Origin of the sequence: Anaeroglomus insulsum, from assembly GCF_050689095.1 — a bacterium.
GTDB classification, from domain to species: domain Bacteria; phylum Planctomycetota; class Phycisphaerae; order Sedimentisphaerales; family Anaerohalosphaeraceae; genus Anaeroglomus; species Anaeroglomus insulsum.
The window spans coordinates 57,672-115,342 of the sequence record NZ_JBOGCL010000008.1; the positions used below are offsets into that span (position 1 = coordinate 57,672).

Genomic DNA, 57,671 nt, shown 5'->3' on the forward strand with positions numbered 1-57,671 from the left:
CACCCAACGGCTACGGCTTGTATGATATGGCCGGTAATGTGGCCGAGTGGTGCCAGGATTGGTTGTCTTCGTATAGTACTGTGCCGCAAACCAATCCTGTCGGGCCCGCCATGGGGAGCCATCGGGTTATCCGTGGGGGGACATGGGGAGGCAGTGCAGACTACTGCCGCATTTCGTGCCGCTCGTCAACACTCCCTGGGGAATGCAGTTGCTTTACCGGATTTCGCGTATGCCTTGATTTATAGCGTGAACTTTAAAGGATTTGTCCATTTCCAACGAATGAAAAAGGCTCAAATTGCGTTGGTTGTCATATCGGTACTCGTGTGTATGTTCTTATTTGCAAGACAGGATTGTGTAAGGCGAGGGTCTGTACCCCCGCCTTAGTTTATTTTGTCTTAAGATAGTCATTGATGGCAGCGGCGGCGATGCGGCCCTGGCCCATGGCCAGAATAACGGTTGCGGCGCCGAGTACGATATCGCCTCCGGCATAGACGCCTTCGAGGCTGGTTTTGCAGTTGTCATCGACAACAATATTGCCCCATTTGTTGAACTGCAGGCCGGGGGTGGTCTGCTGGATTAGAGGGTTGGCACCGTTGCCGATGGCGACGATAACGGTATCCACCTCGAGCACAAACTCGCTGCCGGGGATTTCAACGGGGCGACGGCGGCCAGACTCATCGGGGGCGCCGAGTTCATAGCGAAGGACTTCCATGCCTTTGACGTTGCCCTTGTCGTCGCCGAGAATTTGCTTGGGATTCTGCAGGGTGCAGAAGATGACGCCTTCTTCCTTGGCGTGGTGGACTTCTTCAATACGGGCGGGCATTTCGACCTTGCTGCGGCGATAAACCAGATAGACTTTTTCAGCTCCCAGACGCACAGCAACGCGGGCGGCATCCATGGCGACATTGCCGCCGCCGAGTACGGCGACTTTCTTGCTGACAGCGATGGGGGTATCTGCCCCTTTGCCGAAGGCGTAGGCTTTCATCAGGTTGGCCCGGGTGAGATATTCATTGGCGCTATAGACACCGACCAGGTGCTCGCCGGGGATATTCATAAATTTGGGCAGGCCGGCACCGACACCAATATAAACGGCGTCGAAACCGTCTTCTTTCATCAGCTGTTCGATGGTGCGGGTTCTGCCAACGATAAAGTTGCAGGCGATTTTGACGCCCATTTTTTCGAGCGTTTGGAGTTCTTCCTGGACGATGGTTTTGGGCAGGCGAAATTCCGGGATACCGTACACCATAACACCACCGGGCTTGTGAAAGGCTTCAAAGATGGTGACATCATGGCCGGCGCGACGGGTGTCCGCGGCGACGACGATGCCGCCCGGGCCGGAGCCGATGACAGCCACTTTTTTGCCTGTGGCCGGGGCGACGGGGGGGACGGCACCGGCTTTATTGAGGTCGGCGACATAGCGTTCAAGTCTGCCGATAGAGACGCTCTTGCCGACATCCTTGAACTTTTTGCCGACGGTGCATTTTTCCTGGCACTGGACTTCCTGCGGACAGACTCGGCCGCAAACGGCGGGCAACAGCGAATTTTGCTTGATGATTTCAAGGGCTTTATTATTGTCCCCATCGGCGATGGCAGCAATAAAACCTTTAATGTCGATGCGCACCGGACAGCCTTCAATACAGGGGGCGGTGGGGCATTGCAAACAACGCAGCGCTTCAAGGCGGGCCTGTTCGGCGGTATAGCCGGTTGCGACTTCCCTGACGTTGCTTGTGCGGACGCCAGGGTCCTGGGCCGGCATTTCCTGCACGGGAATGGTATATCGGTCTTTGGCTGTCAGTTGTCCTTTGGCCTTCTTTGCAAGCATCTCATCGAGCAATTTTTTAGTGTCCACGGTTATCCTCAATCCAATTTATTGTGTGCCGCAGAGGTTCCAGAGAGCCCAGAGGAACAAAATCCTGGTGAACTCGTTGTGCTCTGCAGCGAAAATATGCGGTTATTTGTTATTTTAAGCCGATCTTGCAGCGGTGGTGCTGATATTCTTCCATCGCCTTCTTTTCGAGGTCTTTATAGGCTCCCTGACGTTTCATCATTTGTTCGAAATTGACCTGGTGGCCGTCGAATTCGGGTCCATCGACGCAAACGAATTGAGTCTTGCCGCCGACTTCGACGCGGCAGCCGCCGCACATGCCCGTCCCATCCACCATAATGGTATTTAATGAAACCTGGGTGGGGACATTGTATTTTTGGGTTATGTCACAGCAGAATTTCATCATAATGGCCGGTCCGATAGCCATGGCTAAATCGGGTTTAGGCTGCCGCTGGCAAATTTCTTCGAGCGGCTGAGTAACCAGTGCCTTGCGTCCATAGGAGCCGTCGTCAGTGACGACTATGAGTTCATCACTGATGGTCTTAAAATCCTCTTCGAGGATCAGCAATTCCTTGTTCCTGGCACCGAGGATGCTGATGATGCGGTTGCCGGCATCTTTCATGGCCGTGGCAATCGGCAGCAGGGGGGCATTACCGATGCCGCCGCCGATGCAGACAACAGTCCCGAATTTCTCGATATGAGTTGGTTTGCCCAGGGGTCCTGCTACATAGCCCAGGGATTGACCGATCTGGAGGTCCGCCATTTGAGCGGTTGCCTTTCCAACCCGCTGGAAAATCAGGCGGACGGTACCGGCGGTTTTGTCGGCACCGGCGATGGTCAGCGGGATTCGCTCCCCGGTCTCAGCGTTTGGCGAAACAATGACGAACTGGCCTGCCTTGCGGGCGTTAGCCACCAAGGGGGCGTGTACATCCATCAGGAATACATTTTCCGATAACTGCTGTTTATGGGTAATCTTGTACACAGTCTGTTCCTCTATATTGAAAGTCTTCAAAAGTCTGTGATTATAGCTATAATGCCAGTGAATTCAAAAAATTTATCGAGTTATAGTATAAATTAATTCTTCTTATATAGTCCATGGCTTTTGGGGCTTGGATTTTGTACCATAGGTGCCACAATCTTTGAATCTGTCATTATAGGCTATATTATATCAGAAAATGTGTTTATATGAGTAATCCTATGACGATGCCCAAAATTGAGCTTCTTGCCCCGGCCAGAGATATTGCAGTGGCTAAGACTGCAATCCAGTGCGGAGCGGATGCTATTTATATTGGAGCCCCTCAGTTTAGTGCTCGCGAAGCGGCCGGCAACACGATTGACGATATCCGACAAGTTGTGGAATATGCCCATCCATATTATGTTAAAATCTATGTTGCCTTGAATACCCTGCTTTTCGATAAGGAACTGCCTGTAGCCGAAAAGATGATTCAGGACCTGTATGCGGCCGAGGTGGACGGGGTAATTATTCAAGATATGGGATTACTGGAACTTGACCTGCCGCCTATTCCGCTGATTGCCAGTACACAGGCCCATAATGCGACGCCGGAGAAGGTGAAATTTCTGGAAGCCGTTGGATTTTCCCGTGTGATTCTGGCTCGGGAATTGACGTTGGACCAGATCCGGAATATTCGACGGCAGACTACTGTGGAGCTGGAATGCTTTGTTCACGGCGCGTTGTGTGTTTGTGCGTCGGGGCAGTGCTATATGAGTTATGCCATTGGCGGCCGCAGTGGCAATCGCGGCTGCTGTGCCCAGCCGTGCCGCAGACTGTATACGCTCAAAGACAAGGCGGGCAACACGGTGGTTCGGGACCGTTATCTGTTGTCGATTAAAGACCTGAATCTGTCGGACTATCTTGAGCCGTTGCTCGATGCAGGAATTACCAGCTTCAAGATCGAAGGCCGGCTTAAGGATGCGGATTATGTGGCGAATGTGGTGGGGTATTATCGACAGAAGCTGGATGCAGTTCTGGCGGCCAGAGGGCTGCAAAAATCGTCGAGCGGCAGGGTGCGGATGAATTTCGTGCCGGATCCTGAAAAGACTTTTAATCGCGGTTATACGGATTACGGGATTACGGGCAAGGCGCATAAAATCGGGTCTATCGATACGCCAAAGTCGCTGGGGCAATATGTCGGGACTGTGGTGAGTGTGGATAAAACATCCTTTACCCTGGATACCGAGATTGCTTTACACAATGGCGATGGATTGTGTTTTTTTGCCAACAATAATCTGGCAGGTACGACGGTCAATGGGGTAGAGGGCCGGCGTATTCGTCCCCGGTCGATGCAGGGAATTTGTGCGGGGATGAAAATCTATCGCAATTTGGATATTGAATTCAGCCGCAAGCTCTCGAAGGTGCCTGCGGAGCGGAAAATCAAGGTTTCGATAACGCTTCGCGAAATTCCTGACGGGATACAGATTGAAGGCTGCGATGAAGATGGCGTTGTGGCTGTGATAGAACACACTGTGGCAAAACAACCAGCGGACAAGCCGGAACAAGCACGCAGGGCGATCGAAGCACAACTGGCTAAGCTGGGTAATACAATTTTTGAATGTCAAGAGGTATGCGTGGAATTACCGACCCTGTATTTTTTTCCCGCTGCACTGCTTAATGAGATGCGACGGAGGCTTGTGCAAAAGCTGATCGAAGTCCGGTTGGCGTCCTGCAAGGCGACAGCGATGAGCAAGAGGGCCACAGAATCGTGTGTTGAATATCCGGACAAGCAGATCGGGTATTGTGGAAATGTGTTAAATGAAAAAGCGAGGGATTTTTATCGCAAACATGGGGTTGAGGTCGTAGAGCCGGCGGCCGAAGCTGGGTTGGCAATGAAAGGTCGGCAAGTCATGACGACCAAGTACTGTTTGCGTGAGCAATTGGGATTATGCACTGGGGCTTCTTCGGGGACGGCAGCCGAGACGATGTTTTTGGTGGATGAAGATGGTCGCACATTTCGCCTTGAATTTCAGTGTGGTTTTTGCGGTATGGCTGTTTTTTGTGAATGACCAGTGATTGTAGCCGGGGTCTGAATGATGATGGCCAAGATGCGGCTGGTGATATAGCACAATAAAGATGAAATACCCAACGGGTATGATTGTTCCGCGAAGACCACAGGCCGTTCTATTCCGTGCATACTTACGGGCTCAAGTGACCTACACATAACCGTGGTAATAATCTATTGCTGAAAACTGGTGGCTTGAAGTCTATAGTCCTGACCAAATGGAAGATTTCAAGTCGGATCAGAAAAAAAAGATACACCGGTCTGAGACAACCGGTGTATCGAGAATCGACAATACACGGTATGCTGGCGGGGTAAGTCTATGCAGAGGTGTGCATGGTCCATTGTGCGGCAGCGCTGCTTTCCACCAGAGCGACCAATTCGTCCACGGTTTTTTTCAGGTTCACCGCCTGCGAATTCAGTTCGGTGGCTGAAGATGCGGATTCTTCGGCGAAAGAGGCGTTTTGCTGAGTCACCGATTCCATCTGGGACAGGGATTGATTGATTTGTTCAATTCCCTGTGCCTGTTCGGAACAGGCCTGGGCGATTTCACTGACCAGCGAGACGGTCTTGGATGAGCGGTTCAGGATTTCCGTGAGAGTCTTGCTGACTTCGGCAGAAAGCTCTACACCGATTTTGGCCTGACTGACCGAGGTTTGAATCATGTTTTCGGTATTCTTGGCGGCTTCGGCGCTGCGAATGGCCAGATTACGGACTTCTTCGGCGACGACAGCAAAGCCTTTGCCTGCTTCGCCAGCACGGGCGGCCTCGACGGCGGCGTTGAGGGCCAGCAGATTGGTCTGGAAGGCAATATCATCGATCACACGAATAATCCTGGATGTGGCATCGGCGCTTTTGTGAATATCTTCGATGGCGGTGTTCATTTTGCGGATGGCTTCTGCGCCTTCGATTGCGGCCTGCTGGGCCTGCTGAGCGAGGGTGTTGGCCTGCTGGGCATTCTGTGCGTTCTGTCGGGTCATTGAGGTAATTTCCTCGAGGCTGGAAGAGGTTTCCTGCAGTCCGGCGGCTTGTTCGGATGCCCCCTTGGCAATGGTCTGCGAAGAGGAGGTAAACTGGCTTGCGGCCGACGACATATATTCTGCAATGCTGATATTGGCGCTGATGGCTTTTTGCATGGGCTTAACAATGCCGCGGGTGACCAGCGGAACAATAATAAACGTGACTCCCGTCAGGAAGCCGACGCCAATGATGATACTGTACAGCAGGCTGCGTGACAAGACCTGATGATGAATGGTCTGTCCTTCGGCAACGGCTTTTTCAATGCCATTCTTTTGAGATTCAATGCTTTTTTGAATGCGGTCTTTTTTCATTTCGACAAAGAGAATGCCATAGAAATCGCCCACGTGATAATCCGGGTTCATACGGACCATATCCCTGTCCATAAACAGCGGCTGATAGAATTGGAGTGTGGATTCATTTTCTTCCTTGCCTCGTATGACCAGTCTTTTTTCGGTCATGGCCTGCTGCATCACATCCGATGGGACATTTTTCCTGCTGGTATTGGGGTTCGATGAGAGTTCCAGTTCGCCCTGGGGGCCATAAAAAGAAAACTCGTGCAATTGTTCCAGTTCAGTTTGTTTCTGTGCGAGATCCAGAAATTTTGCCGCTTCTCCCGGCTGCAGGGAGCTTCCGATGGCAATCTTAATTTCCTGAAGCAGGTCTTTGGCAGCCTGTTCGGACTGCGAAATCAGTTCTGTAATGGAATTGGTGCTAAGGTCTTGCAGGGATTTCTGGAACTGGTCTTGTACTTTTTGAAAATTGGTTTTGACCATATAGTAATTGATGCTTTGCAGAGTCAATCCCAATACCATAAACGGCACCAGAGAAATCAGAAGAATTTTCCATAAGAGATTCAGACGAATACTCATCATTGTTATACTCCTTTTCGCTGTGTTTCGGTGTAATTGACATCATGGGACTGCTCACCAATGCGATAGAACGGGAAATCTTTTTTCTTGGCAAAATTGGGTGAACTGCAGCCGATGCAGGGGGCTGCAGAACGGATGCACCAGTTGACACCGCTGTTCCACTGTCGGTTTGGGCATTCCGTATGGGTCAGCGGGCCCAGACACCCGAGCTTGAACAGGCAGCCGGTGGGATCGCCGAAATGTTTGGCGAAAATTTTTCGTTCATAGTAATGATAACGCGGGCAGTTGTCATGGGTGGAGTTGCTGTAGAACATTTTGGGCGTCAGCAGTTCCGGATCGACCTGCGGATAGCCTTTGGCGGCAATATAGGCGAAGGTGCCCACGACCGCATCCGGATGAACCGGGCAGCTTGTACAGTTGACCAGTCGATTCTTCCAGGGCAGTTGATGTTTTTTCATAAAATCCTGCACACTGCCGGAGCCGGTGGGGTTACCTTCGGCAGCGGGAATTCCGCCAAAGGTGGCACAGGTGCCCACAGCCACGATGGCTTTAGCTTTGGGAATCAGCTCCAGCAAAATCTGTTCGAAGGGTCTGCCGCCGATGATACAGGCTTTGGGCATATTCAGGGGAATAGAGCCTTCGATGGCCAGGATAAAATCGCCGGCCTGTGAGGCTTTGTCGATGGTTTCCATAAAGACATCGCCCTGAGCGGCACCGATATTCTGGTGCAGGACAAGACTGATGTAGCGCGTCAACAGGTCTGCCGGTTCCGGATCGATGGAATTGAGCAGGGAGATGGAGTCGCCGGAACAGGATTGTCCCTGAAGCCAGACAATACGGGTCAGACTGACCATTTTTTCAAGGCCGGAGGCGAAGACACTGGCCATCTCAGCCGGCAGCGAGGCGGAGGCCGCCAGGGCTGCTCCCAGTTTCAGAAAATCTCTGCGTGTAAAAGCGGTATTCTTCATAATGGTATTTCCTTGAACGATTAATGAACGGCACAGGCCAGGCAGGGATCAAAGGAACGAACGATACGTCCGGCTTCGATTGGCTGTCTGGGGTCTTCGATGACAGTGCCTTCGAGTGCTTTTTCGACGATGCCGGGCTGGCCTTTGTCATCACGGGCCGAACAATTCCAGGTCGTCGGCACAATGCACTGATAATGTTTGATTTTATAATTCTCGATTGTCAGCCAGTGGCCCAGGGCACCGCGCGGCGCTTCCACCAGCCCAAATCCTTTGCCGGTCGCGGGGATGCGGAATTCTTTCGCTGCGGGGCTTCCGATTTCCAGTTCATCCAGCCAGGCATAAAGCTGTGTGCAAATCCATTTGGCTTCCAGACCGCGAGTCAGATGACGCCCGAGGACGGAATTGAGTTGTTCCAATTTTACTCCTGCCGAAGCCAGTGTGTCGTCGACTTCTTTTTTGAGCCATTCGAATCCGCGGGTATGATAGGCAACCATGACGCGGGCCAGCGGGCCGACTTCCATGGGGACACCATCATAGCGGGGGGCCTTGAGCCAACTATAACCCTTTTCAGGATTTGGGGTGGTCTGACCTTCGTAAGGATGCAGGCCGGAGGGGCTGCTGTAGTGTGAGTGGCCAACATATTCCCGGATTTTATTGGTATCCACAGGCTCGAGTTTGCCGTTGATAATCGCTCCGGCCGGAAAGAATTTCTGGACATCAGGACCGGCTTTTTCTTCCATGCGGAAGTTGCCGAAGCACAGGTAATTGCCATAAGATGCACCGATGTTCCAGTAATCGGGGAAGGCTTTGGCTGCCAGAATCAGGTCGGGCAGATAGACGGTTTCGATAAATTCTGCCAATTTATCGAGGCGACTCTTGTAGCTGAGGATGCGTTCGAGCGTGATTTCGCCGGTGACGCCGGTCGGCACCAGGGAGGTGGAATGCGGCATCTTGGCAGCAAACACGGCGCACATTTCATGGGCCACCGAACGCATCTTGAGGGCCTTGAGGTAATTTGAGATCAGCCGCCAGTTTTCCTGATCGCCGGGGACATATTGCTGGACTTCGTAACGAGGCAGAAACGGAGCGGCGGGAAATACAGACTTGGATGATACTGCGTTTTCCACCCAGGCTCGTAAGGATTTGAGTGTTGTATCCGGGCCGTTGTACTTTAAGATGGCTTTAATATCGACAAAGTCCAGGGCTGACAGGTGGTAAAAGTGAAGGATGTGGGATTGCAAATAATTGGCCCCCAGAATCAGGTTCTGGGCCAGTCTGCCATTTTTAGAGGGGGTGACTCCATATGCCATTTCCTGTGCCATGAGCGAAGCCATTCCGTGCGAGATAGGGCAGACTCCACAGATACGCTGGGTAATTTGCTGGGCATCGAGCGGGTCTCTACCCTGCAGGATGGTTTCAATGCCTCGAAACATTTCCCCTTCGCAGCGGGCTTCGGTGATTTTCACTTTCTTGCTGTCCGGGACGGCTTCGGTTTCCGTGTGGATGGCAAGATGTCCTTCAATTCGTGTCAAAGGACTAATCGTAACAGTGTTGGTCATTCTTCATGCTCCTGTGAAAATAAGTACAAAAACCTGACAGATGGTTTATTTGTTTATCTAATTTTATTTTCGAAATGCATAGAAAGTACATTTAGCAGAAAAAATACCTATTTTTAATATAAGTAGAACTACTGATGATGTGGGTAAAAATATGAAAAATGTATATAAAGTATTGCTGTATATTGTTTTATGTTAAATTCAATAAGCCTATTCAAAAGAAGATATACCACAATAAAAAGATAAGTTAGATTTATTTATGTCTGTATATGTTAGAGTTAGCACTATCTTGCTATTAATAGCATGAACTGATGCAAGAAAAGTACAAATCTGTTGACTCGGCTCATTGGTTTTGATAAACAGGGGGGCTGGTTCAACCCGTGATAATAAGATTTATAGGACCCTGTAATGCAGTCCAATCAACCAAAACGAACGCCGCTTTACGAAAAACATTGTATTGCCCATGCAAAATTAGTAGATTTTGCCGGCTGGGAGATGCCGATTCAATATCCTGCGGGGATTGTGCAGGAGCATCTGGCTACACGAAGGTCTGCCGGATTGTTTGACGTTTCGCACATGGGACGGTTCCGGATTAGTGGAAACCAGGCAGGGGCATTTCTGGATTATGCCTTGACCAATTACGCCGGGGGGCTTGGGCTCGGAATGAGTCATTATACGATTCTGGCTCAAGAGGATGGCGGAGCGGTCGATGATGCCTGGCTTTATCGGTTTGAGTCCGATAACTTTATTCTGGTAGTGAATGCCTCTAATAAAGATAAAGACTGGACACATCTTGAGTCCCTTAAGACTCGATATACTTCTGTCATTCTTGAGGATTTAAGTGAATCCTTGGCCATGATGGCCTTACAGGGACCGCAGTCGGAAGCAATTCTCCAAGGTCTGCTGACCGATGGGGTTTTGCCGGAACCGAAGCGAAACGCAACCAGTCTTGCTGCACTGGCGGGGTATAAGGTCTTAATCGGCCGGACGGGGTATACCGGGGAAACGGTGTGTTTTGAGATTATGATTCAGGCGGACAAGGGAGGGGCTTTGTGGGATATCCTGCTGGCTAAGGGAGTGGCTCCGATTGGGCTTGGGGCCAGGGATACGCTTCGGCTGGAAGCATCACTGCCGCTGTACGGACATGAGATGGGGCAGGATTCGGAAGGCAAGACGATGCCGATTCTGGCTTGTTCGACAGCGAGATTTGCAGTTGCCGATAGCGAAAAGAAAAACTATGTTGGCAAAGCTGCAATTCAGCGTCAGCTTGCCGCGTTGGAACGATATAAAAAAGGTGATTTTTCCGACACCAGCGTCTTGCCAAAACGGGTGGTGTGCCTGAGAATACTGGATAAAGGAATTGCCCGGCAGGGCAGTCCAGTTTTTTATCAGGGGCGTCTGGTAGGTGTGGTTACCAGCGGGACATCGGTACCGTATTGGAAATATGATGAGGCCCAAAAGCTCACGGAACAGTATGACCAGCGGTCTGTGGCGATGGCGTATGTGGATTGCCAATTGACTGTGGGAGCAGAGGTACAGATAGAGGTTCGCGGCAGGATGCTTGGGGCTAAGATAGTCAAACGCAATTTGAAGCCGGGTGTAGCGGCCATGATGGCGGTTTTTGAATAATACTCGAGACATTGGATTCGAGTCAGTTAAATAAAGGATATAGAATATGATCATTGACAAACAAGCACGTTATTTACAGACACATGAATGGGTCCGGAAAGGACCAGGCACTGCTTATACGATTGGGTTAACCGCGTATGCGATAGAGCAGCTTGGAGATATTGTTTATCTGGAGCTGCCGCAGGTCGGCAAGACACTGCAGAAGGGAGAGATATTTGGTGTGATAGAATCAGTCAAGTCCGCCTCGGATATGTATATGCCAATGAGCGGCAAAGTGACTGCGGTCAATACGGAAGTTCCTGATAATCCGGATCTGCTGAAGGCTGAACCTTATGGCAAGGCCTGGATGATTCAGATTGAAGCGTCTAACCCGGGCGAGTATGAGGGGCTGATGGATGCTGCGTCCTATGAGAAATTTTTAGAAACCGAAGCGCACTAAGTGAACATTCACAATACCCAAAGCTCAATTCTGAGTAATTCTGGATATCCGCTTTGGCGGGTAAGACAAATCTGTTGTTTAGTCTTGAAGGATTCCGGTCAAGACTATTCAAGCCACTGTTTTTGAGGATGTTATGCCTTTTATAGCCAATACTGACAGCCAGCGTAAGCAGATGCTGGACGAGATCAAGATGAGGCCCGAGGATTTGTTCGGGGAGATTCCGCAGGAGTTATTTTGCAAAGACCTGAAGCTGCCTGAGGGTTTATCCGAGCAAGAAGTTCGCACGCGTCTTGCGGAGCTGGCGGGGAAGAATTATATCAATCTGACGCTGTTTCTGGGCGGCGGGTTTTATGACCATTTTATTCCTGCTGCGGTGCCGGCACTGGCGGGGCGTGCGGAGTTTTATACCGCTTATACACCGTACCAGCCGGAGGTGTCGCAGGGGACGCTGCAGGCGATCTACGAATACCAGTCGATGATTTGTCGCCTGACGGAGATGGAAGTCTCGAATGCATCGATGTATGACGGCGGCACGGCCCTATATGAGGCGATGATGATGGCGCTTCGAGTGACTGGACGCAACAAAGTGATTATCGATGATTCGGTCAATCCGATTTATCGCGTGATGATTCAGTCTTATACCCGCAATCTGCATATTGACTTGATTGAGACGGCTAATAATGGCGGCCTGGCTAATCGCGAGCAGATTCTCAAGGCCCTGGATGATAAGACCGCTGCGGTGATGGTGCAGAATCCGAATTTCTTCGGCTGCATCGATGATTTTACCGATCTGGCCGAGGCGGTTCATGCCAAAGGGGCGTTGTTAATCAGTTCGTGCTATCCGATTTCGCTGGGAATTCTCAAGACACCGGGTGCGATGGGGGTGGATATCGCCACCGGTGAAGGGCAGTCACTGGGGCTGCCGATGTCGTTTGGCGGGCCGTATCTGGGCTTTATGGCTACGAAAAAGCAGTATTCCCGTGCGATGCCCGGACGAATTGTCGGACGGAGCCAGGATGCCCAGGGACGTCAGGGTTTTGTGCTGACCCTGCAGGCCCGTGAGCAGCATATCCGCCGCGAAAAGGCGACGTCAAATATCTGTTCCAATGAGGCCCTGTGTGCGATGACGGCGCTGATTTACCTGAGCCTGCTGGGCAAGGAAGGCCTGCGAAAGACGGCACAGTTGTGTGCGGACAAGGCCAGCTATGCCTACGAACGGCTGACCAAAATCCCCGGCGTCAAGGCCCACTTCCCGGCCAAGTGGTTTTTCAATGAGATGGTGCTGGATGTGCCGATGGATGCGGCGGAGGTCGTGGCCAGGCTGATAGAAAAAGGCTATGCCGCGGGCTTCCCGCTGAGCCGCTATTACAAGGGCATGGAAAACTCGCTGCTGATTGCCGTGACCGAAAAACGCACCAAGCAGGAAATCGGTATGCTGGCCGAGGAATTGGAAGCGATACTGTAAGAACGAGAAACCACAGATTTCGCAGATTACACAGATGGAAAATATCTGCCGCCCCTTCGGGGCTTGTGATTTGAGATGAATCTTTCCGGAGGCTTACGCCTCCGGCTATGAAACTTGTTGTCCCTTCGGGACAATAAAAGAGTTACGCCTCTAAGGGGCAAAGGAATACTTAATTGAAAAATAGAAGTTTGTGTCATTCGTGAAATCTGAATTTTCAAAAATCTGGATTCCCGCCTTCGCGGGAATGACAAATTGAGGATATATAATGAAACTGGTATTTGAAAAAAGTGTGGCGGGGCGTCAGGGATTGCGGGTTGCCAAAAGCGATGTGCCGGCGGGGGTGCATATTGAGCCGAAGCTGCTGCGGGATAACCTGCCGCTGCCGGAGTTGAGCGAACTGGATGTGGTGCGGCATTTCACCGAATTGTCGCGCCGGAATTTCAGCGTGGATACGGTATTTTATCCACTGGGCTCGTGCACGATGAAATACAACCCCAAAGTCTGCGAACGAATCGCGGCTTACCCGGGTTTTGCACATCTGCATCCGCTGCTGCCGCAGTTGCGGATGGGGGGTATGCTGACGCAGGGTGCCCTGCAGGTGCTGTACGAAACCGATTTGATGCTGCGGGAAATCGCCGGCATGGCTGCCTTTACCATGCAGCCGATGGCCGGAGCACACGGCGAACTGACAGGGATTATGATGATGGCCGCCTATCACCGCCGCAAGGGCAACAAGAAAAAGGTTGTGCTGATTCCCGACAGTGCCCATGGGACCAACCCCGCCAGCGCCGCGATTGCAGGGTATTCGGTCAAAGCCATTCCCAGCGATAAAAACGGCCTGATGAGTGTGGAAGCACTCAAAAAGGAACTCAACAGCGAAGTGGCCGGCATTATGCTGACCTGTCCCGATACGGTTGGCCTGTTCAATCCCCATGTCAAGGAAATCTGTGACCTGATTCACTCGGTCGATGGTCTGGCCTATTACGATGGCGCCAACCTCAACGCGATTGTCGGCCGGGTTCGTCCGGGTGACCTGGGTTTTGATATTATCCATATTAACCTGCATAAGACGTTTGCCACGCCGCACGGCGGCGGCGGTCCCGGCGCCGGACCGGTGGGTGTCTGCTCGAAACTGGTCGATTTCCTTCCGATTTCAGTGGTGGTCAAGCGGTCGGACGGCACGTTTGCTCTTGAATATGACCGGCCGGACTCTATCGGCTATATCGCCCCGTTCTACGGCAATTTCGGTGTGGTGCTCAAGGCCTACGTCTATATGCTGATGCTGGGTAAAGAAGGGCTGTTGCGGGTCAGCGAAAATGCTGTGCTCAATGCCAACTATGTCAAAGAAAAGCTGAAGGATTATTACGATATTCCCTACGAACAGGTCTGTAAGCACGAATGTGTCATCAGTGCCACGCGGCAGGCCGCCAAGGGCGTTCATGCCATCGATATTGCCAAAGCCCTGATCGACCGAGGTATTCACCCGCCCACTATGTATTTCCCGATGATTGTCAAAGAAGCTCTGATGATTGAGCCGACCGAGACCGAAAGCCGGGAGACGCTGGATATCTTTATTGAGGCCATGATTGATATTGCCAAACAGGTTGAGATCGACCCGGCGAGCATCAAGGCTGCCCCAGTGACAACCCCAATCGGCCGGCTGGATGAGACTGCCGCAGCACGAAATCTGGATATCGCCAGTTTGTAGTGCCGGCATCCTGTACAATTGAATCATATGTACTTTGATAAAAAGGGAAGGTTGAAGTGTAAACTATAATATATAAAAAGAGGTGGGAAATAGTTTATAAATCTAAAATGAATTGCTTTTTTGCAGATTTTTTAATACCATTGGTATCGACAATCGTATCAAACAAGATGATGATTTGATACGGATACCCTAGGACGAGAAAACGCAAATACTCAGAGGATACAGGGGATGAAAACAGCAATTATTGTAGTGGCGGGGATTTTGTCACTCCAGGCAATCGTATGTGCATATACTGATGGCGATGGAACAACGACCAATCCATATACGATTTCCAATACGGCGGATTTGGTGCAGTTGGCTTCTACGCCGGCAGACTGGGAGAAGGCTTTTGTTTTGACCACTGACCTGGATTTAACAGGAGTTGCTCTGTCGCCTATCGGAAACTGGGGGAAAGCTTTTGCTGGTGTGTTTGATGGGGGTGGGTTTACACTGAGTCATCTGACGATGAACCTGCCGAATGCGGAGAATGTGGGTTTGTTTGGTTTGGTAAGGTCGCCGGCAGTGATTCAGGGAATCAGGCTGGAGAATGTCTCTATTGTCGGCAAAAGCTATATTGGTGCCTTGGCCGGGTGGAACGAAGGCGGGGCCATTATGGCTTGCTCCGCAAGCGGTTCGGTCAGTGCCGCCAATGCAGCGGGGGGGCTGGTTGGTGTTAACGAAGGTACTCTGTCCCATTCTAGTTGTACGGTGACGGTCCTTACTTCACATTCTTCCAGATCGCATGCTGGAGGTCTGGCTGCAACCAACTACGGAGATATTTCTGATTGTTATGCTTGCGGTTCGGTGACAGTCAGCGGCTACACGGCCAACGCCGGCGGACTTGCGGCGATCAATGACCACGGTACGATTGTTCGTTCCTATGCGACGGGTACGGTGCAGGCTGATTCGACCCGCGATTCGGCCTTTGCCGGCGGGCTGGCGGCATTAAATGAATCCGGTACGATTGACAGGTGTTATGCCCAGGGGGATGTTGCGGCGAGCTGCCTGATTGGCTCAGGGGCTTCGGCGGCATGGTCTTCTGCAGGCGGATTGGTCGGCTTTAATCACAAGGGAATGATTACACGCAGCTATGCGACAGGTTTTGCCAAATCCGAAGCATCAGCGACGGCTAATAATGAAATCAACTGCTGGTCTTCGGCGGGAGGCATTGCCGCGGATAACACCGGCGCAATCGATAATTGTTATGCTCTGGGACACACTGATGCATCTTCTAATGTGCTGTCGGTCTTGCCTGTGCCGTCTTCTGCCTGGTCTTCCAGCGGGGGGGTGGTTGGCAGAAATCGCGGTGTGGTCGTGCCGACGGAACTGGGACAGGTGTCGGCCTGTTATGCGACAGGTACTGCGGCGGCTTCCTCGACCATCTCGTCGGCAGGTTCTGCTGCTTATACCTATGTCGGCGGGGTGATTGGTGAAAATGGCGGGGGCACCGTCCGGCGTTGTTTCTGGGATGTGGATAGCAGTTCAATCGCACAGGCGACAGGTGATGGGGCGGGCACGATAACCGATGTTTACGGCATGACCACCCCTGCGATGCAGACGCGGTCAACCTATACGGACTTCGGCTGGGATTTTGTCGGCGAAACTGCCAACGGGCTGGATGATGTCTGGAGACTCTGTGACAACGGTGCGAAGTATCCCTATTTCAATTGGAATCGGGCGATTGCGGCGGATTTTGCATGTCCTGATGGCGTGGCTTATGAAGATTTTGGTTATCTGGCGGCACGCTGGCTGAGGACCGACTGTCAGGCGACAGGCGGATGTGGTGGGGCAGATATGGATGGCAGCGGCCAGGTCAATCCGGCCGATCTGGAACGATTTGTTGATGTATGGCTTGCGGTTCAATAATCCGACTCAGTGCTCAGGTTCACACTCCCTATGGAGATTAAGCATTTCAAAATAGTCCTGTTGCTGATCCAGTTGCTTTGGATCGGGGCGATGCCGCAGGTTATCGCAGCTCAAACACCAAATACACTTTCGCCCAAACGCGAGGTCAGTCTGAGCTGGAATGCTGCCTCCGAGCGGGTCGTGTTTGCCCCATCCACCGGCGGTACGTGGTATCCCAGACTGCTTATCCTGTCCAACGGTCATTGGCTCTGTGCCTATGATACCAATGAAGGGGCATCCAATACCTGTGTACGAATTTCCCGAAGCACCGACGCAGGCAAGACATGGTCACCGCTTTCGCAGGCCTCTTTCGGCTCCGGCAATGCCGCCAACGGCGAATTGATTGAACTGCCCGGCGGTGAAATCCTCTGTGCTTACCGCATTGTGGATGGCGATGTCAAGACGCTTAAGGTCTCCCGAAGCACGGATGGGGGTTTAACCTGGCAGCATCTGTCCACGATTATCAGCAATACTGACGGCGTCTGGGAGCCGCAGATGATCCGCAAAGCCGATGGACAACTGCTGGTCTTTTATGCTCAGGAAGGCAATGTAGATGGAAATGATCAGGTCATTGAGATGCAGCGATCGGATGACCACGGCAAAAGCTGGCATTCTCCGCAGGTGATCTCCCGGCATCCCGGCTCACGCGATGGAATGCCGGTGGCAACTGTGTTGGCCAATGGGGATATCCTCGTTGTGCTGGAAGGGCATCATGTCAAACGTGCCGGCCAGTTTTGTACCTGGTCGGTTCGCAGTACCAACGGCGGCAGAACGTGGGGGCCGCGTCGTCTGGTCTATGCACCTGCTGACAGCAGCCGGAGAGCGGTTGCACCATATATCGTTGCTGTTCCCAATGGGCCGATTTTCGTTTCGTTCCAAACCGATGAAGACGATAAATCCCGCCTCAACCTGGGCGTCGTCAGCAGCATCGATAACGGCAAAACCTGGACTGTCCAGCCTAAGCCTTTCCAGCAGAACACGGCGGGGCAGTATTCGTGGAATGCGTTATGTATGGAAGACCCCAATACCCTGATCGCCGTAACCGCCGCATCGGGCAGCGGCCAGCACCAAATCAAGCTCATCAAAGCCGCCGTCTCACAGTCTCATCCCTGACACGCTAAAACCTATTGTGATGCAGAAGGCCCTTTGAAGGACTTTATGGCCGGCAGGGCGTTGCCCTCTTTGTCAAACAGGGCGGTGATGCCTCCGTTCCAGCCGCCGGATTGTTTGGTCGGCACGGATTCGGGATACCACCACAAGACTCCAATGCCCCGGCCGTCCGGGGTCGTCCGAACGGTTCGAATCAGTTCTTCCAGAAAAGCCTTCTGCCCGGCCGGACTTTTCTCCCATGTCATCGCGTCGAGCCGCTCGGCACGGGATTCAAAATTGGGCACATCCTGCCAGGGATAGGCCGTCTCCACAACCAGAATGTCTTTTTTGAATTTCTTGGCCGTTCGTGTCAGATTGTCCTTCAGCTCGGGAATGGTGCCATGCCACCAGGGGTAGTAACTCTGGCCGATGATGTCATACTCCACCCCGTGCTTCTGACAATTGGAAAAGAACCAGTCGGTCTTGCCCCAGTCGCCGCCGGCGGCAACATGGATAATAATTTTGACCTTGTCGGCTGGCGTTGTCGCCTGACGTACACCGCGGATTCCCGCCTTGAGAAGGCTCGCAAAACGCGGCCAGGAATTAGGGTCTTTACTGTCCAGCCGACCGTCAGGCCAGAGAAATCCCGGATGTATCTCGTTGCCGACCTGTACCAGCTCCGGCAGGGCATCCTGTTTTTTGAATTCGCCGATAGTCCGGGCGGTATAGCTTTCGACGGTCCTGACCAGGTCTTCATACGGCAGGTCTTTCCATGCAGCGGGCTTGATTTGATGCGACGGGTCGGCCCAGGTATCGGAATAATGCAAATCCAGTATCAGGGTTCCCCCGGCCGCCTTGATGCGTTTGGCCAGTGCAATCGTGTAGGGAATATCCTGAACCACGCCGCCGCGTCCATTGGGATTGACAAACAGCCGCAGCCGAAAACAAGTGCAGCCATTATCCTGCATCAGCTTGATGAATTCCTTGGCCTGCCCCTCATCCTTAAACACCACCCCGGCCTGTTCGACCTTGGTCAGCATCGAGATGTCTCCGCCGCCCAGAAATCCAGCCGCCTGGACAGCCGTCGCCAGCAAACATAGGCAAACAAGCAATAGTATTATTTTCAGCCTCATTGATTTTGTATGCAGTCAGAGATTGCTATAATTTGTTTATACGGTTCAAATAATCCCATGCTGCCCGGACAAAGGCTGCTGCTGACAGGCTTTAAGCTTCTTCTCAATAGGCCATTCGCTGAATGCCAGGAACAGGGGGATAAAAAACTGAACCACCGGAATCAGCGTCAGCAATCCCATCGCCCAGTGATACCCGGCTTTTGAAAAAATCCTGCACATGGCAATCAAAAAGATAATATTGATGCCGAGTGCAAAGAGAACAACAAAAATGATAAAACAACCCGCCCAAACCGGGGCGGCCTCTCCGCCATGCATCGGAAACATCTCGCTATTCATTTTGGTCTCCTTATTTCAACAGGTTCGTTTAATCGCAAGGTTGAATTCATAAAGCTCTTTACGGTCAGAGTCTATGTCCTTGTTGAAAAAGACTCTCTGGGGCCGGCGTTGTTCCAAAAAAAATAAAAAATGCCTTTGTAATCAACCGTATCCATGCTCAATCGGCATGATTTGCCAGGCTAAACGAGGTCTTCCTCGATATTATCCGTGTCCGACTCGGGCACTTCTGCCAAAAGCCGGTCTTCAATGGCGTCAAAGCGAATATTGCCTTTGACAATAAACAGTTTCATCAGGTAGGGCACCGGTATGGTCGTGCCAATAGACAAAAAGACAATCGCATTGAAAAACTCAGGACTAATCATCTGGAGCTGCAGAGCCACCGCCGCTGCCGCCAGTGTTGCGGTCAGCTGCGGCACCGTCATCAGGCCTGCACACAATCCTTTCTTGTTATTGAATCCGGACAGCCGCATGGCCAGCCAGCCTGAAAATACCTTGCTGGCAATCAATCCCGCCAGGGTCAGGCTTACGATAGCGGCATTTTCCCACGCCGCAAAGACAATTCGCAGGTTGGTTTTCATTCCGATGGTCAAAAACAGGAAGGGGATAATGAATCCATACCCGATGCCCTCAATCTTTTTGTGGAGAATTCGGCCGTCATCGTGAAATGCCTTGACCCCGACCAATGCCATACCTGCAATAAACGCCCCCACAATCAGGCTGACGCCGATTAATTCCCCTGCAAATACGACAATTAACACCCCGGCCAGAAAACAGGTGATCCGGGCATCATCATTGGGTTTGAGATGGGCAAAAACCGTGCGGGCCGCCATCGGAATCAGCCACATCGACAGGCCGATATAGGCGATAATCGTGCCCACAAATAAAATCGGAAACCAGGCCCCAAGTGTCCCCGGACTAATATGGTCAAATATAGAGATGCTTTCTGCAATATAGCCTGAAATTTCATGCCGTTTCAACTGGATACAAATGGCCAGCAAAATCAGACTGGCCACATCCGTAATCACTGTTGAGGCCAGAACTGCCACGCCAAACCGGGTCCGCACCGCCTTGAGTTCCCGCATGACCGGAAACACAATGCCTACCGAATGCGAGGCGAACAGAGATGCATAGACCCATTTGCCGATAGTGTTGTCCGGCTCAAATATCCAATACACCAGATATCCCGCGGCCGCCGGGATTGCAAACGTCAGAATGCTCAACCAGATCACAGCACGCTTTTCGGCCAGCAGAAGCCGCAGGTTGACCTCCATCCCTGCCAGAACCATCAGAAAAATCAGCCCCAGCATCCCCATGGCATCGAGGACGACATAAATTTCCTGGGTCGGGTAGCCTCGGCCCAACAGGTGATTCAAGTGGCGAATCAGGTCGAGGGAATTGGGGCCGATGAGGATGCCGATGAGCATCATGGCGACGATGGCGGGAATGTGAAATCGCTTCAAAATCTGCGGTACAACCGCCATCAGGGTCATCAGCAGCAAGAATATGACCAAAAATGTTAATCCTGCCATTACGCAAATCCTTTATTTAGGAGTATTTTATGCTGGAGTCTATAATTTCAGGCCCCAAATGGCAAGATATTTTATGGCGAGAATCGATTTGCATCTACCCGGCAGACGTAGACCCCTATCCACGCTGATAACAATGTTTGAATATTGCCCGACAACAGCATCAGTCGGAGCAGCGGCCAGGTTTGTTTTTGCAAATGTTTTGTCTAATTACGAGATAGTCTGAGGGATTTTTTCGCCGGGCTGTTCAAGATTATATTGCTTGACCTTGGCGTAGAGGGTGGCCCGGGTGATACCCAGCAGGGAGGCGGCGCGGGTTTTCTGCCAGCCGGCTTCTTCCAAAGCCCGGCGTACCAGCTCTTTTTCTGCTTTTTCCAGCGAAAAATCACGCAAAGGGCTGGGCTGGCAATCCTGAACCACCATTTCTTCAACATCAAATTGTTCCGGCTCAAAAAACAGATTATGGGTGCCAATCCGCTCGCCGGATTCGAGCAGGATTGCTCTTTCGATGACGTTGCGGAGTTCCCGAACATTGCCCGGCCAGGGGTGCTTAAGCAGCATCTCGGCGGCCAGTTTGGTCAGACCCTTGATTTTGCCTTTCTTTTGAGGGCAAATGGAGGACTGCTGAATAAAATACTGGGCCAGCAGCAGGATGTCCTCGCGTCGGGATTCAGCACGAAGCGGAGTCAGGGTGATGGGGCAGACGGCCAGCCGGTAATATAAATCCTGACGGAATTTGCCCTGACGGACTTCCTGAATCAGATTGCGATTGCTGGTAGCGATAATGGTTGCACGGCATTCAATATCCTGCACACCGCCGACTTTGCGGAAGGTTTTTTCCTGAATCACTCGCAATAATTTAGCCTGCAAGTCAAGCGGCATTTCGCTGATTTCGTCGAGGAAAATAGTCCCTTCGGAGGCCAGTTCCAGCAGGCCTGTTTTTTCGCGATCGGCGCCGGTGAAAGAGCCTTTGACATGACCAAATAATTCGCTTTCGAGCAAGTTGGCAGTCAGCGCAGCGCAATTGATGGCCACGAATTTCTGATTATTGCCATGCCGAAGGATATGAACTGCGCGAGCGGCCAGTTCCTTGCCTGTGCCGGTTTCACCGATAATTAATACCGGATTACAGGCGCTGGCAGCAACCAGCCGAATCATCCTGAGTGTTTTGGTGATGGCCGGACTTCGCCCAACAATTGAGATCGCGGAAGGACATTCTTCGGTAAAGAAGTTCAGGTCTCGTGGTTCGGGGGCACTGGTTTCCTGTATCCGCTGGAGGATTGCCTCCAGCTGCTGAGGGCCTTCCGAACGGTCCATATAATCGGTTACTCCCAATGACAGATAATCGGCGGCTCTGGATTCACAGGACGCATCCCCGATAACAATCACGGGCGGATGAAGATGCTTATTCTGAAGGATGGACATCATTACCGCGATTTGCGCAATAGACATATCCGAACCGAGGAGAATGACTTCGGGTTCGGAGCGATTTAGCAGGTCGGACAGGTCGTTCAGGTCATCGGCAGCCAAAAGCTGCTGCGAGAACTGTCTGGCCAGATGCTGAATCTCAGGTTGCCGCGATACAACCAGAATCGACTCTATTTCCATATTACGCACTCGTTGGTGTAAACCTGATTCCTAATATACTTCATTAACGATTGGTATGGATTAAGTCGGCAGGAAGTCCTTTACGGCTTTAATTTTTTATCGGACAGTCCAATAAAAACTTAAGTTAAATTTTGATAATTTCGACATTATCAGGCGTTGTTTAAAGAAATCACAGGATTATAGGACCTAAAACAGGGGGATTGTCTGGAAAAACTTTCCATCGGTAGGAAAAATTTATTCATCCGTGTTAAGGATTATGCGCAGGCCGGATCGGGTTGCGGATGAAAGATAAAATTTTAAGATTCTGTTTGTAAAGGACTTAGGTGTCTGTTGAGGAGATATATGGTGTCATTGGCACAAAACTTGCCAATTTGCTTTGCGGCATAGTGTGCCTTGTGTAAGAACAGAATAGATAAGGACAAATTATGAGTACAATTTCTGCGGCGTCACAGAAGATGGACTTTATGACTCTGCTGGTGACAGAACTCCAGTATCAGAATCCCCTGGAACCCATGGATAATCAGCAGATGGCCGCTCAGCTTGCACAGTTTTCACAACTGGAACTGACGGAGGGGATGAATAGTAATCTGGCGACGATGAATGAGACAATGACCAAGATGAATAAGACGTTTGAAGGTGCCATGTGGATGGCGGAGCTGGATTATGCCAAGTCGTTACTGGGAAAAACGGTCAATTTTGCGACCAGTAACGGGGATGTCCTGGAAGGACAAGTCAAAAAGCTGACTTTTCAGGATGGCACTCCGGTGCTGACGGTATCCAGTAACAACCAGTCATATGTCATTCAAACCAGTCAGATACAAGGTATTCAGGGATAATCAAAGCGTAATTTCAGAACACTATAAAGGAGTAACACTATGGGTTCAGCAATGACGGCCGGGGTATCGGGGTTAAAGGCGTTTCAAGCCATGCTGGATGTAACCGGCAATAATCTGGCCAATGTCAACACGACTGGGTTTAAAGGCAGTACCGTCACTTTTTCGGAACTGCTCAGTCAAACCATTCGCCAGGCCAGCGGACCTTCTGGATCGCTGGGCGGTGTCAACCCGCAACAGATGGGCAGCGGGGTAAACGTCTCGGCCATCAAGAAAGATATGAGTCAGGGGAATATTGTTACCACCGGTCAGGACCTGGATGTTGCGATTGACGGTTCAGGATATTTTGTTCTGAATAATGGTCGTCAGAATGTATATACCCGAATCGGGTCGTTTGCGGTGGATGCCGATAATACCCTGGTGGACCCGGCCACCGGGTATAAAGTTCAGCGGACGGGTTCGTATGGCGAGGTGGAAGGTTTTCAGACCTCGGGGGATTCCAGCATTCATATACCCTGGGATAGTTCTATGCCGGCCAAGGCGACGACCTCAATTACCATGAACGGTAATCTGCGGTCGTCGGCGGATAGTACCGCTGCGACCACACACAAGATTATTTCCAATACCTCTTTTACGATCAATTCCGGCGATCAGGTTGCCACATCCAATTCCTATCTGTCCGATCTGGATCAGTGGGGCGGTACTCCGCTTGGAGTGGGCAGTACCGGGACGATATATATCTCCGGGATCAGGGAAGATGGCACAACCTTTACCAATCAGGCTGTGACCTGGACAGGAGCTGCACCAGGCAGTGGGGCTACGATGCAGGATATTCTGGATCAAATATCAGCCCTTTTTAATAATAGTACCGCCACGTTGAATGCGGACGGCAAAATCGTCATTACAGGCAACTCGGCAGGCTATAGCCTGGCCCAGATCACGGGAATGAGTTATAGTCCGGCGGGTGGGGAAAACCTTGAACTTCCTACCTTTTTTGATTATGCCGTCATCGGAGGCAATGACAGCAAGACCTTCAAGACCACTGTCTATGACAACCAGGGTGCCCAGTATGTGCTGACCGGGGCATTTGTCAAAACCGATGATCCCAATACCTGGGACCTGGTGATTCAATCCGTGAATGGGGAACGCGAAGGGTCGTGGTCGAATTATGATATTTATGGTTCTTCCGCCTTGAACCGCCGGATTTCCGGGATTGAATTTAATACCAATGGGTCCTATAAGGGCTTAAATTCGGCGACGGAAACGGCGGAATTTTCGGTCCAGTTTGCCAATAATCCCAGTTTCACCCAGACCATTACGCTGGATCTGGGAACGCCGGGGGAATTTACCGGTTTGACACAGTTTGCCAGCCAGCAGTCCAGTGCTGCAGCTCTGACCCAGGATGGGTACGAGGCGGGCACATTGTCGAGTGTAACCATCGACAATGGCGGGATGATTGTAGGCACGTTTACCAACGGCGTGAAAGTGAATATTGCGGCGCTGCAAATTGGTTTATTCCAGAATCCCGGTGGTCTTGAGGCGGTCGGTAATGGATACTATCTTCCGACGGCCAACTCCGGGGAACCGATTGAAACCCTGGCCAATAGCGGCGGGGCGGGAAGCATTACCGGTAAAAGCCTGGAAAAATCCAATGTGGATATTGCGACTGAATTTGTCAATCTGATGCAGGCACAAAACGGTTACCAGGCCAATTCAAGAACAATTCGGGTGGCCAATGAAATCCTGCAGGAACTGACGAATCTGATTCGGTAAACCTATACAGGTCATAAGTCGGATGCTGATTCATCTGATTCAAATTGCTGAAATTTCCGTGCTGACGCTGTCTCCACTGCAGCGTTACAGTGCGATGAGGCAATTGGAGACGAAGCCGGCCCCGACCTTTGTGACTAATAAATGGTTTGTTGTGCTTGGATGGTCCCTGATTGTATTGCTGTTGATTTTGCTGGTGGCCGTGCGTCGCATGCGACTTGAAAAAGAGCGGCTTGCGATGGAAGAACGTTTTAATAATCTGGCGGATCGGTGCCGGCTGACTCAGCAGGAACGTGAAATTCTTGAGGCAATCAGTCTGCGGGCCGGCTTGAAAAAAAAAGATATGATTTTTACAGAACCGTCAGTCTATGATGATGGTCTGGCCCGATTGATGCAGGACAGTTTTGAATCCGGGCATAATCTGGTTCAGCGAAAACGATTGAATGTTATGGCATACGGCATCAAGACAAAACTGGGATTTCAGAAATCCCCGTCGGAATTTGGGTTGACCAGCCGGACGGGGCGTAATCTGAGCAGTCGCCAGATTTCCGTTGGCAGGACGATTCTGGTCTCTCAGGATTCTCAGTCCGGCAGTCCGCGGTTTGAGGCCACTGTCATTCGGAATGACGAGTATGAATTGGCAGTGCTCCCCAAAACGGCCATTGAGGCGATTCCGGGTCAGATTATGACAGTTCAGTACCGTGTTGGCAGTATAACCTGGGAGTTTGAGTCGATTGTGATTTCATGCGGTCCACAAGGTCTGGAATTAAATCATACCGACCGCATCCGGTTTATCAATCGCCGGCGTTTTCAGCGTGTTCCCATGCAGCGGAAAGCCAAAGTGGCGTTATTTGATGTTCTGTATGAATCGTCGGATGTTGTGCCGGGCCAGCTTGATTTTCATGATGCGGTGATTACCGAAATATCGGGGCCTGGGCTGCGGATTCGGGCCAACCTGAATGTCCGGCTCCGGGATCGGGTGCTGATTATATTTGAATTGGACCGTGGCAAATGGATTCAGGATATTGCTGAAGTCCGCGGATTCCGCGATACCCCGCTGGGACGATCCATCGGGATCGAGATGATTGGTTTGAATGAAAAAGCGATCAATGAGCTGGTTCGTGTTACCAATCAGATTGCCGGCATGTCCGGAGTTGCCCAGGAGGACGAGGAACAAGACAGCGAGATATTGGATTTTCAGGATCAGCCTGAGGAGCAGATGATATGAGCAAACCGATTGGCCAAATCAGTTCCGGGATTGATGCCCTGATGGAAAAGTACATGGTGGTGTCGAATAATATTGCCAACGCATCCACCACCGGATTCAAGAGAACCGTCAGCAGCTTCAGCTCGACACTGGATTCAGTGCTGGCCAAGCGGGGCAAGGAATCGCTGGCTGCCAGTGAGATACAAAGCCTTCAGACGATTGATTTTTCGCAGGGGCAGATTGTACGGACGGACCGTCCGCTGGATGTGGCCCTGGAAGGCCGGGGGTTTCTGGTTTTGGAAACACCTTCGGGTCCGCTTTATACCCGCAACGGTACGTTGGAAGTCAACAAACTCGGCCAGCTTGTGGACACCAATGGGAATCTGGTCGCCGGGCAGAACGGTCCGATTGTGATTCCCCAGGATGTGTCAGAAGGGACGATTCAAATCAGTCTGGACGGGGTGGTACAGGCCGGAGATGTATCCCTTGGTACCCTGAAGCTGGTGGATTTCAAGAACAGTGCCCAAGACCTTGAGCCGATTGGATTTGGAACATATCGTGCCAAGGCGGATGTCCAGCCGGAGGCCGCAACCCAGATTAAAGTCCGGCAAGGATGCCAGGAAGCCTCCAATGTCAAGGTCATGGATGAAATGGTCAATATGATGACATTGTCGCGAGTGTATGAAATGCATATCAATATCCTGAAACGTCAGCGCGAAAACAGTGCGGCTGCAATGAGCGTTGCCAATAGTCAGGGTTAGGAGTAAATCATGCTAAAAGCGTTTTCCACAGCTGCCACAGGAATGGACGCCCAGCAGACGATGATTGATACCATCGCCAACAACCTGGCCAACGTCAATACCAATGGGTTTAAGCGTTCTCACATTAACTTCCAGGATTTGCTGTATTTAAAGATGCGTGAATCAGACCGTGAAATAGCCACCGGAGTCACCGCCCCCAGCGGTCTGGAAGTCGGCAGTGGTGTCCGAGTTGCCTCCACCACCCGTATTTTTACCGTAGGGGATGTGCAGAGCACCGGCAATGACCTGGATGTTGCCATTCAGGGTGATGGATTTTTCAAAGTTACATTGCCCAACGGTGAAGAGCGTTATACCCGCGATGGAGCTTTTCAAAAGGATGCCAATGGTCTGGTGGTTACGGCCAGCGGCTATCAGGTCAGTCCGGGGATTACGATTCCCCAGGATGCCACGATGGTGGATATTGCGGGGGATGGGACGGTCAGTGTTCAGACCCCGGCCGGCAATCAGGTGATCGGAACATTGGAATTGTATCGATTTGCCAATCCTGCCGGCCTGAGTTCCGAAGGCGGCAATCTCTATCGGGAAACAGAAGCCAGCGGATCAGCCATTGCGGGCAGAGCAGGTGAACAAGGGTATGGCAGCATTTTGTCCAAATATCTGGAAAAGTCAAACGTCCAGATGGTGACCGAGCTGGTGAATCTGATCAATGCCCAGCGCGGCTATGAAATCAACTCTCGCACGATTCGTACCGGTGACAATATTCTGCGGCAGTTGTCTGAACTGGTACGGTAATTCGAGGAGATCAGGATGAATCGAATGCGATTGGTATTGGGAATCTGCCTGCTGGACCTGGTGGCATTATGGGTCGGTCAGGGATTTGCTGCCTCCGGCGGCGAAAAAGTCCGCATCACTATGCAGCCTGAAACCATTGTTGAACAATCCTCCGTGACGTTGGGGCTGGCCTGTCGCATCGAAGGCCCGCAGGACCTTGTGGAGCGGGCAGGTGCGATAAAGCTGGGCACATTTGTCTCTAAAGGCCAGGTGGTTTTTGTGGATCGCTACACGATTCTCAGTCGGCTGGCCAGTATCGGAATCCCTGCCGACAAAATCAAGTTTATAGGGACGGAGATGACCGCTGTCAAACGGAAAGAAGCCGTGGTGGAGCCGGACCGTGTGGTCCAGGCGGCACGCGAATTTCTGAACCAAAAACTGGCCGGCACTCCGGTATCATCCATTACGGTTGTTAGAACGCCGTCACGGATTGTTCTGGAGGATCCCAATGCGGTGGTGACTCTGTCTTGTCAGATGAGTCAATACCAGACTGCAGGTTCACAGAAGGTTATGGTTGCTGTCCAGCAGCAGGGGCGAACGGTGTCGCAGGTTGAGGTTGTTTTCGCTGTGCGATATAAAGTGAACCAATGGGTCGCATTGCAGGCCATTGAGGCTGGAGCAGTTATTACTTCGGACAATGTTCAGGTTCAGGAAACTGAATCCTCCCAGCCGCAGGGGAACAGCTGGAAGGAACCTTACGGCCTGATTGTCCGACGTAAAATCGCCCAGGGCAGCGTCATTCACCCGGATTGGCTGGCCCCTCCGCAGCCTCCGGTACTGATCCGACGCAATCAGCAGGTTCTGGTGCAGATCAACAGCGGGGCGTTATTTGTGTCGGCCCCTGGCCAGGCCCTGGATGAAGGTAAAATTGGAGACCTGATTCGGGTTCGTCGCGGAGAGAAATCGGACGAACGCATTATTTACTGTACGATTCAGCCGGATGGAACTGTCAGGCCGCAGATATGAAAGGAATCCGTATGAACCATCAACATTATATTCAGTTTTTCTGTGCAACTCTGGTGTTGTCTTCGGTTTGTCAGGCCGGGTCGATCTGGGCCAAAAAAAGTGCCGCCAGCAAGGCCCTCTATGCGGACGACAAAGCGATCCAGGTGGGAGATCTGCTGACCGTGATTATCAATGAAGACCATAAAGTGGATAACAAGGTCAAGAGTGATCTTCAAAAAAGCACATCCAATGCACTGCGCATCAATGGCGATGACAATAAAATCGAACATGTGATTCCAAATATTCCGGATGTATCCCTGGGGGCATCATCGAACAAGTCGGTCAACGGCAAGGCGGATTACAAAGATGAACGCAGTATCGAAGACCGTATTACTGTCGTTGTTCAGGACATCCATCCCAATGGCAATCTGGTGGTGATCGGGACCCGCACCCGGGATATCAGCGGCGACAAACAGACCATTCAGGTCAGTGGGGTGGTTCGTCCCAGCGATATTTCTTACGATAATACGGTCCGCAGCGAGCAAATAGCGGATTTTTCTTTGGTGGCTCTCAGTGAAGGCCCCACCAAAAGTTATACCAATCCCGGTTGGCTGGGCAAGTTTCTGGACTTTATCTGGCCGTTCTAAACAGGACTGCACGAGAGGATTTTATGAGAACGATGACACGATTACTGCTGCTGGCAGCAGGTCTTCTGTCCGGTGCTCAGGCGGCCCGGATCGGGGATATTTGTGACGTTCAGGGCGTTCGCGGCAACCCGCTGATGGGTACCGGGCTGGTGGTGGGACTGAACGGGACCGGTGACAGTGCGCTTCCCAGTGCTCAGCTTCTGGCCAGCCTGCTCAGACGTGAGGGGGATACAACCTTTACGCCGGCATTGCTGCGTTCGTCAAACATCGCACTGGTTATGGTGACCGCAGAACTGGGGCCCTGGGATCGGGAGGGAGGACTGATTGATATTACGATTTCCTCGCTGGGTGATGCCAAGAGTCTTCAGGGAGGAATGCTGCTGGCGACAGAACTAAAAGGGCTTGATGGAGAAATTTATGCTGTGGCACGCGTGGCTTCGATTTCGACATCGTCCTGGACGGTGGAAGGTAAAACCGGGACCAAGGCGTCGAAAAATCATCCCACGGTCGGACGGATTCCCGGCGGGGCCATTGTGGAACGCTCTGAACTGTCTGAATTGGTACAGGTTGTCGGCGGCAAGCGCAGCATCGTGTTAAGTCTTCGGCAGGCGAATTTCACAACCGCTGAACGCATTCGAAAGGCAATCTCGGACAAATATCCGGGTATGGCAATTGCCGAAGATCCAGGGACGGTCCGCATTTTCGTTCCGGATCAGGTGGCAGTGGGGCAGGAAATCACGTTTTTGGATGGGATTGTGCAAACGGATGTGGAAGTCGATGTGCCTGCGGTTGTGATCATCAATGAACGCACCGGTACCATCGTTGTCGGCGGTAACGTAACGATCAAGGAGGCAGCAGTCGCCCAGGGCAGTCTGGTGGTGAAAGTCAAAGAGCAGAAAAATGTCTCACAGCCGACCACGCCGTTTACCGAGGGCGCTTCCACGGCGGTTGTGGACGAGACCTCACTGGCGATTGAAGAAAAAGAGGGGGCCCTGATCTCCCTGCCCAAAACCGTGACCGTTGAGGAATTGGCGCAGGCTTTAAATTCCATCGGGGCCTCACCGCGTGATCTGATAGCCATTTTTGATGCCCTCAAGCGGGCCGGGGCGCTGCAGGCCAGACTGGAAATGATGTAAGAAAGGCTTACGATGACTGATATAGTTGCTCTATCCAATTCCAGCCGGCTGTCTGAGCTTGGCGATCTGGTGAAGGTTTCTCGGCCGGCATCACCGGATCCTGCTGCACAAAAGCTTCAGGAGGTTGCCAAAAAATTTGAGGGTGTGCTTTTGCATCAGATGTTCAAGCAGGCCCAGCAGAATATTGAACAAATGGATACGGATGAGGATGAAGAAGCCGAAGACGGCGGCGGTGAGCAGATTCAGAGCCTGTACTGGTCGCAGATGAGCGACCTGGTCAGTGAGCAGGGAGGAGTGGGATTATGGAAATCGATTTATCAGCAGATTGCGCAGCAGGCACATCTGCCCGCTGATCCAGCAGCGGGACTGAATGAGGGTGTATGACTGATACCCAGCAATACAATCTGACTCAAGTGACCGAGGAGCTGATGGCCTTTCTGGACGAACGTGCCGAATCGATTCGTCGGACGCTGGATCAGTTGAATCAGCTTCGTGCCGCGGTGATTCGCCGGGATGAGCCGGCATTACGGCAAATGCAGGATGTTTTGCCGCTTGCGGCTGCACAGCGACAACAGGCGGATGACCGCCAGCGGCAGATTTGCCAGGCATTTTCCCTGATTCTGCAATGCCGTCCGGATGAGGTGAACCTGACGCGTGTCGGACAGTATCTCGATTCGGAACACAGGGCGGCCCTGCGCAGCAAGCAGCGTCTGCTTCGGGATTTGATGAATCGCCTGGCCCTCGAACAGGCAGCCACCGAACAGCTTTTACGGGAGTGCGAACGCCTGAATCGTATGATTCTGGAAGGGATTATCGGCAAGCGAAATCAGACCCTGACCTATACGCCATATGGCCAGGCCCGGCGTGAAGTCCATCAGCCGATTCTTAGTATGCGAATGTAGGGGATACCATGGCTGGATATGAAATAGGAATCAGCGGGATACGGACAGCTCAGCGAGCGCTGGATATTATCGGCAACAATATTGCCAATGCCGCTACAGAAGGCTATCATCGTCAGGATATCGATCTGCGTCCGGCGGATGCGTCTTATACCGGCGGTTTCCTTCTGGGGCAGGGGGTGGAATTTGCCGGCATTATTCGCAGAATCAATACCCTGATTGAAGACCAGATTCTCGTGCAGGATGCGTCCATGTCGTCGCTGAACCGTCAAATGGAATCGCTGCGCAGTATTGAAAGTGCCATGGCAGAATTGTCTACGCCGGGCATTAGTACGGCCATGGACAATTTTTATAATGCATTTTATGACCTGTCGCTGCGACCTAATGATATTACCTTGCAAAGCTCGGTTGTCTCGGCAGCACAGACTCTGACCAATCAGTTCCGAAATGTCGCCGCTGTGGTGAATAATCTCAAGGACAGTACCTATACCGAGGCCAAATCCACGGTTCGGGGAATCAATGAGCTGTCCGCCCAGATTGCGACGATGAACAGGATTATTTATACCCAGCAGGTTCGCGGTTTTGATGCCAGCAATATGATGGATCAGCGCGACAAACTCGTGATTGAACTCAACCGGCTGGCGGGTGTGGAAGTAGTCAAAAAAGAGTATGGACAGGTGGATGTGATTCTATCGGATATTCCCCTGGTCGTGGGGTCGAATACAACCCCGATTGAGGTGAATCTCCAGCAGGAAGGCGACCATTATGATATGGTCATTTCCATCAGCGGTACCGAACAGGTTCAGGATACAGTCACCGGCGGCAGTCTCGGTGGATTATTTACGCTGCACAATTCCCTGTTAAGTGATATTTTGGATCAGTTAAACACGTTGGCACAGACCATCATTTCGGAAACCAATAAGATTCACGTTCAGGGCGTGGGATCCGAAGGGTCTTTCACCAGTCTGACCGGCTGGACCATGGGACAGTCCAGCGTCTCGGAATTCACGCCACCGGTCAGTGCCGGGACCATTTATGTTCGGGTCATCGCTCCCGACGGCACTGTGACACGGCATGCGGTTGCGGTCACGGCCAGCAGCACCTTGCAGTCGGTTGCCGACGATCTTGCCTTGATTCCCGGCCTGCAAGACAATACCGGTGTCAATAGCGGCAGACTTCAAATTGTTGCCAATGAAGGGTATCAGTTTGATTTTCTGCCGGGCGTTACCGCAGAACCGTCAAGCTACAGCCCCAGTCCGCTGGCCGGAGCAGGGCCCGCTGCCAACCAGGCGGCTCCGTCAATTCAGGTATCCGGCCTTTATACCGGCTCGGTCAATCAGATCTATACCTGCACCGTCAACACCAGTCCGCCGGGCCAGACCTGTGCAATAGGTACCGGCGTGATGGACCTGGTTGTTCAGGACGGTTCCGGGTCCACGATTGCCTCGCTGAATATCGGGCAGGGGTATCAGGGCGGAACCGAAATTCTGCTCGAAAACGGCATCAAAGTCAGTCTCAGTGCAAATGGTGTCAGTCCCGGCTATCTGAATGATGGTGATCAGTTTACAATCAATGCATTGGCCAATTCCGATACGTCCGGCTTTCTTGCGGCGGTGGGACTGAATTGCTTTTTTGCCGGCAATGATGCCTCCACCATTGCCCTGACCGATGATATTGTCCGTTCGCCCGGCCAAATCGCGGTTTCCCGCAGTGTGGAACAAAGTGATAATGCCAACGCAGCGGCGATTGCCCGGCTGGGAGATACCGCCTTGTCGGAACTGGGAGGATACTCCACCAAAGAATATTATCGTAACCTGACGGTCAGCGTTGGCAACTCGATTTCATTTACCCAGATGCAGTATGACAATGCACAGGGAATTAAAAAGAGCCTTGAATCGCAGCGCGATGAAGTCAGCGGCGTGGATATTAACGATCAGGCGATGCAGATGATGATTTATGAACGCATGTTTCAGGCGATGTCCAAATATCTGAATACCATTTCGGATTCCCTCAAGACCCTGATTACGATTATTTCGTGATACTCTACAGGAACAAAAGATGAGCTATTCACTGGATGCAATTTATAAAAGTTCAAGCTGGGCAATCAATTATCATTCATCAAAACTGGCCCAGCTCCAGGAAAGGGCCGGCACAGGGCAGGATGTCAACCGGGTTTCAGATAATCCCAATCTGACCAACCAGATTCTCGGACTTTTGAGTGACAACCGCACCAAAACGCAGTACATCAAAAGTCTCGATGAAGTAACCAGCGTGCTGGAGTTGAGCTCCTCGGTGCTGCAGAGCATGAGCAGCGAACTGGCCAGTGCAAGAGAATCGCTGACGTCAATTATGTCCGGCACAACCGGCGATCAGCTGCGTCAAACCCTCGCAGCGGATTTGAACAATGCTCTGGAGCAGCTGGTTTCATTGGCCAATACACAGCGCCTGGGGCAAAGTCTTTTTGCTGGTGCCAGGGATTCGGTGCTACCTTATACGGTGGAGCGAAATGCTTCCGGCCAGATTACGCGTGTGATCTATCAGGGAAGCAATCAGGAAAAGAAAGTGACCGTCGCCAATGGGGTTGAAATGTCGGCGGTATTGGTAGGCTCAACACTATTCTCTCCTGACGATCGGCAGACTCCTGTGTTTTACGGGCAAACCGGTATCCAGGCGGGAACCGGAACCAGTACCGCCCGCGGAGATATCTATCTTCAGGTGCAGGGCAGTGCCGGCAACTGGCAGTTGTCCATTGACGGTGGACAAAGCTGGGTCAATGCGGTCGGAACCGAGACCAACCTGCCGGTTGTCAACTCTCAAACAGGTGAAGTGCTGTATTTAAATACCACCACCTTATCCCAGGCCGGCACAGAGCCTGTCCGTATGGCGGGCACTTATGATATTTTTAATTGCCTGATCAGTGCCCGCGATCTGCTCAAAAATGTGGAGAACATCCCGGAAGCCCAGTTGAAGGAAATGCTCAATGATGTGATCAATGAAATGCAGGTGGTCGAACAGAAACTGGCCCGGTCATTTCCTATTGTCGGAGGACGGGTGCAAACCCTGACTGCTCTGAGAGACAGTATCGAAGAAATGAAGCTCAATACCCAGGAAGATATCAGCCGCATGCAGGACTCCGATATTTCACAGATTGCTATTGATCTGGCACGGTATGAGGTGCTCTACCAGATGTCGCTGAAGGTGGCATCCAAGATGTTTTCCATGTCCTTTCTGGATTTTATGGAATAGCCGGGAGACGATACCTATCGATATGATTTCGCAAGCCCATGAAGCAGGATCCGTATCCATGAATTCCCCGTCATTACACAATTCGGGTTCTCCCCTGATTCGTCAGGCGGGTCGGCTTATTGCCGAAGGCCGCACGGAAGAAACGCTCCGAATGATTCAGCATTTTACCCAGACGCATCCTGCTTCCGGCACTATCTGGCGGGATGCGGGAGTGTTGCTGGCGGCGATGAACCGATACGAGGAAGCCTTGCAGCATTTTCAACGGGCCAGACAGTTTCCGGATTGTCCCCGTCAGATTCCACTGGATATGGCCCGCACCTGGCTGATTCTGGGGCATCCTGAATGTGCGGTACAGATGCTGGAACCGCTGGCAGCCGAAGGCCTTTTGGAAGAGTCGCTGGTTGAACAAATCGTCTCCGGATTCAACCAGCAGCAAAACTGGGCTTCTTCCATGGACGCGGTGACCCGGGCCGCAAGGCGATTACCCACCAGCGAACTGGTGGCTAAACTGCAAAGTCAGATTCGACAACGCCGAGCCAAAATCGCTTTTTTCTGCGGCGCTGATGGAGATACTTTTCTCCGGGAGATTCTGGACTATGCCCGACAACGCTATCAGGTCCGTGTTTTTGATGGTACCGATACCAGGCAGATGTACGAATTGATGCAGTGGAGTGATATCTCCTGGTTTGAATGGTGTACCAATCTGGCTCAGCTGGGCTCTGCAATGCCTAAGGTATGCCGGAATGTGATTCGGCTGCATCGCTATGAAGCCTATCTGTCAATTCCCCGCCAGATTCAGTGGCAGAATGTGGATTTATTAATTACGGTGGGCAATAGTTTTGTCCTCAAGGCCCTGCAAAAATGGGTGCCTGATATTCAACAGCGTGTGGCAATTGCAACTATTCCCAATGGTGTTAATCTGGATAAGGTTGCCTTTACGCCTCGGCGTCCTGGGAAAAATATCGCATTTGTGGCGTCTCTGCGTATGGTCAAAAATCCGATGCTCCTGCTACAGTGCATGGCGCGTCTGCGTCAGATAGACCCGGCCTACAAGTTGTTCATTGCCGGCGAGAAATCCGACCTGCTGATGGAACAGTATGTCGATTATCAGATCGACCAGCTTGGCTTACGAGACCACATCATCTTTGACGGCTGGCAAAACGATATCCGTTCCTGGCTGGCCGACAAGCATTTCCTGGCGGTCACAAGCTGCATCGAGAGCCAGGGCATGGGCTGCCTGGAAGCGATGGCCTGCGGAATCCGTCCGGTCATCCATAATTTCCCCGGTGCTTGCGAAATCTATGGCCAACGCTATCTGTTTAATACCCCGGAGGAATTTTGCCGGCACATCGTGTCTGCTGACTATGATTCGCTGGAGTATCGGGAGTATGTGGAGCAACGATATCCGCTGTCGCGTCAACTTGCCCAAATTAACGAGGTTTTTGCCGCCTTTGAAGCCAATCCATTTCGTTCTTCCCCATCAACGGCTGTTTCTGAAAATTGAAACGGTTTGTATCGACGTTTTTCCACCAAAAAACCGTCTCTGATTCCCCTGACGTAAAAAGATGTATCCTCGGTGAGTATTGCGGAAAAATTATCCTGTTTGATATTTATACAAACGGCTCATCGAGGACATAAAAAGCGTTTTAAATGCATCAAAAACACGGCTTCTGTCTTTCGGCACATCATTTGCACTCAATTTTTGCGACATTGTCTGTCATTGGTAAACTGGACTGAAAAATGGAGATCATTATGAGTCAAACTAAATCGCCGATGTATCAGCAAGCGTTGTCGTTGGCTGAAGCGGGACAGCATGAACAGGCATTACGACTGATTCGGTCGTATTTGCAAGCCAACCCCAACGACCCGGAGGCTCTCAACGACGCGGGAACGATTCTATTCTGTATGAATCGTGGTCAGGAGGCGATTGAACTGCTGGAAAAGGCTCGTGCTTGTGCTCAGGGAGATATCTTGAGTCAGGTTCTGTGGAATCTGTGCGAGACATATCTTCAGGAAGGACATCCCGCCGAAGCGGCAGCTCTTTTCGATACCATGGAGCAGCATGGCGTTCTGAATGTCGATGTTCTGAATCGGACGGCGAATGTCTTTTTAAATCGTGATGCGCTGGGCGGAGCCATGGAATGTCTGCTGCGGTCATTGCGTCAGGCTCCGGAGCAGGAAATTCTGCATCCCATGTTCGAGATTATTCGTTCCAAGCGTCCGGTCGTTGCTGTAACGGCGGATGCCGACAGCCCGGCTGTCCGTCAGATTTATGAACATCTGAATCTTCGTTTCCGAACCCACTTGACTGTCGCAGACCCAAGACAATTGGCACAGAGCAATGCCACTTTGTTTGTCATCGTTGGTGCTGGCCAGATGCTGCAACAGCTCTCCATGAACAAACCCGCAGGTCGGGTAATTGCCATTTTGTCGGCTCAGGATATCTACAACCCGATTCTCAAATCAATTAGCTGGAACACCATCGATCAGGTGATGGTCTGTGGAACCACCGAACAGGCCGACATGCTGACCGAACAGATACCCGATATCCACAAAAAGACTCACATTCAAATGACCGATGAGCCGCTGGATATTCAGGATTGGACCTTTGTCCAGCGCAGCCGGGGTAAACGTATTGCTGCGGTCGGACCATTTAATGCCTGTAATAACCCGATGTTCCTGATTCAGTGTATGCAGAAACTGAATTATCTCGATCGAGATTATCGTCTGTATCTGGCCGGCGAATTTCAGGATAAAGCGATCGAACGCTATTGCCGCAATGCTGTCTGGCGGATGAATCTGGAAGGCGTGGTCTTCTTTGATGGGCCCGTGTCCAATCTGCAAAGCTGGTTGCGTGACAAACACTATTTTGCTCATGGCTCCATCAGTCCGGCCGGGATGCATAATGTTTGGGCGGCTATGGCCTGCGGTCTCAAGCCGGTGGTGCATGGATTTGCCAGTGTCGAAGAGTGGATGGATCCGCGATATGTATTTATGATTGCTGAGGAATTCTGTGCGATAACACAAAGCGCCGACTACCAGTCTGGCCAGTATCGTCACTGGATTGAAACCCGTTATTCGCAGGGCAATTTCTATAAAGCCCTCAATACAGCCTTATCCAAATTGGAACGTCAGATTCAGTTGTCCCGTGCAATGAGTCAGCCGCGGGAATCATGTCATACTCCTGCTGCTGCCGGGATGCCACCGGCCCCGGTGACTCCGCGGCCTTATACGCAGGCTCCTGCGATGCCGATACAGCCGCCGAAGGTGCCGGCCCAGCCGCAGCCGATATGGACTCCGCCGGCAGCTCCTGCAATGCCAGCGGTTCCGCAGTCACTTGTAACAGAAACGCCGCAGGCGGATCGCCGCAGCATCAATGATATCGCTGAAAATGCCCTCAAAGCATCTCAGCGGCTTCGCGAAATGCTCAACGAAGCACAGGACCAAGCCAATTCTTCGCAGGAGAACTGTTCGGTCCCTTTTGTCCGATAAACGCGACAATGGAGTCCGCTGATCCAACACCAGCGGATGGCCGGCCGTCTGCCCGCGAAGAAATCAACGGTCCGGTGCTTGTCGTGGTTGAGGGCGATATTATCGAAGCCGTGTGTGCAGAGCCGGTCCTGCGGGCTCTTGCGCAAAAGTACGGCCCGCAATGCTGTTTGACCGTCTGCCATGAACATGCGGATTTATATACGGGCCATCCGGATATCGCCTCGGTTGCTTATGACGAACTTGAAGTCACAGCAGGGCAATACCAGAAAATCGTCCGCCTCGAACCTCCCTGCGGCCCAATGAGTATCCGCCAGCGGGTCTCCGCACTGGCTGAGCAAGTGGCTGTCCAGGTCCCGGACGACCAGCCGCGGATACACCTGACGGGGTTTGATACGCTTCGCACCCAGCGTTTTGGAATTGGTTCCATTCCGCGGCCGCGTCTGGCACTGGCCCTGGAGCCGATGCCGACCGAACAGCGGCTTGAACAATGGAACCGGCTTTGTCAGGCCATCGATCAGCAGCTTCATGGCGGCTTTGTTCTGCTGGCTGAACGGCGGATTGAATGCAGTACAGGCAAGAATCTGACCGGCAAGCTGATGGCTCGTGAAGCGGCCTCCGTGTTAAGCCAGTGCGATATGCTGATCACAACTGAAAAAGGCTATGCCGCCATGGCCGCCGCGGTGCATATTCCTGTGATTCTCATTGATGAAAGTAATCGGAGTAATTCCCATAACGAATTTACAGGGATTGTAACCGCAGCCGAACTATCCCCCGAGGTCATCCAGTCCGTCATAATGTCCATGGATTTTAAATTGCAATGACTGCCGAGAAAAAGACATTTGAGCGTCTGAGTGGTCCCGGCCGCGGCCCCCTGGTGACAGTGCTGATCAGCACCTATAATCGGCCTGCATATCTGGCTGAGGCTCTGGACAGTATCTTTCGGCAAACCTGGCCCCATTTTGAAATTATCCTGACCCGCGACGGCGGATTGCCCGTCCGGCAGGTAGTCAGCAAGTACAATGATTCGCGTCTGATATTTATCGACCGGGACCAGAATCGCGGTCTGCCGTACTCGTTTAATGAAGCCCTGGCTCGGGCCAGGGGCGACTATATCTGCTACCTGGGGGACGACGATAAATTCTTCCCACATCACATAGAAACGCTGCTCAAAGCGATTTTGCAAAATCCTGATTACGGTGTGGTCTATGGCGATTTATACAAGGCACATTGCCGCGTCTTGCCGGACGGACGCAGGCGGGTGCTGGCCAAAAATGTCGAAATCAGCCGCGATTTTGACCGGATGCTGATGTTCCAGTTCAACCATGCCCTGCATGTCAGTCTGATGCATCGGCGTGACTTGCTGGACCAGGCCGGCCGGTATAACGAATCACTCAACGTTCTGATTGACTGGGATTTGACCCGTCGTTTATGTTTTTTTACCGATTTCCTGCATGTGCCGATTGTGACAGGGGAGTATTATGCCCCTGTCGGCGATTGTGACCGGATTTCCGTCCAGCGGCGGAAAAATGTCAACGATTATATTCGTAACCTGCTGACCATTCGCACGACCCGACCGCCCAAACCCTGGCCCTGCGTGGAAGATTCCGCGATCGTGGTGCTGGCGTCCCGCCTGGATGGAGCACTGGAACAGATGCTTCGCGATATCTGGTCGCACAGTTTCTATCCCTATCGGCTGTTTGTCCCTCTTACGCCCCCGGAGCGCCAGCGATTTCAGTCCTGTGTGCCGAATCTGGTCGTGGTGGATGTCCGTCCCGAAGACACCCTGGCGATCCGGCTCCAGAAAATGCTTCGGCAGGTGGATGCGGAATGGACGGTCTTTTTGCCGGCAGGAATTACCATTCCGCCGGACGAAGCGATGTATATCGAACGTTCGCTGTATCCATTGCTATGCGGGCATCAGACCCATCTGGCCTGTCAGATTGTCGAATCCGATGACACGCATTTTGGTGCGGCAATTTATACTGAGACTTTACGTAAAGCCATCGCACGCCATCCAGCCCTCGACCCGCTGCAGGCTCTTAAGGCTGCGGGGATTCCGATTCGCAAACCCGAATTCAAGGAATACCCCTTCCAATTTGATAATTTGCTCAGCGGGGCAGAAATGTGTCAGCTGGATGGCCAGTGGACCCGTGCCGCCCGCGTCTATGATTATATGGCCCAACATCACGGCAACACTATCTGGATGCGTACTCGTCAGGCCAACGCGCTGCTTCAGGCCGGCCACTATGTCCAAGCCGCCCGTATCATTGCTGAAATTAACCAAATTCGACCCACGGTGGCATCCCTGATGATTCAGGCCCGCGCCGAAAAGAAAAGTAACCGTCCTGATATTGCTGTTGGCCTGTACCGTCAGGCCGTGAGCATTCTGGAGGGACGATCAACAGGATACCTGCCCGCTGCGGCGGATCTCCTGATACCGAAAACCCAATCGAATACTTCTTCTGTGCAACCTGTGGAGACTTGTGTATGGACTTAACCCGTCAGACCGCCGTTCCCGACCACGGCTGGACGCAGCATTATGATATCATCCAGGAGATGGGCGACTGTTACGCGACCGTTGGCGATTATCTTCAGGCCCAGGATTGCTACGAGCGTGCCGCGATGCTGGCACCCGACGAGGCTGGGCCTTATCTGGGTACCGGGGTTATTGCTCTGCAGCAGGGCAAGCTGGCCGATGCCGAAATCGCTTTTCGCGTCGCACTTCGTCTGGATGCTCGATGCAGTAAGGCCCTGGCAGGGCTGGCGATGATTGCCCAGCAGCAAAAAAACTGGCAAACGGCGTTTGATTTGTATCTGAAAAGTCTTGAATTGGATAGTGACAATCTGACGGCATTGCTGGGGCTGTTTCAGGTCTCTTGCCAAATGGGTTCGTTTAGTCGTGTGATTGACTATCTCAATACCTATCTGACTCTTCACCCTGCCGATACCGCGGTGATGTTCTGTCTGGCAACATTATATCTGAAGGAAAAACAGCCCGATAAGGCACGAGGGATATTAAAAGACATACTGGCTCTGGAACCCAACAATGCCGATGCCAAAAACCTGCTGGAAGAGGCGGAAAACCGTATTCCGATTCCGGCCTGATGAAAGGATAAAATACACATGAACGTAAACACAGAATCCTCAACCGATTATGCAGCGATGGCAGATTTTCTCGAAAATCTCCTGATGCGGCAGGCCGACAAGCTTCGTAACTATGACCTCGATGGCGCCAGTGCCATTGCCGAACAGTCCGCCCCAATTGCCGAAGAACTGACCCGACACAAGATCCTGAGTCGTCCGGAATTCGCCGAACGCAAACGCCGTCTTGAGCAGATGTATAAGGATATCTGCCTGATTATCTCTGACCAGCGGCAGGAAGTCTCCGATAAACTTGCCCAGATTCGCCAGGGTATCCAGGCCCTCAGTGGTTATAAAGGTAAATAGTCACGAAAGTTTGTCTGTTTTGGGTAGGCTGTAATCGAAAATCGGTTATCGCTCTGAGCCGGAAGATTTTTCGGAGCGAGTTTCCTGCTCCCGCAGCCAGTTCACCGGTGCCAGGTCGTCAGTAAGCGTCCGGGCCTTCGGGTCCGGAACCGCCTCCGGGTCCAGCCAGCTTGCCACCTCCACCAGGTCAAATGACAAATCCAGCGTCTGCTGAATCTGTTCGGCCCTGTCCATCGCCTCTTCAACGGTTAAAATCTCGCATTTTGTCCCCGGCGATACCAGCATCGCATTGCCCGACAAATCCCCGAAAAACACCTGACATCGCTGGAATACGTCCAGAAACGTCTTGAATTCGGCATCAAACAACTGGTTGGTTGAGAAGACATTGGCTACTACTACCCCATCCTCATCCAGCACTCCGCTGACCTCTTTTAGAAATTCTCTGGTCATCAGGTGAAACGGGATATAATCCCCATTAAATGCATCCAGAATTATAATATCATATTTCGGCACAGGTTTGCGACGGAGCTGTTTTTTAATAAACATCCGCCCATCATCCACATATACCTTGAGTTTGTCATCCGTTTTGAACCCCATATACTTGGATGCAATCGGCGGTATATCCGGATCGATTTCCGCCACATCAATCTCCAGGTCCGGGAAATAATACCGCATCTCCCGCGGAATCACGCCGCCTCCCAGCCCCAGCACCAGCATTCGTTTCGGTTGAGGATTATACAGCAGCCCGCAGAACATCATCTTCGAATACTCCAGCAGGTGCTCCCTGAGATTCTCCAGATCCACCTGGCTCTGGATATGCAGTCCTGCCCGTTTACCGAACCGCAGCGTTACCACAGAACCATCCTGATATACAAAGATGCTGTTATAGAGCGAGTTTTTCTCATGAATCACCCGGCCCATCGAGTACAGTGTTCCCTGGCAGACCGACCCCGCCGGCCATAGCCACACCAGACCTATTATCCCCGCCAGAACCTTATATCGCAGTGATTGTGTCATTGCGGTTGTCCTTTCTGTTGTCTTGTCCGGCCCCAGATCATCACTCCGGTCAGTACGATTACCCCTAGCCCGCTGAGCATCATCCCCGAAATGCATAAAGTTGCTCGCAGCGAATACAGCACCAGGTAAAACGCCGTTACCACACACCCGGCAAAGCTGGCCATCGTTGACGTCGCCATCACCAGCCCCGCATTAAATCCTGATTGACTGGCTTGCCGGGTCAGCCAGTGCATCACTGTTGGCGACACTGTACCCAGCAGGATTGTTGGCACCCCAAACAGCACCAGCGACGCCAGCAGTGATCCCCATTTTTCGTCCATCCCCAGATCGAATATGGCATTGCACACCGGCTCTGTAAAAAAGGGAATCCCGCACTGCCATCCTCCAACTACGACCATTACCGCTGCCAGCAGGCTCCATGCTTCAATCTTGCCACTCAGCCAGCCGCCCAGCAGATAGCCGATAGACAGACTCAGCAGGAATACCCCGATTACGCTGCCGGTAATGACATAGACTGCGCTGCCGAAATACGGTACCAGAACCCGTACCCCCAGGATTTCCAGCTCCATCATAAACCACCCGCACGCGCATGCGATAAACACCATTGCCGCTGCTGCAAACCGCCGCCGCGGTCCCGCCGGTTCTACCGACGCATCGGTTGTCGAATCATGGTTCGTCACAGAACGTTACCTCGCAAGCCATAGAATCGTATCGTCGGACAAACTGTCCGAACTGCCGGTATTATACCTCAATGCCTGAGAAAATAAACCGCAATACGCCCGATTTTTTCCTTTGATTACGGGGCTGTCAACGACAATCGTAGTGCCATAAGCCTCTACCGCAGCTCACCAGCTCCTGACGGAACAGGAGGTGGTGATGATTACTGCTGTGCTTTTCCTTTCACGCGTACGGTCTGGCCAGCGTGATAAATCCGGACCGCAAAGCAGGGTGGAGATTCTTAACCCAATGCATTTCGGTTCAAGTGAAAATGGGCTGGTCAATAAACAATCGAAAATGGATTTTCATCCAAGAGGCCTGTAATCCTGGAACCCGCTATTTCGTCTTAATGCGAAGACCGCCTGTCCGAGCAGAGTTGAAGACATATTGGGTAGGATATCTGGTGTTGTGCGGTCGTCAGTTTCAGTTGACAGTGCAGACAGAAAGGAATGTGTGTTATGAACCGAGTAATGGTATTTTCGGGTTTGGCTTTAATCCTTACAGGGTCCTGTCTTTGTCAGGGCCAGGGCGTCCGGCTGGTGACGGATCGCAGCCTCGAATTGACCGGTTTTCAGGACGCCGGGCCATATAATCCCTATTGTGACTTCCGCAATGATTTTGCGATGGTCTATGGGGCCGATAATCCCAAACTTCCTGAATTCATCCAGTCCTGGGCGGACAAAGGATATGTCCCCCAGCTGATGACGGGAATTGCCTGGGGGGCCTATGCGGATTTCAGAGATCTCAATGGCAACGATATCATGTCGCTGAGCCAGATGGAGGCCAACGGTTCATTAAAACTGCATGGTCACCGCACCCCCTATATCGTTCCCTCTATAGAATTTGCTGATTACATGTCCGAAAAGCTCAAGACGATGATTGACGCCGGAGTGGTGGCAATTCATCTGGAAGAGCCGGAATTCTGGGCTTATACAGGCTTTTCGGAGGCTTTTCAGCGGGAATGGCAGATTTATTACAACACACCCTTTGTCCGTCCGGATACGTCGGTGGATGCCCAGTATAAAGCCAGCCAGTTGAAGTATTATCTCTTTGGCCGGACGCTTCGCCGCGTGGCCGAGGCGTGCAAGGAATATGCCCTGCGGAAATACAACCGAAACGTCAGAATCTATGTACCCACGCATAGCCTGATTAACTATACACAATGGGGTATTGTCTCGCCGCAATCCTCACTTATCGATTCGGATGTGATAGACGGCTGTATCGCCCAAATCTGGACGGGAACTTCACGCACACCCAATGTCTATCAGGGGCGTCGTGCGGAACGCACCTTTGAGACCGCATTTCTGGAATATGGCGTGATGCAGGAACTGGTTCGCAATACCAGCCGCCGGATGTGGTTTCTGCACGACCCGATTGAAGATAATCCCCGCTACGACTGGAACGATTATCAGAGGAATTACAAGGCCACCCTCATCGCCTCGCTGCTGCATCCGCATGTGTGGCATTATGAAATCTGCCCCTGGCCGCCGCGGGTTTTTCGGGGCAAATATCCCGCCGGCGCGGCCGATGCGATTCCCATCCCCGCCGACTACGCCACAATTCTGTGTACGGTCTTTAACCAGCTCCGCGATATGAATCAGCCGGATAGCCAGTGGGTCAGCAGCACTCACGGTATTGGTGTCCTGATTGCTGACTCGGGTATGTTCCAGCGAGCCGAACCTGCGTTTCGACTGGCCGAAGAAAAGGGCAGCGACCCGACCAAAGCCCTCCGGTCGGACATCCACGACTTTTCGGGCTTTTACGGTCTGACCCTGCCGTTGCTCAAACATGGTATCCCCGTCCAGCCTGTGCAATTGGATAACACGGCCCGATTTGCCAACTATCTGGATGGCTACCAGGTTCTCGTGCTCAGTTATGAGTTTATCAAACCCCAGACCCCTGCAGTCAATCAGGCTCTGGCCGAATGGACTGCCAAAGGGGGGGCACTGATTTATGTCGGAGCCGATACCGATCCGTTTAATACGGTCTCGGAATGGTGGAATTCCGGCAAAAATAAATATGCTGCGCCCTCTCAGCATTTAATGGAGCTGCTGGGCTTAAATCGTACTGTCGCCGATGGAAAATACACCTTTGGCAAAGGGCACGTTTTCGTCGCCCGCAAACATCCTGCGTACTATACGCGTTCAAGGGCTGCCGCAGATGAATATCGCAGTGTGGTCAAACAGGCTGCCGAGGCGGTCGGTCTGAACTACATTGAAAACAACTTCCTGCAGCTGAACCGCGGACCTTATGTTATTGCGGCCTGTCTGGAGGATTCGATATCGGATAAGCCGCTTGAATTGAAAGGCCTGTTTGTTGATATCTTCAATGCTCAATTGCCAATTTATGAAACGGTCAGTCTCAAGCCCGGCCAATGTGCCTGGCTGCTGGACCTGAATAAAATTTCATCCGGCAAGGCGGAACCGGTGGCCTCTGCGGCTCGCATCGAGACATGGAAAGACAGGGATAATGGTGTCGAATTGACCCTCACCAGCCCCAAAGCGGTAAATATCGTGTCCAGACTCCGTTTGCCCGCACAGCCGACCAAAATGACCATCGATGGCAAAGAATTTGACAATTACACCTGGGATCAAACAAGCAAAACCTTATTTTTTAAATCGCCCGCGATTGAGGATGTTCAGAATATCAGCATTACCTGGTAAAGCATAGTCAATTATTCACCCAAAACAGAGGCTCTTTTATAGTAGAATTCAGAGGATTGAATCAACGCGAGGGTGTGGAATTGGAATGGTACGTGCGTTTCCTCCGCAACAAGATTTTGGGATTTCTATGGCAAACTTTGAACTGCTTTCGTCGTATCAAAGGGTATCGGAACGCGTAATACCCCAAGGGTATGATGTGTCCCTGAGCAAAACAAGCATTGGGTTGAGGTTGCAGTACTGAATCGCAACAAATCGGGACAGTTTTATATTAGAACAGGGAGGTAAGACGATGCATGAACTCCATTTACCTCATTTTCACAGACCCGATTGGCATGCTGTGGAAAAGCGTTTTGAGCAAGTGATCCATGCCCCATGGTTCTGGCCCACCATTGTGTTGTTGGCGATGATTCTGGTGTTGGTTGTACTGAGCATTCTGGCCGGCGGGGGTACGGCACAGGTATCACCTCTACCTATACGCTATCCATTTATGCCATAACGTACAAACCTTAGTCAGGCTAAGGCTTGCCTGAGGGAGTAGGTGCCTTTTTGTAAACAGGAGACATAACGATGAAGCAATTCGGGAAATCTCGCGGTCATCAACAGCCCAGAAAACAATCCAGAAGATTGCCGATGGTTCTTATTAAGCATAAAGGAGCTGTACGTTAATTGATTCCACCTGAATGAGATTCCAGATTCTGGCTCATAAACCAGAACGTTTCATTCAGAATAACCGATACATCATGGACATCAGGGAGCAGGTTGCTTGCCGTCTTTGATGGCCTCATCTGCAGACCCATAGCCTATATATTGGTCAGCTCTGATGAGCAGGGCACGTCGGTCCTCGATGGAATAGAAGTATCGGCCGGATTGACTGGCGACAAATTTTACACCGGAGGTGTCCACTTTCCCTCTCCAGGAGAACCCTGGTACCTCTGTCAGCGGAGCAGGGGTAGGTGGGATGCCGGTATTGCGAGTGCCGAAACTTTCCGGGGCGTTGGGGAATAGCTTTTCAACAGCCCGGCGGTTCTGCTTCGAAGCGCCATCGCGGCTCAAGAGGATGATAATGCCGCCAATGACCAGAATCAGTACAGTTCCCAGGATAATACGCCAGGGTGTGCTAATGTGGGTCCATAGTATCCTGATTCGATTCTGGGCAGGGGGTTTCAGGCTTGTTTGGGTAAGCGGAGCCGGGATTGTGGTTCGTGTTTTCTGCAGTACACCCTGCCAATCCATGGCCAGGGTGGAGCCGCCGGGACCAACCGTCGCCTGAGAGTCGGAAGAAAAAGAAATAGACTCTGCGTGAAGAATGGCGGCCACTTCCGCCGCAGAAGGACGAATCCCCGGTTCCTTGGCCATCATCCGCTGGATCAGAGAAGCCAGTTCCGGCGAGCAGTTGGGCATATACTGCAGAATATTCGGCGGTTCAGAATGCAGATGCTGCCTGAGAATTTCTTCCATGGTCCCCCCGGCAAAGGGAGGTCGTCCGGTCAGTACGTAATATAAAGTTGCTCCGAGACTGTAAATATCAACAGCCGGAGTCAAGGCTTCCCGTCGAATCACTTCCGGTGCCATGTAGTGGGGTGTGCCAATGGATTGCCGGGCATACGTATCAAAAGGATCGTTGGGGTCATCCACCCGGACCAGCCCGAAGTCACTGATCTTTCCATGGCCGTTCCGGGTCACCAAAATATTGCTGGGCTTGATATCGCGATGAATCATGCCCAATTCGTGGGCCACCTGAAGCCCGATCGCGGCATCGGCAATAATCGGACATGCCCGGGACATCGGCAGGGCACCGGCCGCCTTGACGATCTCCTGGAGGCTGTTTCCTGAGACCATTTCCATGGCAATATACCACCAGCCTGCATGCTGGTTAATTTCATAGACGCGGACGATATTAGGATGCTCAATGGACGCGGCCGCACGGGCTTCACGGAGAAACTGCTCAACGGCATCTTTGCCCTTTTCACCTTCTGACAGCTTTTTTCGCAGGACTTTTAATGCCACAATTCGTTTTAAATGGGTATCTTCAGCCTGAATGACCAGCCCCATGGAGCCTTCCCCAATCAGACGCAGCAATTTAAAATGCCCCATGACTTTGCCGACCCAGGGTTGTGTTTTGGAGGTTGTTTTGCCCGCCGCCGCAGGCACGCCGCTGTCGGCACTCTGCGGCTTGTCGCCGGGCTCATGATGGGCCGCCAGCGATTCGGCAAAGGCCTTCTGGTCGTCGTGACTGAACTGATGGTTGTGTTTTGGTTCTTCCATCTTGCTGATCCGGCTATCGGGGTATTCCCGTAAATTCCATGATCGTTAAAATGCTTTGTCGGGCCACGCGTCCTTCACTGATATCGCCTTCATCGCTGCCTAATGCAATATAGCGGCTGTCCCCCAGACGGCAGACCGCCTCAATGGTCATATCCGGGATTCGGGCCACCAGAATCGGGCTGTCTTTTTTGTTTCCGCTCCACCAGAACAGGGCACTGTCCAGCGTATTGGGCGGATACGGGCTGTTGGGATTGAGCCGGGGGCCGTTACTTTTGGCCGCGGTGATCAGATATCCCTGGGTGAGGGGATCCCAGCACAGATCACTGATTCCCCGTCCATTCAAATCCAGCAAAAACAGATCAGCGACCTTGAGTAAATCCGGCTGGACAGGCTGTCCTGTCTGGGGCATACCCGAGACCGCAAACAGCATTGCGGCATTATCAAATAAGGGATTGCGCATCCCGCCAAGGAGTGTCTGTCCATCCGGTGTGAAGGTTATTCCCTCCACATTCCCCCAGCGATAGGTATTCCTGTTTTCACCGGGATCGGCGTTAAAGGTGTAATAAGGCAGGACTCCAATTCTCTCAAAGCAGCTTTCCAACTGCTGACGCAGCGTTCCAGCCGAGACCACGTTGGTGCGATCCAGTATCAGCGGCCGGACAGATTTGAACTTGCCGTGGAATAAATGGCGGCGCTGCGGCAGAGGCTGGGCGTTCGGGGCGTTGCTCAGGGAACACATCACATAAATAGATGCTTGTCCGCCTTGGTTCAGAATGGTCAGTGATTCCGCATCATTAAGCAGAGATTGCTCGTTATGTATCAAGACATGATATTCGGGTGTCCCAATCTCCATGTTGTTCAAATCCACCGGACAGGTAAACAGCAGGTGTTCATGCCGGTCGCTGACAATAATCAAAACTCCGTCCATCCAGGCCAGTCCGCTGCATTCGAGGGCTTTGGGTTCTGTCTGCTGGTTGGACATCGGCGCCTTGACGGTAATATCTTTCTGGGCGACCACCGGCGGTTCAATCACGTCAAAGCGGATTTCATAGACCTTGCCCGGTGATTCTGCCTGGGCACAGAAGGATCCCAATGGGCATACCATCGCGGTCAGCAAGAGAATAGAAATTCGAATTGAACCCAACCTGTAAGCCATGATTTCTCCATTCGTCTTATGTAAATTTTACGAAAACCGCCTTGCAGTGTCAAGAATATCCTCTTTTTCCAATAAAATGTTGCTTCATTTACTGGAAACTATGGCGATTTCTGGAGTCTTATAGTATAGTACTGAAACGAAATGCAAAGGTTGAAACACTGATAACGATGGTCTCATAAAGTTTTTAACAAAAGGAGGACCTCAGGTGCGACTGCGATTTCAGCATCCCAGGACATGCGGCTGCGATTCACATAAGCCTGATTCGGTTTCAGGAAGACTATTTGCCACGGTTTTCTTTTCGTTCGTTCTGGGTATGGGATTATTGTTTGAGGTCTTTCTTGTCCGAGAGGTTGTATCCGTAATGCATCGGCGAAACTGGCCGGTCGTCAGTTGCCGCATCCTGGAAAGCTCCGTCCGTCAGGAATCCAATTCTGAAAGTCCCTATCGGATTGCCGTCAAGTACGAATATCAGGTCAACGGGACGACGTATCAATCGGCGCGATATCAATTCAAAGATTCCGGCTCCAGTGATTATGCCAAGGTGCAGCAATTGGCGGATCGTTACCCGGCCGGCCTCCAAACACAATGTTATGTCAATCCTCAAAATCCTTTCCAGGCGATCCTGGAACAGGACAGTCTCGGTATGGCCTGCTTTATCCTGATTCCCACGGTGTTTGTACTTGTCGGCGCGGGAGGTATCTATGGTACGTGGTTCTATAGGTCAAAGCCGAAAACCCCAAAAGCCGTTTTACCTGAAGCCAAGGGAAAAACCAGAAAAAGCCAATGGGGATTGCTTCTGTTTGGATTCGTATTCTTTGCCGCGGGGTGCGGATTCAGTTATATCTCTTTGATTAGGCCCATGCTGGATATAGTCCGTGCCAGAACCTGGATTGAAACGCCCTGCACCATCATTTCCGGACAGGTCCTCAGTCATGACTCGGATGATGGCACCACTTACAGTGTCGATATCTTATATGAATATGTGGTTGACGATAAGGAGTATCGCAGCAACCGCTATGATTTCATGAGCGGCTCCAGCAGCGGTTATCAGGGCAAAAAGGATCTGGTGGATAAATACCTGAGGCTCAAACATACCGTCTGTTATGTCAATCCCGAATCGCCCGGCGATGCGGTCCTGAATCGAGACCTGACGTGGAGATATGCAATCGGCCTGTTCCCTCTGATTTTCGTCGCCGTGGGGCTTGCGGTAATGATTGGGTCAGTAATTGGTATGAAGCGTCGTGCGGCCAAAGAATCCATCGGTGGCTGGAAGCCCCAAACAGCATTTACGTCCTCTCGTCAACCCGGCTATCAGCAGCACTACGGGCTGCAGGAAGACAAAATCACCCTCAAGCCGCAAAAACATCCAATCGTAATGTTGCTCGTTTCACTGGTGTTTTGTGTATTCTGGAATGGTGGACTTTCGTTGTTTTTGTATCAAGTGTTCTATGGATTCAAGACCGGCCGTCCGGAGTGGTGCTTGACCCTGTTTATGATTCCCTTTGTTCTGGTGGGGATTGGAACTGTGGTCTGGGTGATGTACCAGTTCCTGGCCCTGTTTAATCCGCGATTCGAGATGATGCTTCAGCCGGCATCGCTCTGCCTGGGCGGCAGTGGCCAGCTCCAATGGACAATCCGTGGTCAGACCGGTCGAATCCGCAAATTAGTGCTTACATTAACTGCCAGGGAAGAAGTCGTAAACACGGATGGAGACAGTTCCAGCACGCATCGTAAGCTCTTCTATGAAAAAGAACTTCTGTCCACCACATTGCGGCATGAGATGAAAACCGGACAGCTCCATGTTACGATTCCCCAACGCACAATGCATTCCTTCGAATCCGAACATAACAAAATTATCTGGGCGATTGACGTCAAGGCCGAAATCTCTCTCTGGCCGGATGTCAGACAGGAATATCCATTCTTTGTCAGCCCTCAACCTGTGATATAGGACCCAATACAGTATGAGTCCATTAACAATCGACATTGACGATATGAAAACGTCCTTCCAGCCCGGCCAAACCCTCCGCGGCCAGGTACGCTGGCAGACTGACTCGGCCCCCAAAACAGCGTGTTTGCGACTGTTGTGGTACACCCAAGGCAAGGGCACGGAAGATGTAGGGATTGTTGAAAGTCTTGAATTTGACAATCCCCAGCAAAACGACCAGCGTACCTACCAGTTTAAAATTCCCGAGGGGCCTTACAGCTTTTCAGGAGAGTTATTGTCTTTGATCTGGTCTTTAGAGCTAATCGTTGGAAAACAAGTGACCCGTCAGGATATTACCGTCTCCCCGGATGGGCATGAAATCCGGCTCCATCAAACCGTGCTTGATGCAAAACCCTTTTTAGAAAGTGATATACGATAAGGCCTTTTGGGTGAGTTTGGTCGGAGCAAGCACATCCCGTAATTTCGTGATGTGGGTGGTTTTTCTTGCCTGGAGTATAGTCTTGACGGCGGCAGGTCCTAAACCCGGTACACGCAGCAAAGAATACTTGTCAGCTTTATTGATATTCACAGGAAAATATTCCGGATGGGCGTCTGCCCAAACCTGTTTAGGGTCTTTTTCGAGCGATAATCGCCCCTCTTCATTAAACAGGATATCCGAGTCGGTAAATCCATATTTTCGCATCAGAAAATCGGTCTGATAAAGGCGGTGTTCCCGAATGAGTCGCTGGGCCGGCATTTCGCTGTCGCCCGGCAAAGAGGCAGAGCCTGCGATGGATTGATAGGCACTAAAATAGACCCGTTTCAGCTTCAACCCCTGATAGAGTCTGCCGACATAGCGGATGATTTGTCTGTCGGATTCCCCGGCCGCACCAACAATAAACTGTGTCGTTTGTTTGACTCGTTGGTATTTGCTGCCCTTGGCGGTCAGGGCGCTAACCAGTTTCATCGGAGCGATAATATCATTAAGAAAGTCTTTTTTATGGGACAATCGCGATAGATATTCCTGTCCGGGAGTTTCTATGTTGATGGATACTGCCGATGCCAGCTTGAGGGTCTCTTCGATGGCAGCTGGCGAGGCCCCGGGAAGGATTTTCAGATGAATATACCCTCGAAATCGATGTTTCTTACGAATGATAGCAGCAATCCCATTCAACCGTTCCATGGTCTTATCCGGCGTGCCGGTCAGCCCCGAACTTAGAAAAAGTCCATGTACAAACCCGGCCCGGAGATAATCCATAAACAGGTTGGCGGTTTCTTCAATTCCCAGCGAGCATCGGGGGACATCATGATTGCTGCGAAGGGGGCAGTAAAGACAATCATTTGAACAGGTGTTTGATATCAGAGTTTTAAACAGAATGGTTGAGCCGCCGCCTGGCAAGACGACAGGATATATCCAGTTCCCGTCCGGACCTTTTCGACGGTGTTCCTCTTTGCTGGTCGCACAGGCACAGGCAAGGTCGTACTGGCCGTCCCGGCCAAGAATTTTGAGTTTTTCGAGGGTGTCTGGCTGACTGATGATTGCGGGCATTGCTATACAAGAATCCTACTAACTATCTTCCCTGAAATCTATTCAATACCATACAAAAAATATTTAAATTAGCAAGTTAAGTAAATTAAAATTTTTGGGTAATTATCTGTATAGCAATTGTTGAGTATGGAGTATATAATCTTTTTGGTTGGCATAGAAGGGATTAATTAGGTACAATGATCCCAAAGAGGAATTATGTCAGATAATGCCGAAAACAAAGTTGGGCAAAAAGGGCTGGAAGAGGGCACGATCGGGGTGCAGGAAGAGCAGATTTTGTCGTTAATATTTCAATATCGGATTAAATATATCTCCTATATCCGTTCGATTATCTGTGATTATCATTTAAGCGAAGATGTCTATCAGAGTGTTTCCCTCGAGGCCATTCGTTCCGCCGATAAATTTCAGAACATCAAGCATCTGCAGCAGTGGCTGTGGGTGGCTTGTCGGACGCGAGCCCTGAATGTCCTGCGGGAACAGAACAAGCCGGTCCGGGTTTTTGATAATGAGATGCTGGATATCATGCAGCCGTTCTGGGAGGCCCGCAGTCCCTATGAACAGCATGAGATCTTTTCTTATCTGGAAAAATGCCTCGGCAGGCTGTCGGCCTACGCTCGCGAAATTATTCATTTCCGCTATCGTGAAAATTTGACCGGCCAGAAACTGGCTGATGCCCTCGGGCGCAAATGCGAATCGGTGTATGTGGCTTTAAGTCGCGTTCATCGGGCTCTGGCAGAATGTATTCAGCGGCAAAGTGAAGTCCATAAGAGATAATATGTCCGGAAGTCAGCACAATCTGAATAATATGAACCAGCCCGCAGATGAGGCGGCATTTGTATATCTGGTCTATGCCTATCTGGATAATCAGGCTTCGGACGAAGAGTACGACAGGCTTAAAGCCTGGCTTCAGCGTGACCCGTCCATGCGTGAGTTGTTTATTCAGATCTGCATGCAGGACCAGATGGTTTATGAGGCGGTTAATACCTCCGGAGGTTTTGTCTGCCAGCCCGAAGCGGCCCAGGAAGACCGAAATCTGTCGTTATGGCGCGAATTGAGCTGGGAAGAGAAAAATGCCCCGACGGTGATGCTGGACAAAACCTCAGATGAAGCCCCCAAAATTATTCCCGACCGCAGCCGGATTGTCCCTGTGCGGCATCGCGTCAACCGGTTGTCCTGGGCGACGATTATCTCGCTGGCTGCAGCGATGCTGTTAATGATGACTTACATATACTTTCATCCGTATGCCAGCATTGAAACAGCGACCCTGGTGGATACGATGAATGTAAAATGGGCCGAAGAAATGCGGATGCCCGGGCCCCAGGGACGTATCAAGACGCTGGTCCCGATGACGCTGCTGCAGGGAGTGGCCCGTATTCAGATGGATGATGGCGTGGAACTGGTGGTCGAATCGCCCGCCAGATTTGAGCTGATGACCTCGTCGGAACTGCGGATGGACTATGGTCGGGTCTATGCCTATGTCTCTGAAATCGGGAGGGGATTTACGGTGACGACGCCGAATTCAAGGATCGTGGATCTGGGGACGGAATTCGGTGTTGAAGCCGACGGGACAGGGCAAACAGATTTGCACGTCTTTCAAGGCAAAACCTACCTGGTTGCAGGGACCAGGAAGAATGCCAAAATCGTTGAAACGCTGGATGCCGGTCAGGCCCGGGGCGTTCAGGCCAACGGTATCGTTCGAAATCTGGGATTGAAGGCAGATGAATTCATCCGGTCATTCAACCCCCAGGAAAAATTGATCTGGAAAGGGCAGCCCCTGGATCTGGCGGATATCGTCGGCGGTGGAAATGGCTTTGGTACCGGTGTAATCAACAGGGGCTATAGTATGGCAACAGGAGGGGCTGTTTTGCTTGGAGATCCCATTGGTATTACCGATGGCGGGGGGTATAAACCGGTTCTGTCGAATTCATTTGTCGATGGGGTTTTTATTCCCACCGGTCCGGGCCAGATTGTGTCTTCGCAGGGACATCAATTTGATGATTGCCCGTCCACCAACGGCGGGACCTGGAGCGGGATGGTGTTTAACGGAGCGTTGCATTACAGCTATGGCAATCCCCGGATATACCGCCATCAGCTGCGCCTGGCCGGCAAGGAGTATGGCATTCCCGGCAATCCCGCCATCAATATGCATGCCAACTGCGGAATCACCTTTGATCTGGCCCAAATCCGGCGTCTGGTGCCGGGCTATGATATTGGACAATTTACGTCCTTATATGGAATCAGTGAAACGTTTTTTGATTTTTATGAAGTCCGAGATATTCCGGATATTGTGGTACCACGAGTCGATTTTTTTATTCTGGTTGACGGCAAAGTCCGATTTTCAAAGAAGGCGGTCGCTCCCGAGGCCGGCAAGCGGTTTGTGGCGGAAGTCCCCTTGCTGCCTGAGGATCGTTTTTTAACCCTGATTACCACCCAGAGCGATGACCCCTATGCAATCAGTTACGACTGGGCGTTGTTTGCGGAGCCCCAGCTGCATTTAACGCGAGTCAGCCAATGATGAGGATAATGCTTACGATAAAAGGTGGAGAATGACTGACGGAAATGAGGCTTTTTCAGTGTCAGGTTTTGACGTTGAGAAAAAGACCGTCGTGGTCTGAAACAATAACATTTTTTTGAAAGGAAAAAGGTTATGGTTAGCAGAGGTAGGGTCGCCATACTCGGCTGTCTTTTGGCAGCGATGCTTATGGCAAGCACCGGATGGGGTGCTGGGTTTGTCAAGCGTGAGATTTGGGAAAACACAACAACGACGACGCTCAATGATGCTGTTTTGGTTGCTCAGGGAGGGGGTGCGCCATCGACGACCAGTTATCTGGCGAGAATGGATTATCCAGGCAACACAATGGATACCTATGTTGATAAATTGTCCGGATGGCTCGTGCCCCCGGTAACGGGCAATTATGTGTTCTACATCAGCAGTGATGATGATGCTGGCCTGTGGATTATTCCGGATGCCAATGACAAAGCCATTGTCAATGTGACCGATACGCCCCCGCTGTGCAGAGTGACCGGATGGCGAGGGTATGGGGATTATACCAGCAGCACTGAACAAATGTCTGCTCCTGTGGCTCTGCAGGCAGGGGTGCCGGTGAAAATGGTTGTGATTCATCGGGATGGCACCGGCGGTGATTTTGCAACAGTGGCCTGGACGCTTCCCGGCGGCAGTACCATCGATGTAATTGGCAGTCAGTATTTTACCGGTGAATACCAGGCCGGCGGTCCTGTGCCGACAGATGGTCAGACCAATGTCAAATCGGGCCAGCTCAGCTGGCTGCCTCCGGCCTTGTGGTCCGGCCGCGGCACGCTGACTTATGATGTCTATTTCAGTGCTGATCCGAATTTGCCTCCGTCATCGCTTGTTTCGAATGACCAGACAGCGACTACTTTTAATGTCGGAGCGGTTAATGGCATCAATTTGCAGTTCGGTAAAAATTATTACTGGCGTGTTGATGTAACAGATCCCAATACCGGCGGTGTGGGGTCTTTTACCACCGGTGAGTTGTGGTCATTTACCACCAATGACGGCAAGCCATTTATTGTTACCGCTCCGCAAAATGTATTCGGAGTTCTCAATGGTGATGCGTCATTTACTGTGGTTGCCGATACGCTGGCAAGCACAACACTCAGCTACCAGTGGTCATTCAAGACCTTCTTTGGCAACACCTGGACGGATATCCCGGGGGCAACCGGGCCAACCTATAGCAAGATTGGCTTGCAGCCTGCAGATCGCGGGTTATATCGCGTCAGAGTGTATGACACTCTCGGCAACGAAGTCTTTGCCGAGGCGCGGCTGTATATGCGAATCGGCCTGGTCAACCGTTACAGCTTTACCGATAATGCCAATGATTCTGTCAGCGGGGCACATGGTACCGTGTATAATGCCGGCTTTGAAGATGCACCGGGCGCCTCTGGCGATCCGCAGAAACGCCAGGTCTTCCTGAACAACTCCTCACGGTTGACGTCCAATAATACAGCGGTTCCTTATGTTGATCTGCCCAACGGTCTGGTTAGCACCCTCGGCACCCAGGCGACTTTTATGGCCTGGTTTACCTGGAAAGAAACCAGTACGGGCAATACCTGGCAGCGCGTGTTTGATTTTGGTAACAGCACCGGTGGTGAAAATGTCGTAGGTACGGGCAATAATTATATTATGCTGACATCAAGATCTGATGGCAGAACTCCGCGATTTGGCTATAAGAATCGTGATGGCGGCGAAGAACGGTATTTGAATGCATCGGCCAGTCTGACGACATCCAGCGGTCAGGTTTGTTATGCGGTCACCTGGAATGAAGATACCGGGCGTACAGAAATGTATCTGAATGGAAAACTGGTTGCAGCGGGTGATATTCATTTCAAACTGTCTCAGATGAATGATGTCAATAACTGGCTGGGACGTGCCCAATGGAATGATGTTGGATTTTGGGGTTCCATCAATGAATTCCGCGTTTATGATCAGGCGCTGCCTGCCAATGCGATCGCAGAAGCGTATGCCCTTGGGCCGGATGTGCTGCCGCCGAATCCCTGTGTCAATCAGCCCAGTGCGGATATTAACGATGACTGCGTCATTGATCTGAACGATTTTGCTCTGATTGCTGCCCAGTGGATGGAATGCGGATTAACGACCTGTCCGTAATGGATGGTTAGTAAAGAAGTTCAACAATGGAGCCGTCGTTCGATACGGCGGCTCCATTGGTTTTAAAATCAGTTTTAGATTGAAAATAGTATTGCAATTGAGTATAGTATAGGACTTTGAATGCAACAGGATTGACGCGGACGACAGGGTGATGCGTGAGTGTGTTTACGGATGAGAGTGATTTTGACATCTGCTTGTTTAGCATAGTCTTCTGACTGAAACAGCAGTGTTGCGGGTGGGTGTTTTGGTATTTCAATGGATCTGAAATTAGCACCGACGGTGGATAGAATAAAAATACAGGAATAGTCGCAAAAGGGTGTAATTGCGCAAAACAGGAAGGAAGAACACCGACACGGGGACCAAGTTGAAGATGGCGTTGTTTAAACATAGAA

General features: G+C 51.6%; 48 protein-coding genes (1 of these 48 only partly in view). 34 read left to right on the forward strand and 14 right to left on the reverse strand.

Annotated features, from left to right (window positions below; translation table 11 throughout):
• Nucleotides 1-245, forward strand: partial view of a formylglycine-generating enzyme family protein gene (locus ACQ9LF_RS08455; protein WP_462488954.1) — the 3' portion only. It extends 13 nt beyond the left edge of the window; the window shows 245 of its 258 coding nt (coding positions 14-258); its start codon lies beyond the left edge, outside the window; its stop codon occupies nucleotides 243-245.
• 140 nt (nucleotides 246-385) lie between these two features.
• On the opposite strand, the gene gltA is transcribed toward ACQ9LF_RS08455, so the two are convergent.
• Together gltA and ACQ9LF_RS08465 are read right to left on the reverse strand one after the other, a co-directional pair.
• On the reverse strand, nucleotides 386-1,822 hold the full coding sequence (gene gltA, locus ACQ9LF_RS08460; RefSeq protein ID WP_462489063.1) for an NADPH-dependent glutamate synthase: 1,437 nt from the start codon (nucleotides 1,820-1,822) through the stop codon (nucleotides 386-388).
• A gap of 136 nt (nucleotides 1,823-1,958) precedes the next feature.
• Nucleotides 1,959-2,807 carry a sulfide/dihydroorotate dehydrogenase-like FAD/NAD-binding protein gene (locus ACQ9LF_RS08465; protein ID WP_462488955.1) on the reverse strand — a complete coding sequence of 283 codons (849 nt, stop codon included), beginning with the start codon at nucleotides 2,805-2,807 and terminating at the stop codon, nucleotides 1,959-1,961.
• Nucleotides 2,808-3,022: 215 nt separating this feature from the next.
• Here ACQ9LF_RS08465 and ACQ9LF_RS08470 point away from each other — a divergent pair, with 215 nt between their 5' ends.
• Nucleotides 3,023-4,846, forward strand: coding sequence for a peptidase U32 family protein (locus tag ACQ9LF_RS08470; RefSeq protein WP_462488956.1), 1,824 nt, complete (start codon nucleotides 3,023-3,025; stop codon nucleotides 4,844-4,846).
• A 313-nt stretch (nucleotides 4,847-5,159) separates the two neighbouring features.
• On the opposite strand, the gene ACQ9LF_RS08475 is transcribed toward ACQ9LF_RS08470, so the two are convergent.
• Genes ACQ9LF_RS08475 through ACQ9LF_RS08485 form a run of 3 tightly spaced genes read right to left on the reverse strand, consistent with a single transcriptional unit; the run spans nucleotide 5,160 to nucleotide 9,255 of the window.
• Nucleotides 5,160-6,731 (reverse strand): methyl-accepting chemotaxis protein, encoded by a 1,572-nt coding sequence (locus ACQ9LF_RS08475; protein ID WP_462488957.1) that lies wholly within the window; start codon nucleotides 6,729-6,731, stop codon nucleotides 5,160-5,162.
• Nucleotides 6,732-6,733: 2 nt separating this feature from the next.
• A complete protein-coding gene (locus tag ACQ9LF_RS08480) occupies nucleotides 6,734-7,696 on the reverse strand; it encodes a hydrogenase small subunit (RefSeq protein WP_462488958.1) in 963 nt (320 codons plus the stop codon).
• 20 nt (nucleotides 7,697-7,716) lie between these two features.
• The gene (locus ACQ9LF_RS08485; RefSeq protein WP_462488959.1) at nucleotides 7,717-9,255 is read right to left on the reverse strand and encodes a nickel-dependent hydrogenase large subunit; all 1,539 of its coding nucleotides are present in this window, start codon (nucleotides 9,253-9,255) and stop codon (nucleotides 7,717-7,719) included.
• Between the two features lie 405 nt (nucleotides 9,256-9,660).
• Between ACQ9LF_RS08485 and gcvT the strand changes: the two genes are divergently transcribed.
• The 6 genes from gcvT to ACQ9LF_RS08515 all read left to right on the forward strand — a co-directional run bounded on the left by gcvT (nucleotide 9,661) and on the right by ACQ9LF_RS08515 (nucleotide 17,550).
• The gene (gene gcvT / locus ACQ9LF_RS08490) at nucleotides 9,661-10,881 is read left to right on the forward strand and encodes a glycine cleavage system aminomethyltransferase GcvT (protein ID WP_462488960.1); all 1,221 of its coding nucleotides are present in this window, start codon (nucleotides 9,661-9,663) and stop codon (nucleotides 10,879-10,881) included.
• Between the two features lie 46 nt (nucleotides 10,882-10,927).
• Nucleotides 10,928-11,320, forward strand: coding sequence for a glycine cleavage system protein GcvH (gene gcvH / locus ACQ9LF_RS08495; protein ID WP_462488961.1), 393 nt, complete (start codon nucleotides 10,928-10,930; stop codon nucleotides 11,318-11,320).
• A 133-nt stretch (nucleotides 11,321-11,453) separates the two neighbouring features.
• Nucleotides 11,454-12,785, forward strand: a complete 1,332-nt coding sequence (gene gcvPA, locus ACQ9LF_RS08500) for an aminomethyl-transferring glycine dehydrogenase subunit GcvPA (protein ID WP_462488962.1) — start codon at nucleotides 11,454-11,456, stop codon at nucleotides 12,783-12,785.
• 265 nt (nucleotides 12,786-13,050) lie between these two features.
• The gene (gene gcvPB / locus ACQ9LF_RS08505) at nucleotides 13,051-14,493 is read left to right on the forward strand and encodes an aminomethyl-transferring glycine dehydrogenase subunit GcvPB (RefSeq protein ID WP_462488963.1); all 1,443 of its coding nucleotides are present in this window, start codon (nucleotides 13,051-13,053) and stop codon (nucleotides 14,491-14,493) included.
• Nucleotides 14,494-14,721: 228 nt separating this feature from the next.
• A complete protein-coding gene (locus tag ACQ9LF_RS08510; protein WP_462488964.1) occupies nucleotides 14,722-16,398 on the forward strand; it encodes a GLUG motif-containing protein in 1,677 nt (558 codons plus the stop codon).
• A 30-nt stretch (nucleotides 16,399-16,428) separates the two neighbouring features.
• Nucleotides 16,429-17,550, forward strand: coding sequence for a sialidase family protein (locus ACQ9LF_RS08515; protein ID WP_462488965.1), 1,122 nt, complete (start codon nucleotides 16,429-16,431; stop codon nucleotides 17,548-17,550).
• 11 nt (nucleotides 17,551-17,561) lie between these two features.
• Here the strand turns inward: ACQ9LF_RS08515 and ACQ9LF_RS08520 are convergent, their stop codons facing one another.
• From ACQ9LF_RS08520 to ACQ9LF_RS08535, 4 genes are all read right to left on the reverse strand, one after another.
• Nucleotides 17,562-18,659 (reverse strand): glycoside hydrolase family 53 protein, encoded by a 1,098-nt coding sequence (locus ACQ9LF_RS08520; RefSeq protein WP_462488966.1) that lies wholly within the window; start codon nucleotides 18,657-18,659, stop codon nucleotides 17,562-17,564.
• A 45-nt stretch (nucleotides 18,660-18,704) separates the two neighbouring features.
• A complete protein-coding gene (locus tag ACQ9LF_RS08525) occupies nucleotides 18,705-18,995 on the reverse strand; it encodes a hypothetical protein (RefSeq protein ID WP_462488967.1) in 291 nt (96 codons plus the stop codon).
• A 179-nt stretch (nucleotides 18,996-19,174) separates the two neighbouring features.
• Entirely contained in the window at nucleotides 19,175-20,524 is a 1,350-nt protein-coding gene (locus ACQ9LF_RS08530) for a cation:proton antiporter (protein WP_462488968.1), read from the reverse strand.
• Nucleotides 20,525-20,731: 207 nt separating this feature from the next.
• Nucleotides 20,732-22,129, reverse strand: coding sequence for a sigma-54 interaction domain-containing protein (locus tag ACQ9LF_RS08535; RefSeq protein WP_462488969.1), 1,398 nt, complete (start codon nucleotides 22,127-22,129; stop codon nucleotides 20,732-20,734).
• 425 nt (nucleotides 22,130-22,554) lie between these two features.
• On the opposite strand from ACQ9LF_RS08535, the gene ACQ9LF_RS08540 reads away from it, so the two are divergent.
• The 18 genes from ACQ9LF_RS08540 (at nucleotide 22,555) to ACQ9LF_RS08625 (ending at nucleotide 41,343) form a co-directional block, all read left to right on the forward strand.
• The gene (locus ACQ9LF_RS08540) at nucleotides 22,555-22,965 is read left to right on the forward strand and encodes a flagellar hook assembly protein FlgD (RefSeq protein ID WP_462488970.1); all 411 of its coding nucleotides are present in this window, start codon (nucleotides 22,555-22,557) and stop codon (nucleotides 22,963-22,965) included.
• A gap of 39 nt (nucleotides 22,966-23,004) precedes the next feature.
• Entirely contained in the window at nucleotides 23,005-24,735 is a 1,731-nt protein-coding gene (locus ACQ9LF_RS08545) for a flagellar hook protein FlgE (protein ID WP_462488971.1), read from the forward strand.
• A 22-nt stretch (nucleotides 24,736-24,757) separates the two neighbouring features.
• Nucleotides 24,758-25,960: a PilZ domain-containing protein gene (locus tag ACQ9LF_RS08550; RefSeq protein WP_462488972.1), complete on the forward strand. Its 1,203-nt coding sequence runs from the start codon at nucleotides 24,758-24,760 to the stop codon at nucleotides 25,958-25,960.
• On the forward strand, nucleotides 25,957-26,700 hold the full coding sequence (locus tag ACQ9LF_RS08555) for a flagellar hook-basal body protein (protein ID WP_462488973.1): 744 nt from the start codon (nucleotides 25,957-25,959) through the stop codon (nucleotides 26,698-26,700). The genes ACQ9LF_RS08550 and ACQ9LF_RS08555 overlap by 4 nt, the downstream gene beginning before the upstream one ends.
• A 9-nt stretch (nucleotides 26,701-26,709) precedes the next feature.
• Nucleotides 26,710-27,492: a flagellar basal-body rod protein FlgG gene (gene flgG, locus ACQ9LF_RS08560; RefSeq protein WP_462488974.1), complete on the forward strand. Its 783-nt coding sequence runs from the start codon at nucleotides 26,710-26,712 to the stop codon at nucleotides 27,490-27,492.
• Nucleotides 27,493-27,507: 15 nt separating this feature from the next.
• On the forward strand, nucleotides 27,508-28,497 hold the full coding sequence (flgA, locus tag ACQ9LF_RS08565; protein WP_462488975.1) for a flagellar basal body P-ring formation chaperone FlgA: 990 nt from the start codon (nucleotides 27,508-27,510) through the stop codon (nucleotides 28,495-28,497).
• 11 nt (nucleotides 28,498-28,508) lie between these two features.
• Nucleotides 28,509-29,123, forward strand: coding sequence for a flagellar basal body L-ring protein FlgH (locus ACQ9LF_RS08570; protein WP_462488976.1), 615 nt, complete (start codon nucleotides 28,509-28,511; stop codon nucleotides 29,121-29,123).
• Nucleotides 29,124-29,146: 23 nt separating this feature from the next.
• A complete protein-coding gene (gene flgI / locus ACQ9LF_RS08575) occupies nucleotides 29,147-30,259 on the forward strand; it encodes a flagellar basal body P-ring protein FlgI (RefSeq protein WP_462488977.1) in 1,113 nt (370 codons plus the stop codon).
• Between the two features lie 12 nt (nucleotides 30,260-30,271).
• A complete protein-coding gene (locus ACQ9LF_RS08580; RefSeq protein WP_462488978.1) occupies nucleotides 30,272-30,643 on the forward strand; it encodes a hypothetical protein in 372 nt (123 codons plus the stop codon).
• Nucleotides 30,640-31,161: a hypothetical protein gene (locus ACQ9LF_RS08585; protein ID WP_462488979.1), complete on the forward strand. Its 522-nt coding sequence runs from the start codon at nucleotides 30,640-30,642 to the stop codon at nucleotides 31,159-31,161. Before ACQ9LF_RS08580 ends, ACQ9LF_RS08585 begins: the two co-directional genes overlap by 4 nt.
• Before the next feature lie 8 nt (nucleotides 31,162-31,169).
• A complete protein-coding gene (gene flgK, locus ACQ9LF_RS08590) occupies nucleotides 31,170-33,197 on the forward strand; it encodes a flagellar hook-associated protein FlgK (RefSeq protein WP_462488980.1) in 2,028 nt (675 codons plus the stop codon).
• A gap of 19 nt (nucleotides 33,198-33,216) precedes the next feature.
• Nucleotides 33,217-34,404, forward strand: coding sequence for a flagellar hook-associated protein FlgL (gene flgL, locus ACQ9LF_RS08595; protein WP_462488981.1), 1,188 nt, complete (start codon nucleotides 33,217-33,219; stop codon nucleotides 34,402-34,404).
• A gap of 58 nt (nucleotides 34,405-34,462) precedes the next feature.
• Nucleotides 34,463-35,908, forward strand: coding sequence for a glycosyltransferase family 4 protein (locus ACQ9LF_RS08600; protein WP_462488982.1), 1,446 nt, complete (start codon nucleotides 34,463-34,465; stop codon nucleotides 35,906-35,908).
• Between the two features lie 248 nt (nucleotides 35,909-36,156).
• On the forward strand, nucleotides 36,157-37,896 hold the full coding sequence (locus ACQ9LF_RS08605) for a tetratricopeptide repeat protein (protein ID WP_462488983.1): 1,740 nt from the start codon (nucleotides 36,157-36,159) through the stop codon (nucleotides 37,894-37,896).
• Nucleotides 37,897-37,904: 8 nt separating this feature from the next.
• A complete protein-coding gene (locus tag ACQ9LF_RS08610) occupies nucleotides 37,905-38,717 on the forward strand; it encodes a glycosyltransferase family protein (RefSeq protein WP_462488984.1) in 813 nt (270 codons plus the stop codon).
• The gene (locus ACQ9LF_RS08615; protein WP_462488985.1) at nucleotides 38,714-40,393 is read left to right on the forward strand and encodes a glycosyltransferase; all 1,680 of its coding nucleotides are present in this window, start codon (nucleotides 38,714-38,716) and stop codon (nucleotides 40,391-40,393) included. Before ACQ9LF_RS08610 ends, ACQ9LF_RS08615 begins: the two co-directional genes overlap by 4 nt.
• Nucleotides 40,384-41,001 (forward strand): tetratricopeptide repeat protein, encoded by a 618-nt coding sequence (locus ACQ9LF_RS08620; protein ID WP_462488986.1) that lies wholly within the window; start codon nucleotides 40,384-40,386, stop codon nucleotides 40,999-41,001. Before ACQ9LF_RS08615 ends, ACQ9LF_RS08620 begins: the two co-directional genes overlap by 10 nt.
• 18 nt (nucleotides 41,002-41,019) lie before the next feature.
• On the forward strand, nucleotides 41,020-41,343 hold the full coding sequence (locus ACQ9LF_RS08625) for a hypothetical protein (RefSeq protein ID WP_462488987.1): 324 nt from the start codon (nucleotides 41,020-41,022) through the stop codon (nucleotides 41,341-41,343).
• Between the two features lie 45 nt (nucleotides 41,344-41,388).
• On the opposite strand, the gene ACQ9LF_RS08630 is transcribed toward ACQ9LF_RS08625, so the two are convergent.
• Nucleotides 41,389-42,360: a spermidine synthase gene (locus ACQ9LF_RS08630; protein WP_462488988.1), complete on the reverse strand. Its 972-nt coding sequence runs from the start codon at nucleotides 42,358-42,360 to the stop codon at nucleotides 41,389-41,391.
• Entirely contained in the window at nucleotides 42,357-43,040 is a 684-nt protein-coding gene (locus tag ACQ9LF_RS08635) for a fused MFS/spermidine synthase (protein ID WP_462488989.1), read from the reverse strand. Before ACQ9LF_RS08635 ends, ACQ9LF_RS08630 begins: the two co-directional genes overlap by 4 nt.
• A gap of 196 nt (nucleotides 43,041-43,236) precedes the next feature.
• Between ACQ9LF_RS08635 and ACQ9LF_RS08640 the strand changes: the two genes are divergently transcribed.
• From ACQ9LF_RS08640 to ACQ9LF_RS08650, 3 genes are all read left to right on the forward strand, one after another.
• Nucleotides 43,237-43,401 carry a hypothetical protein gene (locus tag ACQ9LF_RS08640; RefSeq protein WP_462488990.1) on the forward strand — a complete coding sequence of 55 codons (165 nt, stop codon included), beginning with the start codon at nucleotides 43,237-43,239 and terminating at the stop codon, nucleotides 43,399-43,401.
• A 134-nt stretch (nucleotides 43,402-43,535) separates the two neighbouring features.
• Complete coding sequence (locus ACQ9LF_RS08645; protein ID WP_462488991.1) at nucleotides 43,536-45,740, forward strand: hypothetical protein; 2,205 nt, start codon at nucleotides 43,536-43,538, stop codon at nucleotides 45,738-45,740.
• A gap of 289 nt (nucleotides 45,741-46,029) precedes the next feature.
• A complete protein-coding gene (locus ACQ9LF_RS08650; RefSeq protein ID WP_462488992.1) occupies nucleotides 46,030-46,236 on the forward strand; it encodes a hypothetical protein in 207 nt (68 codons plus the stop codon).
• 251 nt (nucleotides 46,237-46,487) lie between these two features.
• Here ACQ9LF_RS08650 and ACQ9LF_RS08655 read toward each other — a convergent pair whose 3' ends face one another.
• Together ACQ9LF_RS08655 and ACQ9LF_RS08660 are read right to left on the reverse strand one after the other, a co-directional pair.
• Complete coding sequence (locus ACQ9LF_RS08655; RefSeq protein WP_462488993.1) at nucleotides 46,488-48,005, reverse strand: serine/threonine-protein kinase; 1,518 nt, start codon at nucleotides 48,003-48,005, stop codon at nucleotides 46,488-46,490.
• A gap of 13 nt (nucleotides 48,006-48,018) precedes the next feature.
• Nucleotides 48,019-49,161, reverse strand: coding sequence for a hypothetical protein (locus ACQ9LF_RS08660; RefSeq protein WP_462488994.1), 1,143 nt, complete (start codon nucleotides 49,159-49,161; stop codon nucleotides 48,019-48,021).
• Between the two features lie 205 nt (nucleotides 49,162-49,366).
• Between ACQ9LF_RS08660 and ACQ9LF_RS08665 the strand changes: the two genes are divergently transcribed.
• Nucleotides 49,367-51,109 carry a DUF3592 domain-containing protein gene (locus ACQ9LF_RS08665; protein ID WP_462488995.1) on the forward strand — a complete coding sequence of 581 codons (1,743 nt, stop codon included), beginning with the start codon at nucleotides 49,367-49,369 and terminating at the stop codon, nucleotides 51,107-51,109.
• A gap of 13 nt (nucleotides 51,110-51,122) precedes the next feature.
• Entirely contained in the window at nucleotides 51,123-51,524 is a 402-nt protein-coding gene (locus ACQ9LF_RS08670) for a hypothetical protein (protein WP_462488996.1), read from the forward strand.
• On the opposite strand, the gene ACQ9LF_RS08675 is transcribed toward ACQ9LF_RS08670, so the two are convergent.
• Nucleotides 51,504-52,634 (reverse strand): radical SAM protein, encoded by a 1,131-nt coding sequence (locus ACQ9LF_RS08675; RefSeq protein ID WP_462488997.1) that lies wholly within the window; start codon nucleotides 52,632-52,634, stop codon nucleotides 51,504-51,506. The two genes, ACQ9LF_RS08670 and ACQ9LF_RS08675, sit on opposite strands and share 21 nt — an antisense overlap.
• Before the next feature lie 195 nt (nucleotides 52,635-52,829).
• Between ACQ9LF_RS08675 and ACQ9LF_RS08680 the strand changes: the two genes are divergently transcribed.
• The 3 genes from ACQ9LF_RS08680 (at nucleotide 52,830) to ACQ9LF_RS08690 (ending at nucleotide 57,279) form a co-directional block, all read left to right on the forward strand.
• Nucleotides 52,830-53,405 carry a sigma-70 family RNA polymerase sigma factor gene (locus tag ACQ9LF_RS08680; protein WP_462488998.1) on the forward strand — a complete coding sequence of 192 codons (576 nt, stop codon included), beginning with the start codon at nucleotides 52,830-52,832 and terminating at the stop codon, nucleotides 53,403-53,405.
• Nucleotide 53,406: 1 nt separating this feature from the next.
• The gene (locus ACQ9LF_RS08685) at nucleotides 53,407-55,146 is read left to right on the forward strand and encodes a FecR domain-containing protein (RefSeq protein ID WP_462488999.1); all 1,740 of its coding nucleotides are present in this window, start codon (nucleotides 53,407-53,409) and stop codon (nucleotides 55,144-55,146) included.
• Between the two features lie 132 nt (nucleotides 55,147-55,278).
• Nucleotides 55,279-57,279 (forward strand): LamG-like jellyroll fold domain-containing protein, encoded by a 2,001-nt coding sequence (locus ACQ9LF_RS08690; protein ID WP_462489000.1) that lies wholly within the window; start codon nucleotides 55,279-55,281, stop codon nucleotides 57,277-57,279.
• The last annotated feature ends 392 nt before the right edge of the window (nucleotides 57,280-57,671 follow it).

What these genes read in the sequence shown, in the direction of transcription:
- ACQ9LF_RS08620 (WP_462488986.1), top strand. Translation starts at nt 40,384, where the DNA reads ATGGACTTAACCCGTCAGACCGCCGTTCCCGACCACGGCTGGACGCAG.
- ACQ9LF_RS08660 (WP_462488994.1), bottom strand. Translation starts at nt 49,161, where the DNA reads ATGGCTTACAGGTTGGGTTCAATTCGAATTTCTATTCTCTTGCTGACC.
- ACQ9LF_RS08535 (WP_462488969.1), bottom strand. Translation starts at nt 22,129, where the DNA reads ATGGAAATAGAGTCGATTCTGGTTGTATCGCGGCAACCTGAGATTCAG.
- gcvH (WP_462488961.1), top strand. Translation starts at nt 10,928, where the DNA reads ATGATCATTGACAAACAAGCACGTTATTTACAGACACATGAATGGGTC.
- ACQ9LF_RS08675 (WP_462488997.1), bottom strand. Translation starts at nt 52,634, where the DNA reads ATGCCCGCAATCATCAGTCAGCCAGACACCCTCGAAAAACTCAAAATT.
- ACQ9LF_RS08685 (WP_462488999.1), top strand. Translation starts at nt 53,407, where the DNA reads ATGTCCGGAAGTCAGCACAATCTGAATAATATGAACCAGCCCGCAGAT.
- ACQ9LF_RS08510 (WP_462488964.1), top strand. Translation starts at nt 14,722, where the DNA reads ATGAAAACAGCAATTATTGTAGTGGCGGGGATTTTGTCACTCCAGGCA.
- ACQ9LF_RS08640 (WP_462488990.1), top strand. Translation starts at nt 43,237, where the DNA reads ATGATTACTGCTGTGCTTTTCCTTTCACGCGTACGGTCTGGCCAGCGT.
- flgI (WP_462488977.1), top strand. Translation starts at nt 29,147, where the DNA reads ATGAGAACGATGACACGATTACTGCTGCTGGCAGCAGGTCTTCTGTCC.
- ACQ9LF_RS08680 (WP_462488998.1), top strand. Translation starts at nt 52,830, where the DNA reads ATGTCAGATAATGCCGAAAACAAAGTTGGGCAAAAAGGGCTGGAAGAG.
- ACQ9LF_RS08570 (WP_462488976.1), top strand. Translation starts at nt 28,509, where the DNA reads ATGAACCATCAACATTATATTCAGTTTTTCTGTGCAACTCTGGTGTTG.
- ACQ9LF_RS08690 (WP_462489000.1), top strand. Translation starts at nt 55,279, where the DNA reads ATGGTTAGCAGAGGTAGGGTCGCCATACTCGGCTGTCTTTTGGCAGCG.
- ACQ9LF_RS08605 (WP_462488983.1), top strand. Translation starts at nt 36,157, where the DNA reads ATGAGTCAAACTAAATCGCCGATGTATCAGCAAGCGTTGTCGTTGGCT.
- gcvT (WP_462488960.1), top strand. Translation starts at nt 9,661, where the DNA reads ATGCAGTCCAATCAACCAAAACGAACGCCGCTTTACGAAAAACATTGT.
- ACQ9LF_RS08545 (WP_462488971.1), top strand. Translation starts at nt 23,005, where the DNA reads ATGGGTTCAGCAATGACGGCCGGGGTATCGGGGTTAAAGGCGTTTCAA.
- ACQ9LF_RS08580 (WP_462488978.1), top strand. Translation starts at nt 30,272, where the DNA reads ATGACTGATATAGTTGCTCTATCCAATTCCAGCCGGCTGTCTGAGCTT.
- ACQ9LF_RS08520 (WP_462488966.1), bottom strand. Translation starts at nt 18,659, where the DNA reads ATGAGGCTGAAAATAATACTATTGCTTGTTTGCCTATGTTTGCTGGCG.
- ACQ9LF_RS08515 (WP_462488965.1), top strand. Translation starts at nt 16,429, where the DNA reads ATGGAGATTAAGCATTTCAAAATAGTCCTGTTGCTGATCCAGTTGCTT.
- flgK (WP_462488980.1), top strand. Translation starts at nt 31,170, where the DNA reads ATGGCTGGATATGAAATAGGAATCAGCGGGATACGGACAGCTCAGCGA.
- flgL (WP_462488981.1), top strand. Translation starts at nt 33,217, where the DNA reads ATGAGCTATTCACTGGATGCAATTTATAAAAGTTCAAGCTGGGCAATC.
- ACQ9LF_RS08645 (WP_462488991.1), top strand. Translation starts at nt 43,536, where the DNA reads ATGAACCGAGTAATGGTATTTTCGGGTTTGGCTTTAATCCTTACAGGG.
- ACQ9LF_RS08610 (WP_462488984.1), top strand. Translation starts at nt 37,905, where the DNA reads ATGGAGTCCGCTGATCCAACACCAGCGGATGGCCGGCCGTCTGCCCGC.
- gcvPB (WP_462488963.1), top strand. Translation starts at nt 13,051, where the DNA reads ATGAAACTGGTATTTGAAAAAAGTGTGGCGGGGCGTCAGGGATTGCGG.
- ACQ9LF_RS08600 (WP_462488982.1), top strand. Translation starts at nt 34,463, where the DNA reads ATGAATTCCCCGTCATTACACAATTCGGGTTCTCCCCTGATTCGTCAG.
- ACQ9LF_RS08585 (WP_462488979.1), top strand. Translation starts at nt 30,640, where the DNA reads ATGACTGATACCCAGCAATACAATCTGACTCAAGTGACCGAGGAGCTG.
- ACQ9LF_RS08670 (WP_462488996.1), top strand. Translation starts at nt 51,123, where the DNA reads ATGAGTCCATTAACAATCGACATTGACGATATGAAAACGTCCTTCCAG.
- ACQ9LF_RS08475 (WP_462488957.1), bottom strand. Translation starts at nt 6,731, where the DNA reads ATGATGAGTATTCGTCTGAATCTCTTATGGAAAATTCTTCTGATTTCT.
- ACQ9LF_RS08555 (WP_462488973.1), top strand. Translation starts at nt 25,957, where the DNA reads ATGAGCAAACCGATTGGCCAAATCAGTTCCGGGATTGATGCCCTGATG.
- gcvPA (WP_462488962.1), top strand. Translation starts at nt 11,454, where the DNA reads ATGCCTTTTATAGCCAATACTGACAGCCAGCGTAAGCAGATGCTGGAC.
- ACQ9LF_RS08480 (WP_462488958.1), bottom strand. Translation starts at nt 7,696, where the DNA reads ATGAAGAATACCGCTTTTACACGCAGAGATTTTCTGAAACTGGGAGCA.
- ACQ9LF_RS08630 (WP_462488988.1), bottom strand. Translation starts at nt 42,360, where the DNA reads ATGACACAATCACTGCGATATAAGGTTCTGGCGGGGATAATAGGTCTG.
- ACQ9LF_RS08530 (WP_462488968.1), bottom strand. Translation starts at nt 20,524, where the DNA reads ATGGCAGGATTAACATTTTTGGTCATATTCTTGCTGCTGATGACCCTG.
- ACQ9LF_RS08550 (WP_462488972.1), top strand. Translation starts at nt 24,758, where the DNA reads ATGCTGATTCATCTGATTCAAATTGCTGAAATTTCCGTGCTGACGCTG.
- ACQ9LF_RS08625 (WP_462488987.1), top strand. Translation starts at nt 41,020, where the DNA reads ATGAACGTAAACACAGAATCCTCAACCGATTATGCAGCGATGGCAGAT.
- gltA (WP_462489063.1), bottom strand. Translation starts at nt 1,822, where the DNA reads ATGCTTGCAAAGAAGGCCAAAGGACAACTGACAGCCAAAGACCGATAT.
- ACQ9LF_RS08540 (WP_462488970.1), top strand. Translation starts at nt 22,555, where the DNA reads ATGAGTACAATTTCTGCGGCGTCACAGAAGATGGACTTTATGACTCTG.
- ACQ9LF_RS08615 (WP_462488985.1), top strand. Translation starts at nt 38,714, where the DNA reads ATGACTGCCGAGAAAAAGACATTTGAGCGTCTGAGTGGTCCCGGCCGC.
- flgA (WP_462488975.1), top strand. Translation starts at nt 27,508, where the DNA reads ATGAATCGAATGCGATTGGTATTGGGAATCTGCCTGCTGGACCTGGTG.
- ACQ9LF_RS08650 (WP_462488992.1), top strand. Translation starts at nt 46,030, where the DNA reads ATGCATGAACTCCATTTACCTCATTTTCACAGACCCGATTGGCATGCT.
- ACQ9LF_RS08470 (WP_462488956.1), top strand. Translation starts at nt 3,023, where the DNA reads ATGACGATGCCCAAAATTGAGCTTCTTGCCCCGGCCAGAGATATTGCA.
- ACQ9LF_RS08525 (WP_462488967.1), bottom strand. Translation starts at nt 18,995, where the DNA reads ATGAATAGCGAGATGTTTCCGATGCATGGCGGAGAGGCCGCCCCGGTT.
- ACQ9LF_RS08485 (WP_462488959.1), bottom strand. Translation starts at nt 9,255, where the DNA reads ATGACCAACACTGTTACGATTAGTCCTTTGACACGAATTGAAGGACAT.
- flgG (WP_462488974.1), top strand. Translation starts at nt 26,710, where the DNA reads ATGCTAAAAGCGTTTTCCACAGCTGCCACAGGAATGGACGCCCAGCAG.
- ACQ9LF_RS08655 (WP_462488993.1), bottom strand. Translation starts at nt 48,005, where the DNA reads ATGGAAGAACCAAAACACAACCATCAGTTCAGTCACGACGACCAGAAG.